This is a genomic window from Kitasatospora sp. NPDC058046, from assembly GCF_042885595.1.
Taxonomy (GTDB): domain Bacteria; phylum Actinomycetota; class Actinomycetes; order Streptomycetales; family Streptomycetaceae; genus Kitasatospora.
The window spans coordinates 57672-112061 of record NZ_JBHVRS010000014.1 but is presented as its reverse complement, the minus strand read 5'-3'; the positions used below and the strand labels follow the sequence as shown (position 1 = coordinate 112061).

The window sequence follows — 54390 nt, the reverse complement described above, 5'->3', positions numbered from 1 at the left end:
CCGGGCGGTAGAGGTCGACGGCGATGTCGCCGCTGCGGAAGCGGTCCTGGAGGTCGTCCTGGAAGCCGCCGCCCCACACCGCGACGGTGACCAGCAGGCTCTGGCTGACCCAGATGTACGTGACGGCCTGGCTCTGGTCGTAGCCGCCGAGGCCGGGGCGGGCCTGCCAGAGGGCGAGGAAGGAGGAGGCCAGGATGATGCCGAAGACGGTGTTGGTGAAGGTGCCGGCCACGGTGGCGGCCCGGTAGGTGGAGTAGCGGCGGAAGGCGCCGCGGGCAACGGCGGCGTAGAGCATATTGTCTCCTTGTCGACAAATATGGGCAGAGGGAGGCGCCCCCCGACATCCGCGCACGCCCCAACGGCTCCGACCGGCCGTACCCGGGGGGTGCCGGGCCTGGCGGGCGGAGCTGCGGAAGTCGGTGCGCCGGAAAGCCGGTGCACTGGAAGGCCAGTGCGCCGAAAAGTCGGTGCGCTATGCGGTTTTCACCTTTCACCGTACCTCCGGCCCGCACCACCCGCACCCGGTTTTTCCGACCTGAGCCGACGTCAAATAGCAGATAATCTCGGCATGACCTTGAGCACCCGCCGCCAGGCCAAACGGGCCGCCCGCCGCGAGGCCCGCCGTGCCCTCCCGCTCTGGCGCCGGCTCCTGCCCACCTGGCGGATCACCCTCGGCACCCTCACCGCGCTGCTCCTGCTCGCCGCCGGCGGCTTCGCCGTGCTCTACGTCATCGTCCCGGTGCCCGACCCCAACGCCCACGCCGTCGCCCAGAACAACATCTACCTCTACGCCGACGGCACCACCGAGATCGCCCGCACCGGCGCCGTCAACCGCACCGACGTCACCATCGACCAGATCCCGCTCCCGACCCAGCAGGCCGTCGTCTCCGCCGAGGACCGCACCTTCTACCAAAACCGCGGCATCGACCTGAAGGGCATGCTCCGGGCCGGCTGGAACACCCTGCTCGGCAAGGGCATGCAGGGCGGCTCCACCATCACCCAGCAGTACGTCAAGAACTACTACCTCACCCAGGACCGCACCATCGAGCGCAAGGGCCGCGAACTGCTCATCGCCCTCAAGGTCGACCAGCAGCGCGACAAGCGCGAGATCCTCGCCGGCTACCTCAACAGCAGCTACTTCGGCCGCGGCGCCTACGGCATCCAGAGCGCCGCCCACGCCTACTACGGCGTCGACGTCTCCCAACTCACCCTCGGCCAGGGCGCCTACCTCGCCTCCCTGCTCCAGGCCCCCAGCCTCTACGACGTCAAGACCGCCACCCCCGCCAACCGCGAGAAGGCCGTCGCCCGCTGGAACTACGCCCTCGACGGCATGGTCCAACTCGGCTTCCTCACCCCCGCCGACCGCGCCGCCACCACCTTCCCCGACCCGATCGACCCCCAGCCCGCCACCGGCCTCGCCGGCCAGGCCGGCTACCTGGTCGGCGTCGCCGACGACTACCTCGTCTCCTCCGGCACCATCGACGCCGCCACCCTCAAGGCCGGCGGCTGGCGCATCACCACCACCTTCGACAAGCCCCGGCAGGACGCCTTCGCCAAGGCCGTCCAGGAGCAGCTCACCGGCGAACTCGACCCCCAGGCCCGCCCCACCACCGACACCGACGTCCGGGTCGCCGGCGCCTCCGTCGAACCCGCCACCGGCCGGGTCGTCGCCGTCTACGGCGGCCCCGACTACGCCAAGCAGCCCTACAACGACGCGCTGCGCCAGGACAACCAGATCGGCTCCACCTTCAAGCCCATCGACCTCGCCGCCGGCCTGGTCGCCCAGCACGACCTCGACGGCCGCCCGATCACCACCGAGTCCCGCTACGACGGCACCAGCGAACGCCCCGTCACCGGCGGCCCCACTCCCTACGCCCCGCCCAACGAGGACGGCGTCGACTACGGCAACATCACCCTGCGCTACGCCATGGTGAAGTCCGTCAACTCCGTGTACGCCCAGGAGGGTGTGGACGCCGGACTCGCCCGCGTCCGGGAGACCGCCGTCAGACTCGGCATCCCCGACAGCGTCCGCGGCATGGACCCGGCCAACACCTCGATGACCCTCGGCACCGCCACCCCCAGCGCCCTCGACCTGGCCGGCGCCTACGCCACCCTCGCCGACCACGGCCAGGCGCACACCCCCTGGTCCGTCCTCAAACTCGAACGCGTCAACCCCGGCGGCGCCGTCGACGTCCCCAAGATGCCCGAGCACAACCCCACCGACGCCCTCGACCGGGAGATCGCCGACTCCGTCACCGACGTGCTGCGCGACGTCATCAGCCCGCGCGGCACCGGCGCCGCCGCCCTCGACCTCGGCCGCCCCGCCGCCGGCAAGACCGGCACCACCGACTCCAACCTCTCCGCCTGGTTCGCCGGCTACACCCCCGAACTCGCCACCACCGTCGGCCTGTTCCGGGAGAACCCGAAGACCCACGCCAAGGAACCGCTGGCCGGCACCGCCGGACTCAGCCGGATCAACGGCGGCGCCTTCCCCACCCGGATCTGGACCGCCTACACCGCCGCCGCCCTCGACGGCACCCCCACCCAGGACTTCGACCTCCGGACCGGACACGGCGCCACCACCGCCACCCCCTGGCCCGGCGTGTCCGCTAGCAGCAGCCCCAGCGCCACCGCCCCGACCACCGCCCCGGCCGCCGGCGGCGAACCCGCCACCACCGACCCGGCCCCCGGCACTCCCGCGGGCCACACGCCCAGCGCCCCCGCCGCCACCGGCCAGCCCCCCACCGGCCCCAACACCCCCAGCCCGCAGGCCACCAGGCCGACGACCACCGACCCGGAGCAGCCCAGCCCCACCCCGAAGCCCACCCTGGTCCAGCCGACCCGCCCCACGGCCCTGCCCAGCGCCACCGGCGGCCCCGCGAGCCACCCGGTGCCGCCGCCCCCGACGCCCTGAGCCCCCGATCGGCTCCCGGTCAGCCCCTGAGCTCCTTCTCCAGCGGGGTGCGGAACCGCGGCGTCACCCGCACCCCGCCCAGCCAGCCCGCCAACCGCTCCGCCTCCGCCGCGACCGCCCGCTCCGCCTCCGCCCCGGCCCCCCGGAACAACCGCCACACCACCTCGCCGTCCGCGCGCTGCGTCCAGCCGCCCACCACCTCGCCGCACCACCACACCGTCGGCCCGGCGTTGCCCGCCCGGTCGAACAGCGCCGGCACGTCCTCCGGCCGCAGGTACCAGTCCCGCCCGCGCCAGCCCATCACCGCCGGGTCCAGCGCGGGCAGCAGCGCCGCCCACGGCTCCGGCTCCGCCACCGGCCCCTCGTCCCCCGGCAGCACCAGGGCGGGCGCCCCGCCGGCCAACGCCACGTCCAGCGCCCCGAGATCGGCCAGCGCCCGGCGGACGTCCCCCAGCGTCCAGCCCGTCCACCACTTCACGTCCTCGACCGTCGCCGGCCCGTACGCCGCCAGCCAGCGCCGCACCACCTCGGCCTTCGCCTCCCGCACCGGCACCTCCGGCCACTGCGGCACCAGCGCCCACGGGTAGCTGCTGCTCAGCCACGACCCGCGCGGACGGCAGCGGCGCACGTGCCCGTCCGAGGCCAGCAGCCGCAGCAGCCGGCTGCCCACGCTCTGCCGCGCCTCGTACGCCTTGCCCGCCGACATCAGCATCGTCTCGCGCAACTGCGGTACGTCCTCGGAGAGTTCCTTGGTCGTCGCCTCGCCGCGCCCGGCCAGCGCGGCCAGCACCTCGCGCTCCGCCTCCGCCAGCCGGGCCTCGTCCCAGCCCTCGGCGTGGTCCCGCAGGTGCTTCAGCAGCGTCGCCCGCTCCTTCGCCGCGATCGCCCGCGCCGCCGCCGAACTCACGTACGGGGCCAGGCCCTCCGTCACCGCGAAGATCGTCCGCCGCATCGACAGCAGCTTCACCAGCGAGACGTCCTCGTACAGCGCCCGGTCCACCTCCGCCGCCGAGGGCTCGGCCAGCCGCGCGCAGGCCGACAGGTACACCGTGGCCGCGTCCGTCGCGTGCAGCCCGACCACCGCGTCGGCCACATCCTCCACCCGCGCCGCCCGCACCGACGGCGCCAGCAGCTGACGCCGCCCCAGCCTGGCCCGACGCTCCCCGTCCCCGATCACCGGCACACTCATGCCGGGACCCTAGCGCGCGGCACCGACAACGCCCCCGATCCCCGCGGCGGACCGCCATGTCGCGGACCCCCGCCGCGAAAGCACGGTGCCCCCGACCCGGGTCGGGGGCACCTCAGGGCACGGAACGGATCAGACCGTCACAGGTACAGCCCGGTCGAGCCCTCCGTGTCACCGAAGCGGGTGGCGGCGACGGCGTGCAGGTCGCGCTCGCGCAGCAGCACGTAGGTGGCGCCGCGGACCTCGACCTCCAGCTTGTCCTCCGGGTCGTACAGCACCCGGTCGCCGGGCTCCACCGAGCGCACGCTCTGGCCCACCGCGACGGCCTCCGCCCAGGTACAGCGCTTGGACAGCTCCGCCGTGGCCGGGATCAGGATGCCGCCGGTCGAACGGCGCTCGCCCTCGCCGCCCTCGATCCGCACCAGCACGCGGTCGTGCAGCATCCGGATCGGCAGCTTCTCGCCGAGCCGGTCGTGGCGGGCGGGCTCCTGCGCGTCGTCGGAGCGCGTCGGTTCGTGGTTCGTACTCACGGTCCCGAAGGTACCTCCCCCGGGCGCGGGGCGTGACGCTGGCCCGGTATCCGGAAGGCCCGGCAGGCGGAGCGCCGGGCACCCGGAAGCCCGGGCACGCGAAAGGCCGGGCACCCGTCGCGCCCGGCCCCGCCGTCCCGCTGTGCGCTCAGCCCTTGCGGCGCTTGCGCGCCGAGGCGACCAGCAGCACCAGGCCCACGCCGACCAGCGCCGCCGGGACGATCCGCTCGCGGCGCGGCTGCCCCTTCTCGTCCACGAACTGCGCCCGGACCTTCTCCACCACGCCGCTGGCGGCCACGTACGCCCGGGCGGTCTTCTCCTCGACGGCGGCCACCGCCTTGGCCTTGACCTGGGCGGTCACCGTGCTCGGGTGGACGCGGACGGCCAGCTCGTCCAGGGTCGACGCCAGCCGGTCACGCGTCCGCTCGATGTCCGCCTCGATCTGGGCGGTCGTCCGCGCCGACTTGTCCTGCGTGCTCGCCTCGCCCACTCGGGCCACCCCATTCACTCGCCGATGTTGTTCCATCCGATCCCTGCGATCGGTGCGACTGACCCAGTGTGTCAGCTGCCGCACACGGTCGCGCGGCCCCACCCACCATCGGAGGTAAGTTTGCCGTGGTACGACCGCCCGTCCCAGCATCCAGGAGAGTACGACCGTGAGTGAGCGTCTCCAGCCCGGCGACACCGCGCCCGCCTTCAGCCTGTCCGACGCCGACGGCAATCAGGTGTCCCTCGCCGACCACGCGGGCCGCAAGGTCATCGTCTACTTCTACCCCGCCGCCCTGACGCCCGGCTGCACCAAGCAGGCCTGCGACTTCACCGACAACCTGGAGGTCCTCGCGGACGCCGGCTACGACGTCATCGGCATCTCCCCGGACAAGCCGGAGAAGCTCGGCAAGTTCCGCGAGGCCGAGAACCTCAAGGTCACCCTGCTGTCCGACCCGGACAAGGAGGTGCTGGAGGCGTACGCCGCCTTCGGCGAGAAGCAGAACTACGGCCGCACGTACCTGGGCGTCATCCGCTCCACGATCGTCGTGGACGAGCACGGCAAGGTCGAGCACGCGTTCTACAACGTGCGGGCCACCGGCCACGTCGCCAAGCTGCTGCGCGACCTCAAGGTCGGCGCGTAAGCGTCGGCGCGTAAGCACGGCCGGTACGACGAAGCGGTGGCGGCACACCCCCCGACCGGGTGCACCGCCACCGCCGTCCTCACCTCAGCGGACCGCCCTGATCAGCAGGTCCCGAGGTCGCTCCAGACGCCCCACGAGCCGCTGGCCGCGGGGTCGTCGCCCTTGGTCCACCACTTGTTCTGGTAGTAGTGGCCCTTCCACGAGACCTTGGTGGGCGTCGCGTAGGTGGTGCCGGCGTCCCAGCTCGGGGCGGCCGCGCAGGTGCCCGAGGTCGGGGTCGCGGTCGGCGTCGGCGTCCCGGTCGGGGTGGCCGTCGGCGTGCCGGTCGGCGTGCCCGTGGGGGTCGGCGTCGGGGTGGCCGTCTGCGACGGCGTCGGGGTCGGGGTCGGGGTCGGCGTGCCGCCGTCCACCGCGCCGCGGGTCAGGTCGCCCTTGATCCCGTACAGCGTGCCGCCCACGTTGACCGTCCAGTTCGACGGCGTGGACACCGGCAGGTAGTAGACGAAGTCCATGTCGATCGAGGCGCCCGGCGCCAGCGACTGCCAGCCCGGCAGCTTGACCGACACCCGGTTGTAGGTGCCCTTCAGGCCGCCCACGTTGCCCGGGCCCGGGTTGTCCTGCTTGATGACCTGGAGGCCGAAGCCGGACTGGTCCTTGGCGTTGCCCGGGGCCGAGTTGCCGTAGTCGAACTGGAACTCGGTGCCGCCCGGCAGGGTCAGCGTCGAGTTGTTGACGATGTGCAGCTTCGGGTTGATCGGGTAGTTCGAGTCGCCCAGCGCGAAGTTGGTGAACGACACGTCGATCGGCAGGGTCTGCTGCGGCAGCGCGGTCGTCGCGCGGACCGCGCCGTACGGGGCCGCCGACTTGAACTTGTCGTACATCAGCGAGGTCAGCGTCGAACCGGGCACGTACTCGCCCTTGCCGCCGTTGGCGGCCGCGTCCCACTTGTAGTCGCCCGCGAGCTCCCAGATCATCGCGCCGCCGGCGCCCTGGTTGACGATGTAGTCCGCCTTGGCGCCCACCGACTGCTCGTCCTCGGTGGAGAGGAACACCTTCTTGGCGTCGTTCCACAGCCACGGCGCCACCAGCGCGGAGCTGTAGTTGCGGGTGTAGGTGCCCTGCAGCGCGGTGTCGGAGACGCCGTACTTGGCCAGGTAGTCGGGCAGGATGCCCTTCTCCAGGTTCTTGGCGTGCCACATCGGGTTCGACCCGGCCGGGGACTCCTTGCCCGCGTCGTCCTTGTCGTTCCAGATGTTGTCGATGCCGACCGCGCCGTCACCGCAGGCCGTCAGGCCGGAGCCGGCCGGGCAGGTGGTCGCCGAGGCGGTGCCCCAGAGGCCGTTGGTGCCGCCCTGCACGTTCTTGAAGCCGCGGGTGTAGTACGGCAGGCCGACGTTGATCCGGCCGCCGGGCATCGAGCCGCGGAAGTAGTGGTACGACCAGTCGGCGTTCAGGTAGCCGATGCCCCCGTACTGCCCGGTGCCGTAGACGTTGGCGGCGGCCAGCTCGCCGTCCTTGCCGTCGTCGTACAGCGAGGCGTTCGGGCCGACGTACTTGTTCCAGGCGCCGTGCAGGTCGTACGACATGATGTTGACGTAGTCCAGGTACTTCGCCACCTGGAAGGTCTCCATGCCGCGCAGCAGGTAGCCGGAGGACGGGGCGGCGACCGACAGCAGGTAGTGCCTGCCGTCGGCGGCGCCGGCCTTGTCCAGGCTCTCGCGCAGGGTCTTCATCAGCGCCGCGTAGCCCTTGGCCAGCGAACCGCGCTTGCCGTTGGCGAGCTGCCAGTCCAGCGGGTTGCCGGCGTCCTTCATCGAGGTCGGGTACTCGTAGTCGACGTCGACGCCGTTGAAGCCGTACTTGCGGATGAAGTCGACCGAGGAGGCGGCGAAGGTGTCGATGCCGGCCTGGTTGACGCTGCCGTCCGGGTTGACGGTCATCGAGTAGAAGCCGCCGGAGTTGACGCGCTTGCCGTCGTCCCCGAAGTAGCCGCCGGTCTCGGTCCAACCGCCCACCGAGATCAGGGTCTTGACGTTCGGGTACTGCTTCTTGAACTTCGTCAGCAGGTTGAAGTGGCCCTTGTACGGAAGGCTCGGGTCCAGCTCGGCACCGGGGACGCCGGGGAAGGAGATCCCGGTGGCCTCGTTGGTCGGGCCGTCGGTGCCGACCGAGAGCTTGTTGTCGCCGCCGACGTGGCCGAAGGCGTAGTTGAGGTGGGTGACCTTGTCCCAGGGGATGTCGGTCGCCAGGTACGGGGCGTCGCCGTTCTTGCCGGTGCGCCAGCCGGTGAAGTAGCCGATGATGCGGCGCTGGTGGTCCGCGCCCATCTTCTCGCGCCCGCTGGTGTCGTAGACGGAGCAGTACGGGACGTCCACGCCGGGCGTCTGGTACAGGCCGTCGGGCCGACAGGCCGCGTTGTCGACGGCCGCCGACGCCTGCGAGGGCGCCGCACCCAGCGTCGCCATCAGCAGTCCGGCCAACGAGGCCGCCGCGAGCGAGGCCACACCGGCGCGGGCCGCCGGGCTCTTCCGGCGGTGCGCGGCGGTGGGACGCCGCTCCGCCGTGTTTCGGATCAACACTCGGTCCTCCAGGAGAGAGTGTCGGCGCGTGCCTGTGGGGGAGCACGCACGTGGGGGTTGCAATTGGCGGAGAAGCTATGTGGTCTGAACCACATAGGTCAATAGGTCTGTACCAATTGGTAATCAACAGCCAAACATCACAGGTCGGAAGCGCGCGACATCCAGTCAGCCCCCTGGCCGAAACCCACCGCCACCCGTAACCCGACCCCGCCCCGCTCGTTGGCCCGTCCGAGGGAGGACCCGCACGAGCCCGCACTGGGGGCCATCATGCCGGTCAAGTACACCCGCGAGCTGCTGGCTTCGCTCGCCGCCGAGTCGAGCAGCGTGAACGAGATGATGCGCAAGCTCGGCATCCCGATGGCGCGTGGCACACACAGCTACCTCACCAAGCGGCTCCACCATTACGGCATCGACACCGCACACTTCGACCAGGGCTGCCGCTCCTACCGTCAGCGCCAGTACTCGAAGGAGGCGCTGGCCGAAGCCGCAGCCCTCGCGACCACGCTCGACGAGATGCTGCTCGCGCTCGATCGCGAGCCGAACGAGTACAACCGCAAGTACCTGCGGCAACGGATCAAGGCGTACGGCGTCGACGCCTCGCACTTCCCGACGCCCGGGACGATCTACACGAAGGAACTGCTCCAGGAGGCCGTCGCCGCATCCCACAGCGTGGCCGGCGTCGTACGCTACCTCGATCGACGACAGGCCGGCGGCACCCAGGCCCACATCGGGCGGCGCATCAAGGACCTCGGCATCGACACGTCGCACTTCACCGGACAGGCCCACAATCGCGGCGGGCACGCTCCGACGCGGATCCCAGCCGATCAACTGCTGGTCCGACGCGCCCAGAGCGCGAAGCGAATCCCCGGCGCTCGAATCCGTAGTGCGCTGGCCGAACTCGGCCGACCCGAGCTGTGCGAGGACTGCGGCACCGGGCCGGAGTGGCGAGGACGCCCCATGACGCTGGAGGTCGACCACGTCAACGGCGACTGGTCGGACAACCGCCCGGGCAACCTCCGGCTGCTCTGCCCGAACTGCCATGCCATCACCGATACCTACTGTCGCCGGAAGAATCGTGCCACCACCACGCGCGACAGCCGGTAGGCTTGACCTGGCACGCGCCTGTACTCCAGCTGGCAAGAGAGATGCGGCTTAGAACCGCAGTGTCGTGGGTTCGAGTCCCACCGGGCGCACCAGGCCAGATGGCCCGCTCCCCTTCAAATCGAAGGGGAGCGGGCCATCTTCGTTACTGCGGGGCGTCAGGCGATGAGGTCCTTCACGACCGGGGCGAGGGCGCGGAAGGCCTTGCCGCGGTGGCTGATGGCGTTCTTCTCGTCGGCGGTGAGCTCCGCGCAGGTGCGGGTCTCGCCGAGGGGCTGGAGGATCGGGTCGTAGCCGAAGCCGCCGTCGCCGGCCGGGGCGGTGCGCAGGGTGCCGAGGAGGCGGCCCTCGACGACGCGCTCGGTGCCGTCGGGGAGGGCGAGGGCGGCGGCGCAGAAGAAGTGGGCGCCGCGGTGCGGCTCGGCGATGTCGGAGAGCTGGGCGAGCAGCAGGTCGAGGTTGGCGCGGTCGTCGCCGTGCTTGCCGGACCAGCGCGCGGAGAAGATGCCGGGCGCGCCGTTCAGCACGTCCACGCAGAGGCCGGAGTCGTCGGCGACGGCGGGCAGGCCGGTGGCGCGGGCCAGGGCGTGGGCCTTGAGCAGGGCGTTCTCGGCGAAGGTGACGCCGGTCTCGGGGACGTCCGGGATCTCCGGGTAGGCGTCGGCGCCGACGAGTCCGACGTCCAGGCCGGCGTCCGCCAGGATGGCGCGGAGCTCGGTGACCTTGTGCTGGTTGCGGGTGGCGAGGATCAGGCGGGTGGACATATCGCCCACCCTACCGAGTGGCCGGAGGCGGTCAGCCGGTGCAGAGCGAGGTGAGGTTGCCGGCCGCGTTGCCGAGCGGCTTGAGGTCCGGGACCTCGTTCCTGTCCGCCGCCCGCTGCACGTTCTCGACCTGCTTCTGCAGATCGGTCACGGCCTTGGCGACGTCGGTGTTCTTGGAGTTCTTCCCGACCTGGTCGAGGTCGTTCTTGAGCTTCTGCAGGGCCTTCCCGGCGGCCGCCGAGTCGTTGCTCGCGTTGTCGTACGCCTGGGTGACGTCGGCGAGGTCGCCGGTGATCCTCACGGCGGTGTTGCCGCAGTCGAGCGCCTTCTGGGCGGCGGAGCAGCTCACCATGCTGAGCGGGAGGATCGCGATGAGTCCGGCCACGGCGAGGGCGGCGGGGCGGGCGATGCTCGACGGCATCCGATCCTCCTGGGGGGCGCGGGTTCCGTGGGGTGGGACGCGCGCAGAGGGGTGCGCGGTTCCCGCAGCGGGGGTGCTGCGGGAACCGTACGGTCTCCGGACCCGGCCTGTACAGCAGGCCGACCGTCAGGTCGACCCTTCGGCGGGCCGTTCGCCCCGCGGCCCCACCCGCGGCCCGTACGCGCGTCCGTACCGGTCCGAACGGCCGTCCCCACCCACGGGTTGACCGTCCGTCCGTTCCGCTCCACGGCCGCGGGGCCCTCGCCGGTTCAGCCTTCCAGGGCCTTGCGCTGGATCTCGTCGAGCTCCGCGCAGCCGAGGCTGCCGAGGTCGAGCAGCCGGTCGAGCAGCTCGCGGTCGAACGGGGCGCCCTCGGCGGTGCCCTGGACCTCGACGAAGCGGCCGTCGGAGGTGCAGACGATGTTCATGTCGGTCTCGGCGCGCACGTCCTCCTCGTACTGGAGGTCGAGCATCGGGACGCCGTCGATGATGCCGACGCTGACGGCGCTGACGCCGCCGGTGATCGGCTGGCCCTTGGCGCGCAGCAGCTTCTTGTCGCGGGCCCAGGCGACGGCGTCGACCAGGGCGACGTAGGCGCCGGTGATGGCGGCGGTGCGGGTGCCGCCGTCGGCCTGGAGGACGTCGCAGTCGAGGACGATGGTGTTCTCGGCGAGCGCGCGGTGGTCGACCACGGCGCGCAGCGAGCGGCCGATGAGCCGGCTGATCTCGTGGGTGCGGCCGCCGATGCGGCCCTTGACGGCTTCGCGGTCGCCGCGGGTGTTGGTGGCGCGCGGGAGCATGGAGTACTCGGCGGTGACCCAGCCCTCGCCGCTGCCCTTGCGCCAGCGGGGCACGCCCTCGGTGACGCTGGCGGTGCACAGCACCTTGGTGTCGCCGTAGGAGATGAGGACGGAGCCTTCGGCGTGCTTGCTCCAGCCCCGTTCGATGGTGATCGGGCGGAGCTGGTCGGGGGTGCGGCCGTCGATGCGTGACATAGGCACTGAGCGTAGTCGCTCCGGGGGGCCGCTTCCGGAGGCGAGCCGGAGAGGGCGGGGACGCGCCACGGCCCGCCGTCCCCCTGAGCGGGTCGGCGGGCCGGGCGGGCTGAACCTGGGTGGTTCAGCTCACATCATGTCCTCGATGTCGGCGGCGATCGGGTCGGCGTCGGTGCCGATGACGACCTGGATCGCGGTGCCCATCTTCACGACGCCGTGGGCGCCGGCGGCCTTGAGGGCGGCCTCGTCGACCAGGGAGGCGTCCTTGACCTCGGTGCGCAGGCGGGTGATGCAGCCCTCGACCTCTTCGATGTTGTCGATGCCGCCCAGACCGGCGACGATCTTCTCAGCCTTGCTGGCCATCTGGTTTCTCCCTCTGTCTCGGCCCTTCGGCGGCTCTGCCGGGTGCCGTCCTGCGCTGGTGCTGGGTGTCCCTCGACCGTCGTGCGGTGAGGTGCGTGCCGGTGGCTGACGCGGGTTCGGCCGCGGTCGGCCTGCGAGCGGCGCGACCAGCATCACCCGTGCCGGTCCGGTCCGCCACGTTAGTCCACTTTCGGCCCATTCCGGCGGGCAGGCTCCGGATCGCCGCCCGAGGATGACGATCAGCGGGGCTCGCGCCTCCGGAGTGCGACCTGCGTCAAGTGGTCTACACCAATATATGTGTACTCCGACGAACGCGGGAACGGCCCCGGGTGTTCCCGAGCCCTGCCCGAGGGTCCCGCCGGGCCCCCGGCAGGCAACTGCTCTCGGAGGGCGAAGGATGAGTTCGGCAGGCGCCACGGCCCCGCAGGCCAAACGATGGCACATCTTCTACGGCGGCCTCCAGAAGATGGGCCGCTCCCTGCAGCTCCCGGTGGCGGTGCTCCCCGCCGCGGGCATCCTCAACCGCCTCGGCCAGCCGGACGTGTTCGGCAAGGACGGCCTCGGCTGGGACAACGTCGCGAAGGTCTTCGCCTCCGCCGGCGGCGCGCTGCTCGACTCCTCCTTCGGCCTGCCGCTGCTGTTCTGCATCGGCGTCGCGATCGGCATGGCGAAGAAGGCGGACGGCTCGACGGCGCTCGCCGCCGTGGTCGGCTTCCTGGTGTACTACAAGGTCCTGCACGCCTTCCCGGAGAGCTGCAAGCCGCCGACGGTGCTGGTCAGCGACCAGTGCGTGGACTACAGCTCGGCGAAGGCGGCCGCCGCGACGTTCCAGAACCCGGGGGTGCTCGGCGGCATCCTGATCGGCCTGATGTCGGCCTGGCTGTGGGTGCGGTTCCACCGCACCAAGCTGGTCGACTGGCTCGGCTTCTTCAACGGCCGCCGCCTGGTGCCGATGATCACCGCGCTGGTCGGCATGCTGACCGCCGTGGTGGCGCTCTGGGTCTGGCCGCCGATCGGCCGCGGCCTGAACGACTTCTCGCAGACCCTCTCCGACCTGGGCGCGGGCGGCGCCGGCATCTTCGGCCTGTTCAACCGGGCCCTGCTGCTGATCGGCATGCACCAGCTGCTGAACACCTTCGTCTGGTTCCAGTTCGGGGAGTTCACCAGGCCGGACGGCGCGATCGTGCACGGCGACATCCCGCGCTTCCTGGCGGGCGACCCGACGGCCGGCCAGTTCCAGTCCGGCTTCTTCCCGATCATGATGTTCGCGCTGCCGGCCGCCGCGCTCGCGATCGCGCACTCGGCGAAGCCGCACCGGCGCAAGGAGATCTACGGCCTGATGCTCTCGGTCGGCCTGACCTCCTTCGTGACGGGCGTCACCGAACCGATCGAGTACTCCTTCGCCTACATCGCCCCGGCCCTGTACGCCGTGCACGCGCTGCTGACCGGCGCCTCGATGGCGGTGACCTGGGGGCTCGGGGTGCACGACGGGTTCAGCTTCTCGGCCGGCCTGATCGACTACGTGATCAACTGGGGACTGGCCACCAAACCGTGGCTGATCATCCCGATCGGCCTCTGCTTCGCCGTCGTGTACTACGCGCTCTTCCGGTTCATCATCGTCAAATTCAACCTGAAAACTCCCGGTCGGGAGGACGAGGCCGAGGTCGAGGACGTCACCAAGGCCTGAACCCGGGCGTCACCCGAGTTATCCCCGCAAAGGCCTCCGGACCACCGGTCCGGGGGCCTTCGGCATTTCCGAAAGCCCGGCCGACCGGGCCCAACGCGCCTGGCAGGGCCCACCGGAGCACGCTGTGCTTTTGTTGCGCGATTAGCCAAAATCGATTTTGTTGCGCAGTCGGCCAAAATCCCAATCGCGGTCGCTACCATGATCGCCATTCGGTAAGTAGGTTTCGATTTCATAGCGCTTCCCGGCGACACCGCTTTCCGGGGTTCCTCGACTTCTCCACCCGTGCTACAAAACTGGTCTACACCACGTGTGGTGTAGACCAGTTCGCGGTTCGGCCCCTGTGCCTTCCCCCCGACCGACCGCCATGCCGTTAGGAACCCACCCCCATGAGTCAGTCTGCGCAGGCACCGGCGCCCGCCACGGCTCCGGCCTCACCCAGCCCCGCCAAGAAGTTCGGCCAGAACCTCCTCCAGGGTCTGCAGAAGATCGGTCGCAGCCTCCAGCTGCCCATCGCTGTGCTCCCCGCAGCCGGTCTGCTGATGCGTCTCGGCCAGGACGACGTGTTCGGCAAGGACGGCCTCGGCTGGGACAAGGTCGCCGCGGTGTTCAACACCGCCGGCACCTCGGTCTTCGACGCTCTGCCGATGCTCTTCGCGGTGGGTATCGCGATCGGCTACGCCAAGAAGGCGGACGGCTCCACCGCCCTCGCCGCCCTGGTCGGCTTCCTGGTGTACAAGAACGTGCTCACCGCGTTCCCGATCACCGAGTACAAGATCCTCCCCGGCAAGGACGAGGCGGCCACCTACCAGAACCCGGGTGTGCTCGGCGGCATCGTGATCGGCCTACTGGCCGCGGTGCTGTGGCAGAAGTACCACCGCACCAAGCTGGTCGACTGGCTCGGCTTCTTCAACGGCCGCCGCCTGGTCCCGATCATCATGGCCTTCGTCGGCACCGCCGTCGGCGTCTTCTTCGGTCTGGCCTGGGGCCCGATCGGCGACGCCATCAAGAGCCTGAACGACACCCTGATCGGCGCCGGCGCGTTCGGTGCGGGCGCCTTCGGCCTGGTCAACCGCGGTCTGCTGCCGGTCGGCATGCACCAGTTCGTGAACTCCTACGCCTGGTTCCAGACCGGTGACTTCACCAAGCCCGACGGCACCGTCGTGCACGGCGACCTGACCCGCTTCTTCGCCGGCGACCCGACCGCCGGACAGTTCATGTCGGGCTTCTACCCGATCATGATGTTCGCGCTGCCCGCCGCCGCGCTGGCCATCGCCCACGCCGCCAAGGCGCACCGCCGCAAGGCCGTCACCGGCATGATGGTCTCGCTGGCCCTGACCTCCTTCGTGACCGGTGTCACCGAGCCGATCGAGTTCGCCTTCGTCTTCATCGCCCCGGTCCTGTACGTCATCCACGCGCTGCTCACCGCCGTCTCGATGACCGTCACCTGGGCGCTCGGCGTGCACGACGGCTTCACCTTCTCCGGCGGCCTGATCGACTACGCGCTGGCCTGGAACAAGGCCACCGACCCGTGGATGATCATCCCGCTCGGCCTGGCCTTCGCCGCGGTCTACTACTTCCTCTTCCGCTTCGCGATCACCAAGTTCGACCTCAAGACCCCCGGTCGCGAGGACGACGACGAGATCGAGGACGTCACCAAGGCCTGACGCCCGAGTCACCGCCCGCTCCCGAGGCCCCGCCCCGCCGCTGCTCCCCCAGCGGCGGGGCGGGGCCTTCGGCGTACCCGGGCGCGCCCGCGCGGCTCCGGCGGGTCCCCGACCGGACTCCCGCCGGACTCCCACGCGGCTCCGGCGGGCTCAGGCGGGCTCCGGCGGGCGGAAACGACGGTTGACGAACCGCCGGACGCCCTGGTCAACTGAAGCGGTGAACGCCTCGTGCCCGCTGGTCACCCGCAGCCACATCGACTTCGGTCGCGTGTGGTCCGCGGCGTGTCGCGGCTGAGTTGACCGTTCCCCCACCGCCGCCCGGCTGACGTCCCGCCCGGCGCCGGTCCTCCCTCCCCCGCCCGTACGGGCTCCGCCCGCGGGCCGCCACCGCGCTCCGGCGCGCCCCCGCGCACCCGTGTCCCCGTACGGGCGCGCCGGTGCCCGCACGCGTCCGCACGAGGAAGCCAGGCTCACCATGCCCCGCCAGTTGCACCTGTCCGCAGCCCTCGACAGCCCCGGCCGTCTCGACGCCGGGCACTACACCGCCCTCGCCCGCCTCGCCGAGCGGGCCACCCTGGACTTCGTCACCCTCGACGACTCCTTCGCCGCCGAGCCGAGCCGCCCCGACGCGCTCGCCGCCCTCGCCCGGACCGCCCCGCTGACCGGCCGGGTCGGGCTGGTGCCGACCGTCACCACCACCCACACCGAGCCCTTCCACACCTCGATCTCGGTCAACACCCTGGACTGGGTGAGCGAGGGCCGGGCCGGCTGGCTGGTCGGCGTCTCCACGACCGAGGCCGAGGCGCGGGCCTTCGGCCGCCGCCCCGTCGCCGCCGAGGACGAGCTGTGGGCCGAGGCCGCCGACGCCGTCGAGGTGGCTACCCGGCTCTGGGACAGCTGGGAGGACGACGCGGAGATCCGCGACACCGCCACCGGACGGTTCATCGACCGCGACAAGCTGCACTACATCGACTTCGAGGGCCCGCGCTTCTCCGTCCGCGGCCCGTCCATCACCCCGCGCCCGCCGCAGGGCCGCCCGGTGGTCGTGGTGCCCGTCGCCGCCGCCGACCTCGCGCCGGACGCCTCCCCCGGCGGGCGGGCCCGGGTCGACGCCGCGATCCGGCACGCCGACGTCGTCCTGCTCGACGCCCCCGACCGCGCCACCCGGCTGACCGCCGCCACCGAACTGCGGCTGCGGGCCGGCGAGAACCTGCGCGTCCTCGCCCGGCTCGACGCCGCCCTGTCCGCCCTGCCCGACCGGGCCGCCGACGAGCGGCTGCTCGCCGAGCTCACCGCGCCCGGCACCGGCGTCGACGGCTTCCACCTCTCCCCCGCCGACCCGTCGCGCGACCTCGCCGCGCTGGCCGACCGGATCGCCCCCGCCCTGCGCGCCGCCGGACTGCTGCGCACCAGGTACACCGGCCGCACCCTGCGCGACCACCTCGGCCTGGCCCGCCCGGCCAGCCGCTACGCCGCCCGCCCCGCCGACGGCTCCCCTGCCTCCCCCGCCTCCACCGCCGCTCCCGCCCTCGCCGAGGTGACCCGATGACGGACCGACCGCTCAAGCAGATCCACCTCGCCGCGCACTTCCCCGGCGTCAACAACACCACGGTGTGGAGCGACCCGGCCGCCGGCAGCCACATCGAGTTCTCCTCCTTCCGCCACCTCGCGCAGACCGCCGAGCGCGGGAAGTTCGACTTCTTCTTCCTCGCCGAGGGCCTACGGCTGCGCGAGACCAAGGGCCTCATCCACGACCTCGACGTGGTCGGCCGCCCCGAGTCGATCACCGTGCTGAACGCGCTGGCCGCCGTCACCGAACGGCTCGGCCTGGCCGCCACCGTCAACGCGACCTTCAACGAGCCGTACGAACTGGCCCGCCGCTTCGCCTCGCTGGACCACCTCTCCGGCGGCCGCGCGGCCTGGAACGTGGTCACCTCCTCGGACGCCTTCACCGGGGAGAACTTCCGCCGCGGCGGGTACCTGGACCGCGCCGACCGCTACACCCGGGCCGCCGAATCCGTCCAGCTGGCACGGGAGTTCTGGGACGCCGGGGAGGAACCCGTCCGGCACTCCGGCCCGCAGTTCGAGGTCGAGGGCCGGCTCTCGCTGCCGCGGCCGCCGCAGGGCCACCCGGTGGTGATCCAGGCCGGGGACTCCGACGAGGGGCGCGAGTTCGCGGCCGCCGCCGCCGACGTGGTCTTCTCCCGGCACTCCACCCTCGCCGACGGCCAGGCCTTCCACGCCGACGTCAAGCGCCGGCTCGCCGCGTACGGCCGCAAGCCGGACGAGCTGAAGATCATGCCCGGGGTCACCTTCGTCCTCGGCGACACCGACGCCGAGGCGGACGAACGGGCCCGGGAGATCCGCCGGGCCCAGGTGGGCCCGCAGACCGCGATCGCCTTCCTGGAGCAGGTCTGGGGCGTCGACCTGTCCGACCACGACCCGGACGGACCGCTGCCGGCCGTCGACCCCGACCCGGACAGCGGCCTGGTCCAGGGCCGGGTCCGGCACGCCGACCCGGTGGCCGTCGCCGAACGGTGGCGGGCGGTGGCCGCGGAGAAGAGGCTGACCAGCCGCGAACTGGTGATCGAGCTGACCGGCCGGCAGTCCTTCATCGGCGCGCCCGCCACCGTCGCCGCCGAGATCGACCGCTTCGTGCAGAGCGACGCGGCCGACGGCTTCATCCTCGTTCCGCACCTCACCCCGGGCGGCCTGGACGAGTTCGTCGACCGCGTGGTCCCGCTGCTCCAGGAGCGCGGGGTGTTCCGCACCGACTACACCGGCCCCACCCTGCGGGACCACCTCGGGCTGCCCGTCCCCGGCCTGCGCTAGCCGTACGCCGTCGGCCGTACAGCGAGCGCCGACGGCACGGCCGTGCGCGGTCAGCCGGTGCGGCGGCGGCGGATCAGCACGAAGGCCCCCGCACCGGCGCCGACCAGCAGCGCGCCGACGCCCGCGATCAGGCCGGTCCGGTCGCTGTCCGCACCGGTGGAGGCCAGGTTCGCGTCCACCGGCCGGGCGGCCGCGGCGGGAACGTTGTCCGCGGACAACACGGCGGGCTGCGAAGCGGCCGGAGCGGGGGCGGCCGGCGCCGTGGTGGTGTCGCCGGCCGGCTGGGCGACGCCCGCGCCGCCGTCCGGCTTCGGCTGCGAGCCGTCGGAGCCGGCCGGCCCGGTCGAGGGCTCGCCGGCCTTGTGGGTGCCGGTCGGGGAGGGCTTCGGCGCGGGGGCGACGACCTCGGTGGTGGCGCCCTGCGAGCACATGGTGGTGCCCCGGAAGGGCATCTCCTCACCCTCGTTGACGAACACGCAGGGGTTCAGCGCCGTCCTGCCCAGCGGGCTGTCGGCGGGGTAGCTGACCCGGACCCGCCGGGTGGTCGAACTCTGGGGCGCCGCCGAGGAGTTGCGACCGTCCAGGTAGTGGCCCGCCACGGGCTCCGCCGGGGCCGTGACGCCCGGCACGGTGGTCCACTTCCCGTCGGCGCCGCGGACCTCGACCTTGGCGAGGCGGTCGGTGAACAGCACGTTGCCGAGGTTGGTGTAGGCGGACGGCGTCGGGTTCGAGAGCACCGCGTCGAACTCGACGGGCTCGCCGCCCGCGACGACCTCGGCCGGGACCCCGGACACGCCGTTGCTGATCCCCTCCACCTTGACCACGTGGCTGTCGGTGAGCGGCGGCTCGACCGGGGAGTCCTGCGACCAGCCCTTGACGCCGGTGCGGAAGGTGAGGCTCGGGCCGGTGCCGCCGTTGGTGGCCCCGTCGTGGGGCCTGCCCATCGGCACGCCGAGCCGCAGCCGGACGTCGGTGCCGCCCGCCGGGACCACGACCTTGCCGGTGCCGCCCGCGTTGACCACCTTGTCCGCCCCGGGGCGCTCCGTCAGCTCCACCGGCAGCCAGCCGCCGGTCAGGTCGCTGAAGTAGTCGAGGCTCAGGGCGTTCGGCGGCGTCCCGAGGTCGCTCTCGATCTCGAAGTCCAGCACGACGGAGGTGCCCTGGTCACCCGGGTTGCCGAGGTGTTCGGTGAACTCGACCGGCCCGCCCGCGAAGCCGACCACCGCCGGGGTGTGCACGGTGAGGCTGAGCGGCCCGGCGGCGGCGAAGGCCGGGGCCGCGGTCACGGCGCCGCCGGCGAGCAGCGCGGCGGTCAGCGCCAGCGCCGGGGTGAGCCGGCGGGCCCGGTTCAGGGCACGGTTGGTCTTGCGCATGGGATTTCCCCCTGGATATCCGTCCCGGACCGGTACGACCGGATCCGGGCAGCACGAAGCGGGCCTGATGAGTAGTGTGATCGCGTCCGTGCCCGACGGGCCGGCCGTTCCGGCGGCGTTTCCCGCCGCTCACTCACAAGGACGTGCGGGGGGCGCGGAGGTTGCGGGTCGTCCCGAAGCATTTTTCCGGGAATCCCGCCCGACCTCGCCGGCCCACTCTCAGGCCTCGCCGGCCCGCTCTCAGACCTCGTACACCGCGCCGGCCCGGGCGACCTCGACCGGCCCGGGGTAGGCGGCCGCGGCGTCCCGCCGGTTGTGCTCGGCGTCGGTCCACGGGGGGATGTGGGTCAGGACGAGCCGGCGGGCGCGGGCCGCGGCGGCGTGCTCGCCGGCCTCGCGGCCGTTGAGGTGGACGGCCTGGTAGGTGTCGCGCCCGTCGATGTACGCGGCCTCGCAGAGGAAGAGGTCGGTGTCGCGGGCGAGTTCGACGAGTTCGGCGCTCTCGCCGGTGTCCCCGCTGTAGACCAGCGAGCGGCCGTCGTGCTCCAGCCGGAAGGCGAAGGCGTCGACGGGGTGGTTGACCTGGGCGACGTCGATCCGGAACGGGCCGAGCCGGAAGCCGCCGGGGGTGAGGGTGCGGAACTCGAACACCTCCTTCATGCCGGGGTTCTCCGGCATGTCGTAGGCGCGGGCGAGCCGCTCGGCGGTGCCGGCCGGGCCGTACACGGGCAGCAGTTCGGGGCAGCCCTCGGCGCGGTAGTTGCGGGCCACCCAGTAGGCGCACAGGTCGACGCAGTGGTCGGCGTGCAGGTGGCTGAGCAGGACGGCGTCGACGTCGTAGAGGCCGGTGTACTTCTGGAGGGCGCCGAGGGCTCCGTTGCCGAGGTCGAGGACGACGCGGTAGCCCTCGGCCTCGACCAGGTAGCTGGAGCAGGGCGAGTCGGCGGCCGGGAAGCTCCCCGAGCACCCCACCACGGTCAGTTTCATCCGAGCCCCTCCGCCCCGACACATCCTGGCTGCTGCTGGAAAACGGCATCGCCGTCCTCCACGGGCACAGCGTGGAAAACAGCATGGAAAACGGCAGGCCGGGCCCGGTGGACCGGCCGGTAGCACTGCGTTGGTGTGTCGAGGGTAAGGGCGGAGCGGCACTTTGCCCCCGTCCCCGTGCCGGGCTGTGGGCGGAATCACCAGAACGCCCGGGGCGGGGGCGCGGGCGGTTGACGGGCCGGGGGATCAGCGGCGGCGGGGCCGGTTGCGGGCCCAGCTGCGGATGGTGAACGGGTACCACCGCGGGTGGCCGCTGCCGTCGATCACGTCCGGATCGGGCAGCAGCCGGTGCCTCCGGTAGCTGCGGACGGTCTCGCGCCGGACGTTGATGTGGCGGGCGATCTCGGCGTAGGACCACAGCTCGGGGCCACGGGCCACGGGGCACCTCCGGGGGACGGGGGCGGACGTTCGTGACGCAGCCTTGCCGGGACGGCCGGGGCTCCGGGCGCAGAACGGGCATTGTGGCAGTTCCGTGACGAACCGGGAGCAATGCGCGGACAAATGCCCGGACGGGTGTCCGGCCGTCGCGGTGGTGGCGTTCACCCCCGGCCCGGTACGGTTCGCCGCATGAACGGCATGACCGCTACCTGGCTCGTCCTGTCGCTGCTGGGCGTCGCGCTGCTGGCCGCCGCCGCGGCGGCGCTGGTGCGGCGCACCCGTCCGGCGCCGCGTCCGTCCGGGCCGGCCGGTCCGCGACCGCGGACGGGGGCCGGCCCGCGGCCGCAGGAGGTCTGGTGGGCGCTGGTGCCGTTCGAGGACGGCCCCGGTTCCAAGGACCGCCCGTGCCTGGTGCTGCGGGTGCGCGGCCGGACCGCCACCGTCGCGAAGATCACCAGCAAGCACCACGCGGAGCGCCCGGGCGTGCTGCCGCTGCCGCCCGGCGTGGTGGGCGACCGGCAGGGCCGGGCCAGCTGGCTGGAGACCGACGAGCTGCGCGAGGTGCCGCTGGCGGACTTCCGCCGCCGGGCCGGCACGGTGGACCGGCAGGTCTGGGCCCGGGCGCGGAAGGTGTTGCAGGGCGGATAGGCCCTACGCCCAGAGCTGGCCCTGCAGCGCCTCGACCGCGGCCTCGGTGGACTCGGCGGTGTAGATGCCGGTGGAGAGGTACTTCCAACCGCCGTCCGCGACCACGAAGACGATGTCCGCGCGCTCGCCGGCCGCCGCCGCCTTGCGGCCGACGCCGATCGCCGCGTGCAGGATGGCGCCGGTCGAGACGCCCGCGAAGATGCCCTCCTGCTGGAGGAGTTCACGGGTGCGGCGGACGGCGTCCGCGGAGCCGACCGAGAACCGGGTGGTGAGCACCTCGGCGTCGTACAGCTCGGGGACGAAGCCCTCGTCCAGGTTGCGCAGCCCGTACACGAGGTCGTCGTAGCGCGGCTCGGCGGCGACGATCCTCACGCCGGGGACCTTCTCGCGCAGGTAGCGGCCGACGCCCATCAGGGTGCCGGTGGTGCCGAGGCCGGCCACGAAGTGGGTGACGGTCGGCAGGTCGGCGAGGATCTCGGGGCCGGTGCCGGTGTAGTGGGCGCCGGCGTTGTCGGGGTTGCCGTACTGGTAGAGCATGACCCAGTCGGGGTGCTCGGCGGCGATCTCCTTGGCCATCCGGACGGCGGTGTTGGAGCCGCCAGCGGCCGGGGACGGGATGATCTCGGCGCCCCACATGCGCAGCAGCTCGCGCCGCTCCTCGCTGGTGTTCTCGGGCATCACGCAGACCATCCGGTAGCCCTTGAGCTTGGCGGCCATGGCCAGCGAGATGCCGGTGTTGCCGCTGGTGGGCTCCAGGACGGTGCAGCCGGGGGTGAGCCGGCCGTCGGCCTCGGCGCGCTCGATCATGTGCAGGGCCGGGCGGTCCTTGATCGAGCCGGTGGGGTTGCGGTCCTCCAGCTTGGCCCAGAGGGTCACCAGGCCGTCGGCGTTGCCGGGGACGGCGGCGGACAGCCGCGGCAGGCGGACCAGCGGGGTGTTGCCGACGGCTTCGAGCGGACTGTCGTAACGCAAGGGAGGCCTCCGGCCACGGCGGTGAGGGTGGAGAGGGATGGTTCCCCCGCCGTGGCGACGGGGGAACCGGTCAACGCTAGCGGGCGCCGCCGGCCACGGCGGGCAGGATGGTGACGCTGTCGCCGTCGGCGAGGGCGGTGGAGATGCCCTCCAGGAAGCGGACGTCCTCGTCGTTCAGGTAGACGTTGACGAAGCGGCGCAGCTCGCCGCCCTCGACCAGGCGGGCGGCGATGCCCGGGTGGCGGGCGTCGAGGTCGGTGAAGAGTTCCCCGAGGTTGCTGCCGTTGCCCTCGACGGCCTTGGCGCCGTCGGTGTAGGTGCGGAGGATGGTCGGGATGCGGACCTCGATGGCCATGGGTGCGCTCCTGTGCGAGTCGTGGAGTGGGTGGGCCGCGGCGGACGCGGCGGGGCGGGCGCCCGGGGCCCGGCGTCGCCGCGGGGCGGCGGGCCCGGGTGAGGTGGTGAAGCGGCTCTCAGCGCGAGCGCGCGGGCGTGCCGGGACAGATCGCACCGGCGTGCCGGCACAGGTCGATGTGCAGGCGCGCCACGAGGCGGGTGCCCGGGGCCTGGGTGCTCACATCGACGGAACGCATGGGCTCATCGTATAGATTCCCGGGCTCGCTTCGACATGCCCGTCTCGGGATCCGGATGTTCCCGTTCCCAGGGCTGAGACGACGGCGGCCCGCCGCCCCCTCGGAGGGGTCGGCGGGCCGGGTCCGCACCGGTACCGGTCACACCGGGTAGGCCTCGACGACCTGCACGTCTTCCTCTGTGATCTCGCCGTCCACGATGCGGAACGAGCGGAACTGGTAGGGGTCCTCCTCGCCGTTGCCCTCGGCGGTGGAGACCAGGACGTAGTGGGCGAACGGCTCGGAGGCGTAGCTCACGTCGGTGCGGGAGGGATAGGCCTCGGTGGCGGTGTGCGAGTGGTAGACGATCACCGGCTCCTCGTCCCGGTCGTCCATCTCGCGGTAGAGCTTGAGCAGGTCGCCCGAGTCGAACTCGTAGAAGGTGGGCGAGCGGGCCGCGTTGAGCATCGGGACGAACCGCTCGGGCCGGCCGCTGCCGGCCGGTCCGGCGACCACGCCGCAGGCCTCGTCCGGGTGGTCGGCGCGGGCGTGGGCCACGATCCGGTCGCGGAGTTCTCGGGTGATGGTCAGCATGCGGTCAGGATAGCCACGCCCCGGCGGCCGTCCGCCGGGTGTCCGAGGCTCGGTCAGCGGGCGTCCACGTTCCCGTCGAGGGCGTTCCCGTCGAGGGTGTTCCCGGTGGAGGCGTTCCCGGTGGGGGCGGGCGCCCCGTCCGGCGCGGCGCCGAGGACGGCCTGCGGGTCGCGGCGCTTGAGCACCTGGTAGCCGCCGACCAGCAGCAGGGCCCAGACCGGGAAGACGAACAGCGAGATCCGGTTGTCCCGGTCCAGCGCGATCAGCACCACGACCACCGCGAGGAAGGCGAGCGCGGCCCCGCTGACCCAGGTGCCGCCGGGCGCCTTGAAGGTGGGCGGCGGCAGGTGGCCGGCCCGCCAGGCCCGGCGGTAGCGGATCTGGGAGATCAGGATCATCGCCCAGGTCCACAGGCCGCAGACCGTGGCGACCGAGGTGATGTACTCGAACGCCCGCGCCGGGACGACGCCGTTGAGCACCACGCCGATGCCCATCAGCAGACAGGAGACGGTGATCGCGAAGGCCGGGGTGCGGCGGGAGTTGAGCCTGGTGAGCCGTCCCGGGGCCTGCCCGCGCAGCGCGAGGTCGCGCAGCATGCGGCCGGTGGAGTACATCCCGGAGTTGCAGGAGGAAAGCGCGGCGGTGAGCACCACGAAGTTGATGATGCCGGCCGCCGCCGGGATGCCGATCTTGCCGAAGGCGGCGACGAACGGGCTGACGCCGGGCCGGAATTCGGTCCACGGCACGAGCGAGAGGATGACCACCAGGGCGCCGATGTAGAACAGCATGATCCGCCAGGGCAGGGTGTTGATGGCCCGCGGCAGGGTCTTCTCGGGGTTCTCGCTCTCGCCCGCGGTGACGCCGACGAGTTCGACGCCCAGGTAGGCGAACATGACGATCTGAAGGGTCATCACGGTGGAGCCGATGCCCTCGGGGAAGAAGCCGCCGTCCTGCCAGAGGTGGCCGAGTGACGCGGTGTCACCGGCCTTGCTGAAGCCCAGGGTCAGCACGCCGACGCCGATCAGGATCATGCCGATGATGGCGGTGACCTTGACCATGGAGAACCAGAACTCGATCTCGCCGAACAGCTTCACCGAGATCAGGTTGGCCGCGTAGAGCAGGACCAGGAAGGTCAGCGCGCTGGCCCACTGCGGTATGCCGGGCGCCCAGAACCGCACGTAGACGGCGGCGGCGGTGGTCTCCGCCATGCCGGTGACGACCCAGAACAGCCAGTACGTCCAGCCGGTCACGTAGCCGGCGAAGGGACCGAGGAACTCCCGGGCGTACTCGGCGAAGCTGCCGGAGACCGGGCGGTAGGTGAGCAGTTCACCGAGCGCCCGCATGATCACGAAGATCACCAGGCCGGCGACGGCGTAGGAGAGGATCAGACTGGGACCGGAGCGGGAGATCGCGGTGCCCGCGCCGAGGAACAGACCGGTGCCGATCGCACCGCCGATCGCGATCATCTGGATCTGGCGGCTGCCGAGCCCGCGCTCGTAGCCCTCCGCATCCGGTGGAGTATCGACCCTTTCGTCGTACAACTTCTCGGCCACTGTGCACCGTCCTGGTCGGTCTCGGGGGTGGAGAAGTCGTACCACGCAGGGTTCGGATAGCGGCGTCCATCTGAGCGTTATTTGAGCATGACCTGGTATGTTCTGTCCCGTTTTGATGGGAAAAGCCCCGGCTGATCGTCCATATTCTGGACAAAACGGCCGGGGCTTGCCCGGAATCGGGCAGGATCGACCCCGCAGGGCGATCCGTGCGACACGGTGCGTATACGGCTACCCCCGCGGAGCGGTCCGCGCAGGTCAGTCCGCCATCGCCTCCAACAGCGACTCCTGCAGCGCGCCCAGCCACAGGTACGCCATCACCAGCGGCTTGCGCTCGTCCTCGTCGGGCAGCTCGTAGAGGCCGTCCTCGTCGTCCTCGGTGACCTCCAGCCGGACGCCGACGGCCAGCCGCAGGTCGTTCAGCGCGCCCAGCCAGCGCAGGCAGTCCGGCGCGGCCAGCTTGAGCACCCCGCCGCCGCCGAGCCCGTCCAGCGCCCGGACGACGAACAGCGCGTCGTCCCGCTTGCGGGCCCGCAGGTCCAGCTCGGTGAAACGGCGGAACTCCCCGGACGCGACCTCGGCCTCCTCGTCCGCCGGCTCCTCCGGGTCGCTGTAGGCGTCCGGGAAGAACCGGGCCAGCACCGGGTCGGCGGGCGCCTCGGTCGGGCCCTCGGCGAACAGCGCGGCCAGCGGGTCGTCGCCCTCCCCGCCCGGACCGGGGCCGATCAGCTCCAGCACCTGCACTTCCAGCGAGCGCAGGATGGAGGCCTCCCACTCGTCCAGCGCGATCGCCGCGCCACCACTGCCGGCGCTCTCGAACAACCCAGCCATCTGTATCGGTCAGCCCGTCTTCGTCGTCTTCGGTCGTACGGCCGGCGCCGGTCGGCCCGGTGTCAGTCGGCTCGGCGTCAGTCGGCTCGGTGTCAGTCGTGCTGCAGCGTCGCCCAGAGGCCGTAGCCGTGCATCGCCTGGACGTCGCGCTCCATCTCCTCGCGGGAACCGCTGGAGACCACCGCCCGGCCCTTGGTGTGGACGTCCATCATCAGCTTCCGGGCCTTGTCCTTCGGGTAGCCGAAGTAGGCCTGGAAGACGTACTGGACGTAGCTCATCAGATTGACCGGGTCGTTGTGCACGATGGTCACCCAGGGCGTGTCCGGCTCGGTCACCGGCACCCCCTCGACCTCCGGGCGCTCGATCTCCACGGGCGCGACGCTCACCCCGGTCCTCCTCGCTGCACAGTCGTCCGTAACCACTCATGCCCCATGCTGCCATCCGGGGGACACCCGGGCGATTCCGCCCCGGCACGCTCGACGAGAAATCGTCACTCTGACGCTAAGTGGTAGTAGCATCATCCGTATGGACGCCACTTCCGTGCGAGCGGCCGCTTCGACCGCCCTGCTCACCGACCGCTACGAGCTCACCATGCTGCAGGCCGCCCTGCGCAGCGGGGCCGCGCACCGCAGCTCCGTCTTCGAGGTGTTCACCCGCCGCCTGCCGAGCGGCCGCCGCTACGGCGTCATGGCCGGCACCGGCCGGGTGCTGGACGCCGTCGAGAACTTCCGCTTCACCTCGCCCCAGCTGGACTGGCTGGCCGACCAGGGCGTCGTCGACGAGGAGACCCTGCGCTTCCTCGCCGACTACCGCTTCCGCGGCGACATCCACGGCTACCCCGAGGGCGAGGTCTACTTCCCCGGCTCCCCCCTGCTCACCGTCGAGGGCACCTTCGCCGAGGCCGTGATCCTGGAGACGGTGATCCTCTCGATCCTCAACCACGACTCGGCCATCGCCGCCGCCGCCTCCCGGATGACCGCCGCCGCCGGCGGCCGCCCGGTGATCGAGATGGGCGCCCGCCGGGCCCACGAGCACGCCGCCGTCTCCGCCGCCCGGGCCGCCTACGTGGCCGGCTTCGCCGCCACCTCCGACCTGGAGGCCGGCTTCACCCACGGCATCCCGACCACCGGCACCGCCGCCCACGCCTTCACCCTGGTGCACGACAGCGAGCGGGACGCCTTCAAGGCGCAGATCGCCTCCATGGGCAAGGGCACCACCCTGCTGGTCGACACCTTCGACCTGCGCGAGGCCGTGCGCACCGCGGTCGAGGTGGCCGGCCCCGACCTGGGCGCCGTCCGGATCGACTCCGGCGACCTCACCCTGCTGGCCCACCGGGTCCGCCGCCAGCTGGACGACCTCGGCGCCGACCGGACCAGGATCATCGTCACCTCGGACCTCGACGAGTACGCGATCGCCGCCCTGGCCGCCGCCCCGGTCGACGGCTACGGCGTCGGCACCAGCCTGGTCACCGGCAGCGGGCACCCGACCTGCGCGATGGTCTACAAGCTGGTCGCCCGGGCCGAGACCGACGGCGGGCCGCTGATCCCGGTCGCCAAGCGCGCGGCCGGCGGCAAGACCAGCATCGGCGGCCGCAAGTGGGCGGCCCGCCGGCCCGACGCCGACGGCGTCGCCGAGGCCGAGGTGGTCGGCACCGGCCCCGTCCCGGACTACCTGCGCCCGCACCTGACGCAGGTGCCGCTGGTCCTGGGCGGCGAGACAGTCGGCCGGGAACCGCTCAGCGCCGCCCGCGACCGGCACGTGCGCGCCCGCGCCGCGCTGCCGCTGTCGGCCACCCAGCTGTCCAAGGGCGACCCGGTGCTGCCGACCGAACTGGTCCTGCCGGCCGGCCCCGGCCGCTGACCGGAACCCGGGGCCGGACCACCGGACCGGCCCCGGGACTCCCGCCCCCGCGGACGGGATGTCCCGGACCGGCCCCGGGGCTTCCGCCCCCGGGCGCCACTCCCTAGAGTCAGCCGTAGAGTTCCCCGAGTTCCCCCGGAGCTCCCCGAGTACCCCCCGCGCCCGGCACGGCCGGGCCGCGTACTCCCGAGGGCTCCCCCACCGGGGCGCCGCCTCCCGCGGGCCCCCGAGATCCGAGGATGCGAGTCATGCACCGGGCACTGATCGTCGTCGACGTGCAGAACGACTTCTGCGAGGGCGGCAGCCTGGCCGTCGCCGGCGGCGCCGAGGTGGCCGCCGCCATCACCGACCTGATCACCGAGTCCTCCCCCGGCTACCGGCACATCCTCGCCACCCGCGACCACCACATCGACCCGGGCGACCACTTCTCCGCCGAGCCGGACTACGTCGACAGCTGGCCGCCGCACTGCGTGGCCGGCACCGAGGGCGTGGGCTTCCACCCCAACTTCGCGCCCGCCGTCATCTCCGGCGCGGTCGAGGCGGTCTTCGACAAGGGCGCCCACTCGGCGGCGTACAGCGGCTTCGAGGGGCTGGACGAGAACAACCGCGGTCCGGTGGAGTGGCTGCGCGAGCGGCAGGTCGACCAGGTCGACGTGGTCGGCATCGCCACCGACCACTGCGTCCGGGCGACCGCGCTGGACGCCGCCCGGGCGGGCTTCACCACCCGCGTGCTGCTGGACCTCACCGCCGGGGTGAACCCGGAGACCACCGCCGCCGCGCTGGCGGAGCTGCGGGCGGCCGGGGTCGAGCTGGTCGGCGCGCCGGTGGTCCGTTCGTAACGGCATTCGGGGGGTCGTGCCGTACGGGCGTGTTGTGCGGGCGTGTTGTGGGTGCGACCGCGCGTCCCGGTCGGCCGGCGTGTTCCGGTCGGCCGGCGTCGCCCGCTCAGACCACCAGCAGCTCCACCACGTCCGTCCCGCCGACCCGGTACGCCTCGCGCAGTTCGCCGCCGACCGCGTCCGGGTCGGCGGCCAGCGCGGCCCCGCAGACGTACACCACCCGGATGCCCAGGTACTCCATCCGGTGCTGCCCGCCGCGCACCCAGGCGGCCTCGCCCTCGCTCACGCTGCGCAGCTCCGAGTCCACCTCCACCGCGACGCCCCGCTCCGGCCAGTAGAGGTCCGGGACGGCGATGTACGTGCCGCCGCGCATCCGCAGCTCGGGGGCGTTCAGCGGGGCGGGCAGCAGCCGCTCGTCCACCAGGCGGCCGATCCGCTCCAGCACCAAGTCCCGCTCGACGGCCAGTAGTTCGTCCAGGGCGGCCCGCACCCGCGGCTCGCAGGTCAGCCCCGAGTCGGTCAGCTCGGACACCAACTCCCGTACCGTGCAGCGGTTCCCGGGCAGGGCGACGGCCTCCCGCAGCACCTCGCGCACCGGCGCCGCGCCACCCGACTCCGCCGTCCACTCGACCAGCGCGTCGGCGACCGCCCGGGCCACCGGCGCACAGGCCAGGCCGTGCACCGAGCGAGCCACCAACTCCCGTTCGGTGCGCCGGATCCGCACCTCGCCGACATCCTTCAGCCGGCGCTGCCGGGGCACCAGGACGTCCACCCCGGTCACCGCCGGCAGCCGGGGCACAACCGTGAAGCCGTACAGCGCCAGCGCGGCCGTACCGGTGATCACCGCGCCCTCCCGGCGGCCCTCCTCCCGGCCGTTCTGCGCGGCGTACAGCAGCGCGGCCCACATCCGCTGCTCCGGGGTGGGCTCGGCGGACTGCAGCAGGTAGACCCGGGGCAGCACCCGCCGCCAGGGGCCGCCCCGGCGGCAGTGCTCGGTGATGATCCGGGCCGGCACGCCCCGGGCGCGCAGCTGGCTCGCGGTGACGACGTTCTGTTGACGCTTCGCCAGCTCCTCCAGGGACGGCGGCGGCGACGGAATCCGGTAGCTCATGCCGACACCATCCCCAACCGTCCGGACCCGCGACCGAGACCCTGACGCACTGTTACCCAACCGTCGCGAAACCGGGATCAGCCCGCACTAAAGTCCTCATACCCTCACTCATTTGGAGTAATTGACGCTCATCAGGTTGTCATATGTGATCGAAAACGATCGCCGACCTGGTCGCCTGACCCAGAGTGATCAAAGGCATACGGCGAGGGACCCCCAAGGCGTCAATCCCGCCCCGGGGATTGCCTAGGCTTACGTCATGTCACGTGACGAGACCGCCGGCCTCCGCGCGGCCCAGCTCCGCCTCGGCCGTCTGCCCGGATACGTCCGCCGCCCGGACCCCGCCCGCCGCAGCGGCGAGAAGGGGCATACGTACAAGAAGGGCTGGGAGGTCCGCTTCACCGCCCGCAGTGAGGCCGAGATAGCAGAGATCCGCGACCTCGTGGTCGCCGCCGGGTTCGCCCCGGCCAGGCCCTTCTTCAAGGGCCACCAGCTCATCCAGCCCGTCTACGGCATGGCGGCCGTACAGGCCTACCTGGCCGCTAGACAGGCCGCCGAGGAGCATGCCGCCCGGGCCGCGCTCGGCCGCCGACGACGGGCCACCGGACACGCCCCCGGGGCGCTCACCGGGGGCGTGCACGCCCCCGCCGCGCACGCCACGGGTGTGCACGCGGCGAGCGCCCACGCCGCGGGTCCGCATGCCTCCGGCGCCCACGCCACGGGCGCGACGCACACGGGCCCGGCGCACGCGGGCCCGGCGCACCGGTGCGAGCGCGAGGAGGCCGCCGCCGGGGCAGCTGCGGCGGCTGCGGCCGCGGCAGCCGCGGCGGCGCAGGCGGCCCGGCGACGGGCCGTCGAAGCCTTCCCCACCCAGGTCGAACGGGACACCGCCGTCGACCGGATCTCCCCCACGGAGGCCCGGACGACCTCCTGACGGACAGCCGGCCGCTCCGCCCGCCCTCCCGCCCCCGGCGTTCCGCCCGGCCCGATCCGGGCCGCCGGGGTGTGGCGGACGCGCCCGGCGGCACACCGGCGGTCGCGGGACCACCCCGTCCAACGGCCGCCCCACCAGCGCGCCCTCCGCCCCGGCGCGCGGCGGGCGCCGGGTCCACCGCGTCCACGGCGCACCCGTTCCGCGCACGCCGTCCGGCCCGCCCGCGCGGACGTCATCGCGGTGACGACCATGCCCTCTTCCGTGGCGATCTTCCCCACAATCGTGAGTGCGGTTGTGCGGGTGGTTGTGCGCACCCAGGTTCGCGCCCTGGGCGTGGACGCCAGCCTCCACAGGGCCTACGGTGGCACATCAACCGCCCTGCGGCCGCCGTCGCCCCACACCCTCTGACCAGCCGCGACACGCTCACACCTACGAATCCCGCGCCACTGCGCAGCACCGCCCCACCGGCCCTCGCCGGCCCTCCGCCCGGCCGTCCCGCCACCTCGCCGCACCCGGTCGCCACCGGAACCGGCCTGGCGGCGGCGGGTTCCGGGCATTCCATCGGATTGGTCACCCAGCGCACCGAGGGCCTACCGTAGAGTGAGCACAGATGATCGACCGTCAGAAACCCATCTCCCTTTCCGAGAAGCCGAGATGACCAACCGTCACGAGAGTTCAGCCGAGCCGCCCCCGAGGCCCGGCGAGCCGGCGGAGGTGCCCCTGGAGTTCACCGCGTTCTGCGAACTCCACCGCCCCCGGTACCTCAGCTACGCGCGCGTGTGGCTGACCGAGCACAGCGCCGCGGCCGTCGCCGTCCAACAGGCCTTCGCGGAAATCGCGGTGCACTGGCGGGAGTTGATGGGCAGCTCCAACCCCACCGCGCACGCCTGGGAGATCCTGCGCGGCACCGTCGCCGACCACACCCGCCAGGCGACCCCCGCCCCGGACCGCCACCCGGCCGACGACGACCTGGCGATCCTGCACTACGTCGTCGGCCTCGCCGCCCCCGAGATCGCCGACGTCATCGGCACCGACGCCGCCAGCGTGGCCGGACGGCTGCGCCGCACCATGCTGCGCGAGGCCTCCGGCTGGTGACCCCGCGCCCCGGCCGCCTCCGGTCCGGCCTCAGACCGGGCCCCGGCCCCGCTCCCGGGCCCGGCTCCAGGACCGGCTTCAGGACCGGCTTCAGACCCGCTCGCCCGTCACGTCGAACAGGTGGTGCACCGGGTCGTGGATCAGGTACCGGGAGAACGACTCGACCGTGAACCGCGCCCCGTCGCTGCGGTTCCCGGTCCGCGCCCACTGCGCCCCCGCCACCCGCTCGAAAGCGGCGGCGAGCGTCTCCGCGGCCTCCGCCAGCTCCCCGGCCACCACCTTCGGGTCCTGCTCCCCGTAGCGCTCGGCGACGGCCGTCTCGTCCTGGTCCCAGTTGGGGAACAGCGGGTCCTCCAGGTCCAGCATCAGGTTCAGCCGGACCTCGAACAGCCGGAAGACGTCCCGGACGTGGCACGCGTACTCCAGGTCCGACCACACCCCCGGAGCCGGCCGCCTGCGCAACCCCTCCACGTCCCCCGCCAGCACCGCCAGCCAGCCCTCCGCATTGGCCCGGACCATCCCGGCCACGTCCTCCCGCACCACCCGCGGAGTCTCCAACCCGCAGTCGGGGCAGGGGCGTTCCAGCACCCAGGTCCAGTCCTTGGTGTCGGGGACGATCCCGTCGTCGGCGGTGTTCGTGGCGGCGATCGACGTGCTCTCGACCCGCGTGCGCTCAGGAGTGCTCATGGGCCCAGCATCTCCGCCACCGGGGGAACCCCACCAGCGGCAATGACGCCAGCGGTCGCCGAAATACTGCCACCCCCGGCGCATTCACCCGGCGCGCCCGCCCGACACACGCCCCCGTCCCCGCGCGCACCCCAACCGGTGCGCGCCCGCACGCCCGGACTAAACACGTGGACGAACCGGAAGCCGACCATCCATCCTGGCCGCCATGACCGCTCCCACCGATCTCGCCGCCCTCGCCGTGAAGCCCACCCTGCACGGCCCCACCATCCGGCTCGTCCCCCTCGACGAACGGCACACCGACCCGATGTGGGAACTCTGCGCCGACGAGACCACCAAACGGCTCACCGGCACCCGCACCGCCTTCACCCGCGACCGCATCCACCAGTGGTGCACCACCCGCGCCCAACAGCCCGACCGCCTCGACCTCGCCGTCGAAGACCCCGCCACCGGCCGCTTCCTCGGCGAGGCCGCCCTCAACGACGTCGACCCCGACAACTCCTCCGCCGGCTACCGGATCGCCCTCACCCCGGACCACACCGGCCGCGGCATCGGCACCGAAACCACCCTCCTGGTCCTGCGCCACGCCTTCGAGACCATCCGCCTCCACCGCGTCCACCTCGAAGTCTTCGAGTACAACGAACGCGCCGCCCACTCCTACCGCAAGTCCGGCTTCACCCTCGAAGGCCGCTCCCGCCAAGCCCACCACTGGGACGACCGCTACTGGGACGTCCTCCAGATGGCCGCCCTACGCGACGAATGGCTCGCCACTCACTGACCCGCCCCCCGCCGCCTCCGCACCACCAACACCCCGACAAGGGCGACCACCAGCACCAACCCCCCGGCCGCCACCCCCACGACCACCCCGACCCCGTTCCCGCCGTTCCCACCACCATCCGCACCGGGAGAGACAGCCTCCTCCGAAGCCCCATCCGTCGGCTCGTCCACGGGCGGCGCCCCCTGCGACTCCTTCCGCCCCACCAACGGATTCTCCCGAGGCCCGTTGTCGACGGCAGGATTCGCCTCCAACGCCTTCGCCGGCGCCAGAACCCCGTACCCGTACCGGTCACCCGGCACGACAGAACCGTCAGCCGGAGGAGTGGCCGTCTTGATCATCCGATTGACCACCTGCCCGGCCGACAGGTTCGGGTACTTCGCCCTGATCAACGCCGCGGTGGCGGACACGTAGGCGACACCATCGGACGTCCCCTGGCCGATGCCATAGCTCGACGTGGACTTAGCCGACGAGTGGTAGATCTCAACGCCAGGGGCGGCCAGGGTGGTCTCGGGCCCTGGAGTCGCCTTCACCCACAGCTTCCCCTGCTCGTCAACTGCCGTCACGGCAACGACACCGGGGAAAGCGGCAGGGTACTCGACCGAGTTGCTGTCACCGTTCCCGCTAGCCGCAACGAGCACAACATCCTTGGATACCGCGTACTTGATCGCATCGCGCGCTTGCGAATCAAGCCGCGAGTATCCGCCGAGCGACATGTTGATGACCTTCGCGCCCTTATCGGTCGCGTACCGAACAGCAAGCGCGATGTCCGACTGATCGAGGTTCGGAGACTCCCCATTGGTCCTGATGCGCACCGGAAGAATCTTGGCCTTCGGTGCAAGGCCCATCACCCCGGACCGGTCTCCGTGACCGTGTCCGGCGATGAGACTGGCGATTCCGGTTCCGTGGCCGAGATTGTCCACTCGGCCATCGGTCTTGGCACCGGAGAAGTCGGTGCCCGGCAGCACCTGGCCCGTCAGGTCCTGGTGATCCTGCATCACCCCGCTGTCCACCACAGCAACGACGACGCCCTCGCCCTGACTCTGTGGCCAGACCTTGTTCTCGACGTCAAAGGAACGGAGAACCCACTGTGAATCCCGTACCTGATCAGCCGCTCCCGGAATAGCAGCCATTCCCCAAAGCAGGGTTCCAGCAGTCAGCACGCCAGCAACGCGTACCAGTCGGCCACTCGACACGTTCAACCCCAGTCAGCCTTGCGCCCCTAGGCTCTCCGTCCTGCGGGACAACAGATCTGCCACTCCGCACGTCGGCGGAGATCAATCATTCCACCACGTTCGGATTGGCTTTCTTCTCCGACTCCCATGTCTCGGCATCCTCGATGAGGTAGTCGGGGCGTTTGCCGTCCTTCCTCTTGCCGTTTCCTCCACGTCGGGCGTCCCCTGCGCCCATCACAGGGCCCATTCCAGCCGTCGGCCCGGACGGCGGTTCCGTCCTACCCCGGTTGCGGGCCCCAAGTCCCGAACCGCCCTCGGTGAAGGCCTGCCGTCCGCCCTCGCGACCGACCGCGCCACCGCCACTTCCAACAGCGCCGCCGGTCTTCCCGGAAGCACCGCCTCCAGACCGCAGATCCGGCACGACGCGGCCCCCCTGGTCGAAACGGCCACCCACCGCCTCACTCGAACCGAACGCCCGCCCGGAGCGCGGAGCCGGGCCGGCCATCTCGCCCTCCCTGCTGGCCATACCCCTGGGTCCGGAGCCCCGGACGGTGTCACTGTCCGCTCGACCCGGCATGCCGACGACCGGCGCCGGAGTGCCGTTCGGTGAGCCCGGGACGCCACTGGGCGCGGCGGGAATCCCCGTGTTGGAAGGCGTGGCCACCGAGGTGTTCGGGGCCTTTGGGACGGATGTACCGTCGATTCCCGTACCAGGTCCCGTACCGATCCCCGCCCCGACTCCCGGTTTGTCCGTGGCTGTAGAGCCGACCGGCACCGCCGACGGGAGCGGTCTGGGCGCCGCTTGTGCAGTGCCTCCCTTGATCCCCGAGTCGGTCGGCGCTGTTGCACTCACCATGCTGGACCTCGGAGCGACTGACCGACCTGACGACCTCCCGGTCGTCGTCCCGGAACCACCCTTTGCTGCTGGAGCCGCCCGGTCCGCCGTAGCCATCATCCCGGCCATCACGGCCCCCGCCGCTGCGGCCGAACCACTTGGATCCTCTGGGTTCGTGGCATCGCGATCCTGGCTCCGAACCGGGTCCGTCGGCGGCTTCTTCGCATCCAACGCCGGCGGGGGCTTCAAGGCCGGGGTGGCGACGCGGTAGTGCATGGCGAGGGTCTGCATGATGGCGGCCGCTTCGGCCTTCTTGCGGTCGGCGAGGGGGATGTGTTCGTCGTCGTCGCCGAAGAGGGCGTCGCCGACGGTGTCCTTGACCTTGTCCCAGTTGCCGGGTTCCTCGGGCATGTCGCGCTTGGCCTTGGCCATGGCTTCGGAGGTGTTGTGGAGGGTGTTGGCCGCGTCGTTGGCGTAGGCGGCGGCGTTGTTGATGCTGGCGGCCAGGGTGAGCATGCGGGTGTGGAAGGCGTCGCTGGTGGTGCCTTCCCAGGAGGTGGCGGCTTCGGTGCTGGCCTTGGTGAGGGTCTGGCGGATCTGCTTGAGGGTGTCGGCGGCCTTGCGCCAGGGGTCGCCGGCGGCCATCACCGCGCCGGGGTCGAGGGCCTGTGCCATGGTGCGGAGCTGGGCGTGGCTGTACTTGGTGAAGTCGGTGTAGACCACGGGCGGTCGGCCTCCGTTCGGGGCGGGCGGGCGGCGGTCAGACGGTGGCGTTGCCGCGGGTGGACGGGGTGCGGTTCTGCTGGGCCGCGGCCTGGCTGCTCGCGGAGGGCTGGGCGACGGACCAGCCGTCGTCGCCGAGCTTGAGCTTCGTGGCGGTGTGCTGGTCCTGCTCCTCGTAGTTGGTGGCGGTGAGGTCGGCCTTCTGCTGGGCCTCGTTCACGGCTTCCTGGAGCTGGTTGAGGACGTCGCGCAGCGCGTCCCGCATGGTGCCGTAGCGGCCGTGGATCTCGGCGGCCTCGGCGAAGGTCCCGAAGGCGGTCTTGCCGATGCCGCTGCGGCCGTGGGCGTCGGTGCCGTCGGCGTGTTTCTGGAAGTCGGCGAGCAGCAGCCGTACTTGGCCGGCGAAGGCGCGGAGCTGTTCGACCTCGACGCGGTAGCCCTGTCCGGCTCCGCCGGTCGATCCGGTTCCGGTGGTCCCTGTGCCCATGTCGGCGCCTCCCCCGTGCGTCCGTCCCCCTGGCGGCCGGGGCCGGGCCCCGGTGTCTCATGTCTAACACACCGGGCCCGAATCCCGCCCGGGGCATGGTCAGTTCGCGTTCGTCCCGGTGCGTCAGGCGTCGGCGAGGGCGCGGCGGCAGAGCGAGTCGGCGTGCCGGGTGGTTTCGGGGAGGCGGTAGTGGCGGGCGAGGTCGAGGGTGGTGCGGACGGCGGTGTCGAGGCCGGTGCGGTGGCCGACGGAGACGAAGACGGGTTTGACGCCGGCCCTGGTGCGTACGGCGCGGCCGACCTCCTCGCCGGTGGCGGGGTCGGTGAGGGGGGTCCAGGAGCCGCGTGGTGCGTCGGGTTCGTGGTGGTCGAAGGTGAAGGGGGTCTTGGCGACGCCGAGGGTGCGCAGTCCGGTGAGGATGCCGAGGTGGCTGGCGAGGCCGAGGCGGCGGGGGTGGGCGAGGCCGTAGCCGTCGCAGACGACGGTGTCGGGGGTGCGGGTGAGGGCGGCCAACGCGTCGAGGACGGCGGGGAGTTCGCGGAAGGCGAGCAGTCCGGGGACGTACGGGAAGGCGATCCGGCCGACGGCGGTGGCCTGTTCGACGACGTCCAGGGTGTCGCGGTCGAGCAGGACGGCCGCGGCGGCGACGAGGTCGTGTTCGTCGTCGTAGGCGACGTCCACGCCGGCGATCAGGGTGCCGGGGGCGGCGGGGTCCCGGCCCGGGTCGTCGTGGGGCTGGACGAGCGGGCGCAGCCGCTCCTGTTCGGCGAGTGCCTCGGCCTCGGTGGTGGGCCAGTCGGCGGGGATGGGCATGGTCGGTTCCCCCGGGTACGTGGTGCTCGGTGATACGTGCTCAGCGACAGTGCGTGGCAGGTGCCGGTCCCACCGTACCGAGCGGGCCGGACGACCCCGGGGTGAGCCCGTGCGCCCCCTGTGCCCCCGCCTCCGGGGGCTAGCCTGGACGTACCCGTCCTCCCCGCGGGGTAGCACCACTGGAACCGGCTCCACTCCCGCCCGTTTCCCCCGACGTGCGAAGGACCCCCGCCATGCCGCGCCCCTCCGTCGCCCAGGCCTGCCTCGGCTCGTTCACCGTCGTCGCCACCACGGTGGCACTGCTGGCCGTCTCGGGCGCCTCGGGCGTCCTGGCGGTCGTGGTGCTGGTGGGGTTCGCGCTGGCGCTCGGCACCGTGGTGACGGTGCTTTCGATGTCCGCCGCCGCGGCCAGGTCCGCCACCGTGGCGTCGGGTCCCGGGGCCCCGGCCGCCCCGCCGCACCCCACCGCGACCGCTGCCGGGCACGCGTACGCCCGGCAGCGCTGATCCGCCGCCGGGCGCGGGCGCGTCCCGCCGCGCCGCTCAGACCTCCGTGGTGACCACCACGGTCTTCGCGGCCTTGTCGTGCAGGCACTGCCGGTAGGGCTTGTCGAAGACGCCGAAGAGGCCGTCGACGATCCACCAGAGCGCGGCGCAGCAGAGCACGGCCGGGAGGATGAAGACGGCGGCGCGGGTCCAGGCGGCGGACTGGGTGGGCTTGTTCCCGTCGACGAGCATGGCGACGCGGATCTTCATCGCCTTCTTGCCGAGGGTCTGGCCGTCCCGGCTGAGCATCAGGGCCTCGTAGACGAGGTAGATGGCGCAGCCGAGCCAGAACGCCTCGGTGGAGCCGTTGCGCGTGCTGAGGTCGGTGAAGGGGCCCACGATGATCACGCCGACGGCCTGCATCAGGAGGTAGTCGATCAGCCGGGCGAGGAACCGCTTGGGCCAGGTGCCGATCGGCGGCATGCCGGGGACGGGGCCGCCGCCGGGGGTGCCGTACGCGCCGGGGCCGTAGCCGGTGCCGTGGCCGGGCGGCGGCTGGTCGTACGGGTTCTGGCCGTACGGGTTCTGACCGGGGGTCGGTTCGCCGTACGGGCTTCCGCCGTAGGTGCCCTGGTAGGCGCCGGGACCGCCGGACCGGTCACCGGACGGGTCGTGGGACGGGGTCGGGCCCGGCGGCTCGCCTTCCGGCGTGCCGCCGCCCGGCTGCGGGGGCTGCTTGTCGAAGGAGGGCGTACCGCCCCCCTCCGGCTGGGGGCCTGAGGGGTCGTGGGTGCTCATGTCCCAGAGTAGAACATCACATATTCTCGATGTTCGGGACATTTTGTCCGTTTTGCACCGGGCCCTACCGGCCCTCAGCCGCGCACCACCCGGGTCCTGGCCGCGCGGTCCTGCCAGCCCCGCCGCGCCGTACGGTCGAACACCGGCCAGACCAGGCCGAGCAGCAGCACCGCGCCCAGCTGCCGCACGGCCCAGCGGAGCAGCGAGCGGCCGAGGCTCAGCCTGGTGCGGGCCGCGGGGGCGGCGGCGTCCACCACGCGGATCCGGACGATCCGCTTGCCGAAGGTCTGTCCGGTGCGGGCGACCGGCAGCACCTCGTAGAGCAGGCTGACGAACAGCAGGATGCCGATCAGCACGGCGATCTTGCCCAGCACCACGTCGTCCACCAGCCAGACCTGGACCTGGCGCCGGGTGAGGGCGCTGGCCATCCGGGCCTGGTCGACCTTCTGCCGGAGGTGGTCGGAGACCGAGTTGCCGAGCGGGATCCCGGCGGCGACCGCGACCACCAGCAGCACGGCGGTGTCCACCGTCCGCGCCGCCAGTCGGCGGCCGAGGCCGGCCGGCCCGGGGATCCGGGTGGTCCGGGCGTCCCGGGAGGTCCGGGCGGCCCGGGAGGGCGCGGGGACGGGGGTGGCGGCGGACGGGCGGGGCTGGACGGCGGTCTCCCGGACCGCCCGTACGGCGGGCAGCGGAGCGGCGTGGGCGGAGGCGGTCGCCGCCGCCGCGGCCAGGGGCTTCGAGGCGGCCGCGGTCGGGACCGGGGCCGGGGCCCGAAGCGGGCTCCGGAGCATCTCCTCGCCGACCACCGGCACCGGGCCCGAGGCCAGGACGGCCGGCACCGGGGCCTCCCGCACCGCCACCGCCACGGCGGGAGCGCCGGCGGCGGCCAGTTCCGCGGCAATCGGAGCACGCTCGGGCTCCGCACGCCCCTGCTCCACCTCGGGCGCCTCCGGAAGCACCCCCCAGGAGACCCAGCGGGGCGCGTCGCCCGTCTCCATCAAGCCCCGCTGCGCCCGCGGATCGGCCTGCCAGCCGGACTCGAAATCCCCGGCGACCGGAGCGGCGGCCGGGGCCGGAGCCGGGCCCAGCCCCAGCCCCGGAACCGGGACCGGGACCGCCTCGGGCACCGCACCGAAGGCCACCGGCGCGTCCACGACCCCGGGCGGCTCGGCGCCGGCGAAACCCGACGGCCCCCCGGACGGTGCCCCGGAGGGCACCCCGAACGGCACCCCCGGCGAAACCCCCGACAGCACCCCCGGCCCGTCGACCGTCCGGAACACCGGCCCGCCGATCACCTCCGCCACCCGCGGCCCGAGCACGAAGGACGCCCCGCCCGAGGTCTGGTCGAAGTACACCGGCCCGGTGTCGCCCCCGCCCGCCGGCAGCCCGCCCCGCACCTCCGCCACGGACCCCGGGGGCGCCACCCCCGAAGGCGCCGACCCCGGGGGAACCGACCCCAGCGGCACCGCCCCCAGGGCCACCTGCTCCGGAGCCACCGGTTCCGGGGCCGCCGGCCCCGCACACCCCGCCTCCGGCGCCACCGCCTCCAGCAGCACCATCGGCGGCGGCACCGCCCGCGCCGCCGGCCCGCCCGGGACGGGAGGGCGGGTCGCGTACCGGGGCGGCGCCGGCACCTCGCCCTCGGCGGGCGCGGGCCGGCTGGTGCCGGGCACCCAGGCCGAGCCACCCCAGTACCGGATGAAGCCGGGGATGGAGGGGTCGGGGTAGTAGCCGGGCTCGGGTGCGACGGCCGGGTCGCCGGCGGCGGCGAAGGGGCGGTCCGTCATGGGGGTCTTCTTTCCTGGCAGGGCCTGACGAGGACGGTGCGGGCCGACCGGGCCCGACCACCGCAGACGCGTCCCCCCGCGCGCACGACCAGGCGCGCGCCCGGCGTTCGGCGCGCGTGGGGGAGCCACCGATGGGCGGACAGTCGCCGGGCAGTCACAAAGGGTAGTACCTCATCGAAGCCGTGACGGAAAGTTCGCGAATCCCCGGACAGCGGAGGGTGGCTCAAGGTAAGGAACCCAGCGCACGACGATGGCCCGCGCGCCGTGCCACCCGCCGTTCACCACCCCTCACCAAACTTCCCGAAGAAATCCCGGAAACGTGTGTAAGAGCCGGTGCGGACCGCCCTCTCAAAGGTCACAGGGGCCCGGAACCGGGCACCGCCCGAAGGCAGAGAGGAAGACGATCATGGAGCGTCCCGTCAGCGTCGTCGAGCACGAGCTGGAGCTCAACCTGGTGCTCTCGCCGGAGCACAGCGTCCCCGTCCCGGCCCGACTGTCCTACGGCAGCCACGACCCGTACGCGGTGTACATCACCTTCCACCTGGACACCGGTTCCCCGGTGACCTGGGTGTTCGCCCGCGAGCTGCTGGTCGAGGGCACCTTCCGCCCGTGCGGCCAGGGCGACGTGCGGATCTGGCCGACCCGCTCGGGGCGGCGCAGCGTGCTCTGTCTGGCCCTGAGCTCGCCCGCCGGGGACGCCCTGCTGGAGGCCCCGCTGCCGATCGTCGCGGCCTGGCTGGAGCGGGCGCACCGGCTGGTCCCGCCGGGCAGCGAGCTGGCCGCGCTGGACATGGACGGCTCGCTCGCCGAGCTGCTCGCCTAGGCGTGCGCCGCAGCGTGCACCGGCACGGACAGCAGCAGGGACACGAACACGGACACCCGCGAGAGCACGGCCACGACCGCGGCCGCGACCACGAGCACGGGCAGCGGGCTCGGCAGGAACCGCGAGCGCGGGAACAGGGAAGCAGGAGCGGCGCCCCCGCCGGCTCAGCGGGCCGCGGGGGCCTGCTGACGACCGCGGGCGGCGTCCGGGCCGCCGGTCTCCCGCTGTCCGGGCAGCCGGACCAGCGGCGCGCCGGCCGAGCGCCGTCGGGCCCTTATCCGGACGGCGGCGGCGAGCAGGAAGCAGAGTCCGACCCACGGGTAGACGGAGGTCGGCAGCTGGCGCCACGGTGACATGTCGAGGACGGCCAGGCCGACCGGCTTCGCGGCCCACATCGCGAAGGACAGGAAGGCGACCAGCGTGGCCCAGAAGGCGGCCCGCCAGCGCAGTCGGCGGACACCGGCCGGGCGGGCGTGCTCGACCGAGGCCTCGGCGGCGAGCAGGACGAGCATCGGCACGCACCAGACCCAGTGGTGGGTCCAGCTGATCGGCGAGATCAGGACGGCGGTGACGGCCGCGCAGCAGACGCCCCAGGCCTCGGCCCGGGGCAGCCAGCGGCCGCTGCGCGCGGCCCAGGCGGCGACGGCGAGGCCGGCCACCGCGACCAGGCCGGCGCCGAGGGTGGCGACGGTGCCGGGGTCGGCGCTGTGCAGCAGGCGGGCGAAGGCGCCGCGCATCGACTGGTTGTCGACGATCCAGGTCTTGCCGACCCGGGAGGAGTCGTAGAGGTACTTGGTCCAGAAGCCCCAGGTGGCGTCGGGCAGGACCAGGGCGCCGAGCAGGAAGGTGCCGAGGAAGGTGAGGCCGGCCACGAAGGCGGCCCGGATCCGTCCGGTGACCAGCAGGTAGACCGCGAACAGGCCGGGGGTGAGCTTGATGCCGGCGGCGATGCCGATCGCCACGCCCTTGCTCCGCCGCCCGTCCGGACGGGTGAGGTCCCAGAGGATCAGGCAGGCCAGCGCGAGGTTGATCTGGCCGTAACGGAGCGTGGTGAAGACCGGTTCGAGCCAGACCCCGAGGCCGGTCACCAGGATCACGCCGATCGGCCGCAGCTCGCGGCGCGGCCACCCGGCCAGCTTGAAGGACAGGTGGGTCAGCAGGGCGAGCAGCCCGATGTTGCCGAGAGTGATCGCCACCCGGAGGAAGGGGACCGGGAACCAGGTGGTCGGGACGAACAGCATCGCCGCGAACGGCGGGTAGGTCGCGGGCAGGTTCCACTCGGTGACACGCAGCGCGTACAGGTCGGTGCCGTTGGCCACGGCGGCGCCCTCGGCCCGGTAGACGATCATGTCCACCATCGAGGTGTGCACGAAGTGGCGGACCACCGCGTACACCAGCAGGGACAGCAGCGCGACGGCGGAGGCCGCCAGCAGCGGGCGGCGGGGGGCCTCGCGCAGCGCCCGGACGGGGGCGCCGAGGGCCCGGCGCAGCCGGTCCGACAGGGGGGCGGGCGAGGGGTCGGGTGCGGTCCGCACCGGGCTGCGCTCGTCTTGCACCGCTGTCACTGTCCACTCCGTCCACGGCTGGGCCAACCAGCGACGATACCGGATGCCGCCCGGGCGGAACCGGACACGATCGACTACCCGGCGTGACGAACCGGCCCTGACCAGCCGTCCTCCGCCGCGAGCGGGGCACGGACGGCCAGGGCCGGGAATCACGCGATCACGCGATCGCGACCCTCAGCCCTTGTACGCTCCCGGGGCCCGGGTGAAGTCCAGCTGCTGCTGGACGACGCTGGAGCACGTCGCGTCGGCATGGGCCTTGGCCCCTGCGACCAGGTCGTACGGCGGGTGGAGCGGGGTGTCCACGCACAAGGCGTGTCCGGCCCCGGCGCCGACCGGGGGAACGGGCACACCGGTCGCCGTGGGGGTGACGGCCGGGGTGGGGTCGGCGCCGGGGTGGAGGTCGGCGCGACCGACGCTAGCGGTGGGCCGGGGGCTCGACGGGCGGGCTGAGCGAGCGGTAGAGGTCCCTTAGGCCGCCGTTAAGGAAGAGCGCACGGGCGCCGTACCACCACACATGGCGCCCGGCCACCCCGAAACCCCGTCACTTCTGGAACAGCGCGCCCCGGCTCCGCCGCCGTCCGCCCCGCGCGGGCGCCGCCTCCTGCGGCCCGGTGCGCAGCCGCAGCCGGGTCTCGGCGCCGCCGAGCACCGCGGAGCGGCCGAGCGCGAGGTCCCCGCCGGTGGACTCGGCGAGCTTGCGGACGATGTCCAGGCCGAGGCCGGTGGAGCCCTCGCCGCCGTGCCCCTCGCCGCGCTTGAGGGCGGCGGCCGGGTCGCTGTACCCCGGTCCGGCGTCGCCGACCAGCACGATCACCGAGCAGTCGGTGGCCAGTACGTCCACCGAGAAGGCGGTGCCGACGGCGGTGTGCCGGAAGACGTTGCCGAGCAGCGCGTCGACGGCGGCCGCCAGGTCGCCGCGCTGGACGGGCACCGGCGCCGCCCGCTCGGCGCCGGCCAGCTGCCAGCGGCGCCCCTCGTCCTCGGCCAGCGCCGACCAGAAGGCGACCCGTTCCCGGATCACCTCGGCGGCGTCGCAGCCGACCGCGACGACGGGCGCGTCCTCGGGGGCGCGGCGGGCCGAGCGGATGATCTGGTCGACCTCGCGCTCCAGTTGGGCGACCGCGTGCCGGGTGGCGTCGGCCGCGTCGCCCTCGCCGAGCGAGGCGGCGTTGAGCCGCAGCACGGTCAGCGGGGTGCGCAGCCGGTGCGACAGGTCCGCGGCCAGTTCCCGTTCGGCGGCGAGGAGTTGGACCACCCGGTCGGCCATGGTGTTGAACGCCTGGCCGGCCTCGCGCAGTTCCTCCGGGCTGCCCGCGACCAGCCGGCCCTCCACCGGGACCCGCACCGCGAGGTTCCCGGCGCCGAGCGAGCGGGCGGCGGCGGCGAGCTTCCGCGCGGAGGCGACGATGCGGCTGCCCATCCGGTCGGCGACCAGCACCGAGATGGCGACCAGGCCGAGCGCCACGGCGGAGAGCACCTGCCAGGCGGTGGCCACGCCCCGGGTGAGGTCGCTCTCGGCCACGAACACCTCGACCACCGCGGTCCGCCCGGTGTCCACCGCGACCGGCTGGAGCAGGGCGTACCCGCCGGCCACCTTCACGGTGAAGGAGCGGCCCTTTCCGCCGGCCGTGGCCACGTCGGCCGCGGCGGCGCGCCCCTCCCCCAGCATCGGGCCCTCGGGCTCGCCGGTCCCGGCGGCCGCCACACCGGGGCCGCCCCCGCCCGTCCCCGCGGCCACCGTCCCGGGGCCGCCCCCGCCCGTCCCCACGGTCGCCGCCTCGGCGCCGCCCGCTCCGGCGGGCTGCCCGGCCGCCGGAAGGTGCACCGCCATCCGCCCCTGCCCGCCCGCGTCCGTACTGGCCAGGGCCCGGTTGACCGCGTCCTCGTCGGTGGTGATGGCCAGGGCGGGCCCGAGCGCCGCGGCCTGGCGTTCGGCGGCGGTGAAGGCCCGGTCCCGCGCGGTCTGTTGGACCATCAGCCCGAGCGGGATCAGGAAGGCCAGCGCGACCATGGTGGTCCCGGCCACCGCGGCCTTGATCAGGGCCCAGCGCAGCGAGCGCCCGAACCGCCTCATGTCCGGTGCTCCGGCAGTCCTCCGGCGGCCTCCAGTCGGACCCCGACGCCCCGGACGGTGTGCAGGTAGCGGGGGTTGGAGGCGGTCTCGCCGAGCTTGCGGCGCAGCCAGGAGAGGTGGACGTCGATGGTCTGGTCGCCGCCGTAGGTCTGCTGCCAGACCTCGGCGAGGATCTCCTTGCGCGGCACCACCACGCCGGGCCGGGCGGCCAGGAAGGCCAGCAGGTCGAACTCACGGCGGGTCAGGTCGAGCGGCCGTCCGTCCAGCGCGGCCTCCCGCCGCTGGAGGTCGATGGCCAGTCCGCCGACCCGCAGCACCTGGGCGACGGGGGCCGCGCCGCTGCCGAACCGCCGCAGCACGGCGGTCATCCGGGCGCTGAGGTGCTCCCCGGAGAAAGGTTTCACCAGGTAGTCGTCGGCGCCGTCGTTGAGCAGCCGGATGATCTCGGCCTCGTCGTCCCGGGCGGTGGAGATGATCACCGGAACGTTGGTCAGGCCCCGGATCATCTTGAGCGCCTCGCTGCCGTCCAGGTCCGGCAGGCCGAGGTCGAGGATCACCAGGTCACAGCCGACCTGGGCGACCTCCCGCAGCGCCTCCAGAGCCGTGCCCACACTGCGGACCGCGTGACCGGTGTCGGTCAGGTGCCGGATGAGGGCGGATCGTACGAAGGGGTCGTCCTCGACCACGAGCACTGTTGCCATGGGCCTGCACGGTACGCCATCGCCGGTCAATGGTCTGTACCTCGGGGGTGGGTCCGGACATTGTGCAACTGCCCTGCTGAATACCGGGGGTGCCGGTCTCCATCCGTATGGAAATACGGCAGGATGTGCGGACGATGCGGAACGGACTGGTACAGCTCGGCGCCTGGGCGGCGGCCACCGGGGCGGCGGTGGCGCTGTCCTGGCTCGGCGTGCACGCGGTGCTGACCGGCGCCGCGTTCGAACGGCCCACGGCGCTGCCGCTGCCCTCCCCGAAGGCCGACGGCACGCTGCACTCCGCGCCCGCCACCGCGGACCAGCCGCGCTCCGCCGCACAGTCCACGACCCCTTCCCCGGCGGCCTCCCCGACCACCGGCACCACCAACGCCGCCACCGCCGCCCCGCACGGCCCGGCCCCCGCCACCACCGCCGCCGCGCCGCCCACCCGCCGGCCCGTCCCCACCGCCACCACGACGTCCACGGTGAAGAGCTACCCGATCCCGGGCGGCAAGGTCGCGCTGGACCTGAAGCCGGACCGGGCCACCCTGGTCTCCGCCACCCCGGACCCGGGCTGGCAGATGCAGGTGTGGACCGACGGCCAGTGGCTGCGGGTCGACTTCACCCGGGGCGACGAGGCCAACTCCGTCTTCGCCTCCTGGAACGGCCACCCGCCGATCGTGGAGACGGCGATCCGCTGAGGCGCTCCCGGCGGACCGTCAGGAACCGGTCCGCCGCACGACGTCCCGTCAGAGGCCGTCGCACGGCACGTACCCCGGCAGGTACGGCCCCACGTACCCCGCCCGGTCCACCAGCGTGTGCCTGGTCCCGCCCGGCACCCCGATGGTGGCGAGCAGCACCGCGCCGTAGTCGTCCCGCGCCTCGTACGGCTCGGCCAGCGACAGCGCGCCCCGGTCCACCGCGTAGTCGTAGGCGTAGTAGACGTCCGGCACGCTCACCGCGAGGTCCAGCACCCCGTCCCCGTACCGGTCCAGGTACGCGGTCAGCTCCCGGCCGCGCGGGCCGCCGGTCCGCACCCGGGAGGCGGTCCGGGAGGCGGCCCGCACCGGGGCGGCGGGCCCCGGCGGGGCGGCGGGCCCCGGCGGGGCGGCGGGCACCGGGGAGGTGAGCACGATCCGCGTGCCCGGCGCCGCGAGCACGTACGAGAGCAGCTCCGGCTCGCCGGTCTCCGGCCCGGCGTACGCGGTACATCGCAGCCCGAGCGCGGCGCAGTAGCGGCGGGCCGCCCGCTCGGCGTCGGCGACCGCGAAGACCACCGCGTCGGCGCGGCCCATCGGCAGCGGCCCCGCCTCCGCCAGGTCCGGTGGGAGGTCTGCCCCGAACAGGGCGGGTTCGGCGGCGGTGTCGGTCATGACTGCCCTCCCGGTAGGCGTACGGACCATCGTGGCCGCCCCCGGCACCGGGGGTGGGGCCCTGCGCACGGGGGTGTGGCTGGAGGGTGTCGCCGGGCCGACCCGCGCGCAACTGTTCCGTTTCCTCCTGGTCAAGCTGTGCCCCGGAGCGGGAGAATCGGCCGCGCCGCTGTACAGAATGCCCACCACAGGACGGTGCCGCGAATGCCCCCCGCCCACTCGCCGAGCTCCCCCGGCTCCCCCAACTCCACTGCCCCTCAAGGGAATTCCATCGTGGGCAGTACGAACGACACGATCGACCCGCTGGACGGCCGGCTGATCCGGCTGCTCGCCGAGGAGCCCCGGATCGGGGTGCTGGAGTGCTCGCGCCGGCTGCAGGTCGCCCGGGGCACCGTCCAGGCCCGGCTGGACCGGCTCCAGGCCAAGGGCGTGATCGGCGGCTTCGGCCCGGAGGTGGACCCGGCGGCGATCGGCTACCCGGTGACGGCCTTCGCCACCCTGGAGATCTCCCAGGGGCAGGGCGCGGACGTGCGGGCGCACCTGGCGAGCGTGCCGGAGGTGCTGGAGCTGCACACCATCACCGGGATCGGGGACATGCTGGTGCGGATCGTGGCCCGGTCCAACGCCGATCTGCAGCGGGTGATCGACCGGGTGCTGGGCTTCGACGGGATCGTCCGCTCGTCCACCGCGATCGTGCTGGAGAACCCGGTGCCGTACCGGATCCTGCCGCTGGTGGACCAGGCCGCCGCCGAGTAGGAGGGTCCGCGCCACGCCACGCGCCGATTCGGCATAGGCAGGAGGCGTCGGGGGCCGCAAGATTTATGTATGAACGTTCTACAAATCCTGGCGCCGCTCTCCGGCCCGCTGATACCCGTGGCGGCCGCGCCCTCCCCCTGGTCGGCCCCCGCATGACGAACGCCGTCGCGGCCGACGGTACCGCCCCCACCCTCATCGCCTCCGCCCAGCGCGCCCTGCGCCTGCTGGCGGCGGCCGCCCGCTACCCCAAGGGTGCCACCGCCAAGCAGCTCGCCCGGGACACCGACCTCGCCCTGGGCACCGCCTACCACCTGCTGCGCACCCTGGTGCACGACCACTACCTGGAGCGCCACAGCGGCCGCTACCTGACCGGCCCCGCCGTCACCGGGCTGGTCCGGGACGACGGCCCGGCCACCGACCGGGCCCGGCTCAGGGCCCTGCTGGGCCTGCTCGCCGACGAGCTGTCCGCCGCCGTCTACTTCACCTGGTACCGGCACGGCGAGGTGGAGCTGATCGAGGCCGCCGAGGCCCCCGGCGCGCCGCTGATCGACCGGCACAGCTGGCGGGTCGGCGCCCACGCCCACGCGGCCGGGAAGACCCTGCTCGCCCTGATGACCGCCGAGGAGCGCCGGGCCCACCTGGCCCGCTACCCGATGGTGCCGTTCACCCCGTACACCCTGCGGGACCCGGCCTGCCTGCCGCTGCTGCCCCGCCAGGGCCCGCGGCGGGCCGTCCCGATCACCCAGTTCCAGGAGTACGCGCTCGGCTCGGCGGGTGCGGCGGTACCGATCGTCGCGGGCAACGGCATCGGCGCGATCTCGGTCTCCCTGCCGATGGCCCAGGCCCACCGGCTGGCCGGGATCGCCGCCGAGCTGCGCACCCGGCTCGGCGAGGACTTCGCCGCGGTCGCCTTCGGGATCTGACCACGCGGGCCGGGCCGACCCCGTGCGGGGGGACGCCCGGCCGGCCGGAGGCCCGCACGAGACCGGCCGGAGGTCAGCAGGACGGGACGCTGCCGCCGCTCTTCAGCGCCTCCAGGGCGGAGACCGCCTCGCCGAGGGTGCCGACCGGCACCAGCCGCAGCGACTTCGGGGTGTTCACCTTGGCGTCCGAGCACTCGTCCTTGGGCAGCAGGAACACCGTCGCGCCGTCCCGGGCGGCCGCCTGCGTCTTCAGGGGGACGCCGCCGACCGGGCCGACGGTGCCGTCCGCCTCGATGGTGCCGGTGCCGGCCACGGTGAGCCCGCCGGTGAGGTCGCCGCCCTTGCCGTCGCCGGCCAGCTTGTCGACGATGCCCAGCGCCAGCATCTGGCCCGCGCTCGGGCCGCCGACCGCGCCCAGGTCGACCTTGACCTTCACCTGGTCCGGCGACAGGCGGAGGTAGTTCAGCGCGGCCGCGGTGGCGGCGTCCTGCGACTCGGCCATCTGCGCGGCGGTCGCCTCGTCGGCCTTCACCGGGTTGCTCTCCGGGTAGACCGTCTCGGTCGGGCGCACGGCCTCCTTCGGGTCGAACCAGGCCTGCATCGAGCGCCAGAAGGTGTTCTTCTGCCCCGGGTTGGTCGCCGTGATGGTGACCATCCGCAGCTCGCCCTCGGTGGTGCGCAGCGGCGCGCCCGTGATCGTGAGGACCGGCTTGTCCTCGTACGAGCCCAGGGTGTCCGCGGTCAGGCCCGGCCAGGTGATCGTGTACGGCAGCGGGACGAAGGCGGCCACCCCGAACAGCGCGGCGACCAGCACCCCGCACAGCGTGAGCGCGCGGGTCCGCGGGGAGGTGAGGGCCTTGGAGAGCTTGGTGTCGGACACAAGGGGAATCCAAACACACCCGACACCGGGTGCGGGCGCTACCTCAGGGCGTCGGCCACCTCGGTCGCCGCCTCCACCACCCGGGGGCCGACCCGCTCGGGCACCATGCCGTTCAGCATCACCACGCCGACGCTGCCCTCGATGCCGCTCAGTCCGACCAGCGCGGCGGCGGCCCCGCTCGCCCCGGACTGCTCCTCCGCCCGGGTGATGACGAAGCCCTGCTCGGGCCGGCGCTGGCTGGGAAAGGTGCGCGCCTCCAGGATCGCCCGGCCGGCCGCGCTCTCGGTGAGCGGGTGGCGCAGGCCGGTCCGGTACGCGACGTGGAAGTCGGTCCAGCTGGGCTCGACCACGGCGACGGCCAGCGCCTCGTTGCCGTCCACCAGGGTCAGGTGGGCGGTGGCGCCGAGGTCCTCGGCGAGGCTGCGCAGGGCCGGCAGCGCGGCCTCGCGCAGCAGCGGGTGCACCCGGTGCGCGAGGCGCAGCACGCCGAGGCCGACCCGGGCGCGCCCGCCGATGTCCCGGCGGACCAGGCCGTGCTGCTCCAGGGTGGCCAGCAGCCGGTAGACCACGGTCCGGTTGACGGCCAGCCGGGCGGCCAGCTCGGTCACGGTGAGCCCGCGCTCGGAGTCGGCGAGGAGCTTGAGGACCCGGACGCCGCGGTCCAGGGTCTGGGAGGTCTCGGCTGTCACGACGGGCAATCCTTTCCGCGGCGCTCGCGGGGCGGGCGGCGCCGTTCCAAGGTCGGTGTCGCGCGCAGGTGGGGGTGGCCGCGCTCGGGCCGTACGGCGTCGTCGTTGACGCGCACGGCCCTGCGACGCCGTCCCGCGGGGGTTGCCCGACGGAAGAGCGTGGGGGAAAGGTAGTGAAGGAAATGACGCGACGGAAGTGGTTGTCCAAAATTCGGGCGTGATCAACTCCAACAGCGCCTCGAATTCGGGACGAACCCCCGCGATTCGCCGGGTGCGTCGGGCTCCGGACGCGCCCCCGGTCCGGTGACCGGACGCGCCGCCCTTCGAAGCCCCTCCGCCGCCCGCCCCCGGCCGGCCGCCGCCCGGACTAGTTGGCCCACTCCCGGATCTTCACGATCCGCGCCTTGAGCTGGTTGGCGGTGGCCTGCGCGGTGAGCGGCCCGCCGCACTGGCGGCGCAGCTCGTTGTGGATGGTGCCGTGCGGCTGGTTGGTGCGGTGGTGCCAGGCGGCCACCAGCGCGTTCAGCTCCTTGCGCAGCTCCCGCAGCTCCTGGTGGGTGACCACCGGCCGCTGCTCGGCCGGCAGCTCCAGCAGGTCGGCCTCCTCGGCGGGCTTGGTCTTGCTGCGCTGGATCTGCCGGTGCTGGCGCTTCTGGAGCAGCATCTGCACCTGGTCCGGCTCCAGCAGGCCCGGGATGCCGAGGTAGTCCTCCTCCTCCTCGCTCCCCGGGTGGGCCTGCATGCCGAACTCCATGGCGTTGTACAGGACCCGGTCGAAGACCGCCTCGGAGCCCAGCGCCTCGTAGGAGAACTCGTCGCCGCCCGCGCCGTCCGGCCCGTCGTTGGCCCGCTCGGCCTCGGCGAGCAGCCGGTCCTCCTCGTCGAAGAGGCCGTCGCCCTCCTTCTTCGGCCGGTCCAGCACGTGGTCGCGCTGGAGCTCCATCTCGTTGGCGAAGCCCAGCAGCATCGGGATGGTCGGCAGGAACACCGAGGCCGTCTCGCCGCGCTTGCGGGCGCGCACGAAGCGGCCGACGGCCTGGGCGAAGAACAGCGGGGTGGAGATCGAGGTGGCGTAGACCCCGACGCACAGCCGCGGCACGTCGACGCCCTCGGACACCATGCGGACGGCAACCATCCAGCGCGAGGTCCCCTCCGCGTAGTCGGAGATCCGCTTGGAGGCCTCGGTCTCGTCGGAGAGGACCAGGGTGACCTTCTCGCCGCTGATCTCGCGCAGCATCTTGGCGTAGGCGCGGGCCACGTTCTGGTCGGTGGCGATGACCAGTCCGCCGGCGTCCGGGATCGCCTTGCGGACCTCGGTGAGGCGCCGGTCGGCGGCCTGGAGGACGGAGGGGATCCACTCGCCCTGCGGGGACAGCGCGGTGCGCCAGGCCTGGGCGATCAGGTCCTTGGTCATCGGCTCGCCGAGCCGGGCCTCCAGCTCGTCGCCGGACTTGGTGCGCCAGCGCATGTTGCCGCTGTAGCTGAGGAAGATCACCGGGCGGACGACGTGGTCGGCGAGCGCGTGCCCGTAGCCGTAGGTGTAGTCGGCGATGGACTTGCGGATGCCGTCGCTGCCCGCGTCGTAGGCCACGAACGGGATCGGGTTGGTGTCGGAGCGGAACGGCGTACCGGTCAGCGCCAGTCGGCGGGTGGCCGGTTCGAAGGCCTCGAAGCAGGCCTCGCCCCAGGACTTGGAGTCACCGGCGTGGTGGATCTCGTCCATGATCACGAGGGTCTTGCGGGCCTCGGTCCGGTTGCGGTGCAGCATCGGGTTGACCCCGACGCCCGCGTAGGTGACCACGATGCCGTGGTAGTCCCGGGAGAGCGGCCCGGAGGAGTACGCCGGGTCCAGCCGGATGCCTATCCGCGCGGCGGCCTCGGCCCACTGCTTCTTCAGGTGCTCGGTCGGTGCGACGACCGTCACCTGCTGCACCAGGTGGTTGTGCAGCAGGTACGAGGCCAGGGTGAGCGCGAAGGTGGTCTTGCCTGCGCCCGGGGTGGCGACCGCGAGGAAGTCGCGCGGCTGGGTCTCGATGTACTTGTCCAGCGCGCCCTGCTGCCAGGCCCGCAGCTTGCCGGCGGTGCCCCAGGGGGCGCGGCCGGGGAAGGCCGGGGAGAGGTGGTGCGAACCGGCGGGCGCGGCGTGGCCGACGGATCGGACGGGCGCCTGCGGCTCCGGTACGTCGGAGAACAGCGGCATCGAGGAGGCGGCGGCAGTACTCACGGTCTCCGAGGGGGATCATCGCAGGTCAGAGGCGGTTTTGCGGCCTCACCCCGCGGTCGGGCGGCAATCGGACAACCCGCCCAGCGTACCGGGTCCGGCGCCGTTCGGGCCTCCAGGCGGCGCTCCGCGCCGGGCCCGCGCGGCCGGAAATCGATGTGACCCGGATCACACCGATTGCCTCGTGGAACCCGGTAAGCACCACCGGTCCCGGGACTCTCACCAGGGTGAGGCCGCAGCAACCCTCACTGCTGTCACGCAGCCTCGCACCGAACCGAAGGGACCCCGCCCGTGCGCACCGTCGAAGAGACCGTCCAGGCCCGCCTGATCCTCTCCTCCCACCGCTCCGTCCGGCTGCGGGTGGGGCTCTCCTACCTGCCGGAGGACCCGCTGGCCGTCCGGATGGCCTTCCCCGCCGAGTTCTCGCTGGACGACCCGGCCGAGCGCCGGGGCTCCGAGGACATCGTCTGGGTCTTCGCGCGCCAGCTGCTCTCGGCCGGTCTGGAGCTGCCGTCCGGCGCCGGGGACGTCCACGTCCGGCCCGCGGTCGGCCGGCGCACCATGGTCGAGCTGCGGGCGCCCGAGGGCACCGCGCTGCTCCAGTTCGACGCCGCCGACCTGCGCCGCTTCCTGTGGCGCAGCCGGCTGGTCGTCCCCGAGGGCGAGGAGCACCTGCACCTGGACGCCGACCGCGCGCTCGCCCAGCTGCTCGGCTGACGGGGGCGCCGGCCCGCGGGAGCGCCCCCGTGCTTCCGGGCCGTGACGCGCCCGCCCGCGTGGTGAACCGTCCGTCCGCGTCCGTCGCGCGGCGACCCGGGTCCGGGGCCCGGGAAGCCCGTACGGTCGCGCCCCCAGGGGCGGGTCAGCCCGAGAGCTTGCGCATCAGCCGGACGCCCTGGGCCGCCGTCAGGTGCGGCAGGTACGCCTTGCCGATCGCCCTGGTGATGCCGGGCAGCGCGGCCGGGTCGGGGTACGCCATGTACATCGGCCGGTACTCCGGCTGGAACTTCGCCTTGAACGCCAGCAGCGAGCGGAAGCCGTACACCGGCTCCAGCACCTTGCCCATCCAGTCCAGCATCCGCTGCAGGCCGGTGGGCTCCTCGTCCTGCCCGGTCCGGGCCAGCGGCGCGCCCGACAGCGACAGGAAGCGCGCGCCCTCCTCCTTGAAGCCGAGCGCCGCCGAGGCGATCAGGAACTCGCTGACGCCGCGGAAGCCGTCCGAGCGCCGGCGCATGAAGTCCAGCGTCCAGCCGACCGGCACGCCGTTCTCGTACACCGGCATCCAGCTGGTCAGCCCGTGCACCACCCGCTGCTCGTCCACCGCGATCAGCACCCGCACGTCCGGGTCGTCCAGCTCCTCCAGCCCGCCGAGCGTGAAGCCCATCTCCGGCAGGCCCTTCTCGGAGACCCACTCCTCGGAGATCGCCCGGATCTGCTCCCGCAGCGCGAGCGGCGCCTCGTGGTACGCCCACCACTCCGCGGAGATGCCCTGCTTGCCGGCCTTGTTGAGGGCGGTGCGGATGTCCTGCCACTTGCGGCCGGTGAAGGCCAGCTCGGGCAGCGGCACCACGGTGTCCTCGGCGACCTGCACCGAGCGCCAGCCGAGCTGCGCGGTGGCGGCCCTGGTCTCGCCGCAGACGCTGTAGAAGCACGGCGTCCAGCCGCGCGCGTCGCAGTACCGGGCGAAGCCGGCCACCGCCCGGGCCCGGTCCTCCGGCGCGCCGAACGGGTCGCCGGTGGTCAGCGCGACGGTGCCCACCACCCGGTAGGCGACGGCCGCCCGGCCGCCCTCGTCGAACCAGTAGTGGTTGCCGTCCCAGGTGGCGATGAACGAGAGCGTCCCGCCGCCGTGCTCGGCCAGCAGC

At 73.0% G+C, this 54390-nt stretch carries 55 protein-coding genes and 1 tRNA gene (2 of these 56 running past the window's edge); 20 read left to right on the top strand and 36 right to left on the bottom strand.

What is annotated here, in order from left to right; translation table 11 throughout:
- Positions 1-295, bottom strand: the beginning of a protein-coding gene (locus tag ACFVU7_RS26395) for an ABC-2 family transporter protein (RefSeq protein ID WP_074005053.1). 503 nt of this gene lie to the left of the window's left edge; the window shows 295 of its 798 coding nt (coding positions 1-295); it begins with the start codon at positions 293-295; its stop codon lies off the left edge, out of view.
- 273 nt (positions 296-568) lie between these two features.
- Here ACFVU7_RS26395 and ACFVU7_RS26390 point away from each other — a divergent pair, with 273 nt between their 5' ends.
- Positions 569-2914, top strand: a complete 2346-nt coding sequence (locus tag ACFVU7_RS26390) for a transglycosylase domain-containing protein (protein ID WP_388047423.1) — start codon at positions 569-571, stop codon at positions 2912-2914.
- 19 nt (positions 2915-2933) lie between these two features.
- Here ACFVU7_RS26390 and ACFVU7_RS26385 read toward each other — a convergent pair whose 3' ends face one another.
- From ACFVU7_RS26385 to ACFVU7_RS26375, 3 genes are all read right to left on the bottom strand, one after another.
- A complete protein-coding gene (locus ACFVU7_RS26385; protein WP_388047422.1) occupies positions 2934-4103 on the bottom strand; it encodes a winged helix DNA-binding domain-containing protein in 1170 nt (389 codons plus the stop codon).
- 137 nt (positions 4104-4240) lie between these two features.
- The gene (locus tag ACFVU7_RS26380; RefSeq protein ID WP_049655715.1) at positions 4241-4543 is read right to left on the bottom strand and encodes a co-chaperone GroES; all 303 of its coding nucleotides are present in this window, start codon (positions 4541-4543) and stop codon (positions 4241-4243) included.
- Between the two features lie 235 nt (positions 4544-4778).
- The gene (locus tag ACFVU7_RS26375; RefSeq protein WP_049655697.1) at positions 4779-5120 is read right to left on the bottom strand and encodes a DUF3618 domain-containing protein; all 342 of its coding nucleotides are present in this window, start codon (positions 5118-5120) and stop codon (positions 4779-4781) included.
- Between the two features lie 166 nt (positions 5121-5286).
- On the opposite strand from ACFVU7_RS26375, the gene bcp reads away from it, so the two are divergent.
- Positions 5287-5760, top strand: coding sequence for a thioredoxin-dependent thiol peroxidase (bcp, locus tag ACFVU7_RS26370; RefSeq protein ID WP_049655699.1), 474 nt, complete (start codon positions 5287-5289; stop codon positions 5758-5760).
- Between the two features lie 101 nt (positions 5761-5861).
- On the opposite strand, the gene ACFVU7_RS26365 is transcribed toward bcp, so the two are convergent.
- Positions 5862-8225, bottom strand: coding sequence for a chitinase C-terminal domain-containing protein (locus tag ACFVU7_RS26365; protein ID WP_388047548.1), 2364 nt, complete (start codon positions 8223-8225; stop codon positions 5862-5864).
- 381 nt (positions 8226-8606) lie between these two features.
- Between ACFVU7_RS26365 and ACFVU7_RS26360 the strand changes: the two genes are divergently transcribed.
- Together ACFVU7_RS26360 and ACFVU7_RS26355 are read left to right on the top strand one after the other, a co-directional pair.
- Positions 8607-9443: an HNH endonuclease signature motif containing protein gene (locus tag ACFVU7_RS26360; RefSeq protein ID WP_063780269.1), complete on the top strand. Its 837-nt coding sequence runs from the start codon at positions 8607-8609 to the stop codon at positions 9441-9443.
- A 14-nt stretch (positions 9444-9457) separates the two neighbouring features.
- A tRNA-Leu gene (locus ACFVU7_RS26355) sits at positions 9458-9535 on the top strand.
- A gap of 63 nt (positions 9536-9598) precedes the next feature.
- Here ACFVU7_RS26355 and rdgB read toward each other — a convergent pair.
- The 4 genes from rdgB to ACFVU7_RS26335 form a co-directional block, all read right to left on the bottom strand.
- Complete coding sequence (gene rdgB, locus ACFVU7_RS26350; RefSeq protein ID WP_388047420.1) at positions 9599-10204, bottom strand: RdgB/HAM1 family non-canonical purine NTP pyrophosphatase; 606 nt, start codon at positions 10202-10204, stop codon at positions 9599-9601.
- 31 nt (positions 10205-10235) lie between these two features.
- Positions 10236-10625: a hypothetical protein gene (locus ACFVU7_RS26345; protein ID WP_049655703.1), complete on the bottom strand. Its 390-nt coding sequence runs from the start codon at positions 10623-10625 to the stop codon at positions 10236-10238.
- A gap of 269 nt (positions 10626-10894) precedes the next feature.
- A complete protein-coding gene (gene rph, locus ACFVU7_RS26340; protein WP_049655704.1) occupies positions 10895-11620 on the bottom strand; it encodes a ribonuclease PH in 726 nt (241 codons plus the stop codon).
- A gap of 129 nt (positions 11621-11749) precedes the next feature.
- On the bottom strand, positions 11750-11983 hold the full coding sequence (locus ACFVU7_RS26335; RefSeq protein WP_030060521.1) for a glucose PTS transporter subunit EIIB: 234 nt from the start codon (positions 11981-11983) through the stop codon (positions 11750-11752).
- Between the two features lie 397 nt (positions 11984-12380).
- On the opposite strand from ACFVU7_RS26335, the gene ACFVU7_RS26330 reads away from it, so the two are divergent.
- The 4 genes from ACFVU7_RS26330 to ACFVU7_RS26315 all read left to right on the top strand — a co-directional run bounded on the left by ACFVU7_RS26330 (position 12381) and on the right by ACFVU7_RS26315 (position 18166).
- The gene (locus ACFVU7_RS26330; protein ID WP_049655706.1) at positions 12381-13670 is read left to right on the top strand and encodes a PTS transporter subunit EIIC; all 1290 of its coding nucleotides are present in this window, start codon (positions 12381-12383) and stop codon (positions 13668-13670) included.
- A 386-nt stretch (positions 13671-14056) separates the two neighbouring features.
- A complete protein-coding gene (locus tag ACFVU7_RS26325) occupies positions 14057-15334 on the top strand; it encodes a PTS transporter subunit EIIC (protein WP_049655708.1) in 1278 nt (425 codons plus the stop codon).
- A 475-nt stretch (positions 15335-15809) separates the two neighbouring features.
- Complete coding sequence (locus tag ACFVU7_RS26320; protein ID WP_388047418.1) at positions 15810-16883, top strand: LLM class flavin-dependent oxidoreductase; 1074 nt, start codon at positions 15810-15812, stop codon at positions 16881-16883.
- On the top strand, positions 16880-18166 hold the full coding sequence (locus ACFVU7_RS26315; RefSeq protein WP_388047416.1) for an LLM class flavin-dependent oxidoreductase: 1287 nt from the start codon (positions 16880-16882) through the stop codon (positions 18164-18166). Before ACFVU7_RS26320 ends, ACFVU7_RS26315 begins: the two co-directional genes overlap by 4 nt.
- Before the next feature lie 50 nt (positions 18167-18216).
- Here ACFVU7_RS26315 and ACFVU7_RS26310 read toward each other — a convergent pair whose 3' ends face one another.
- The 3 genes from ACFVU7_RS26310 to ACFVU7_RS26300 form a co-directional block, all read right to left on the bottom strand.
- Positions 18217-19539 (bottom strand): LAETG motif-containing sortase-dependent surface protein, encoded by a 1323-nt coding sequence (locus tag ACFVU7_RS26310; protein ID WP_388047414.1) that lies wholly within the window; start codon positions 19537-19539, stop codon positions 18217-18219.
- A 240-nt stretch (positions 19540-19779) separates the two neighbouring features.
- On the bottom strand, positions 19780-20526 hold the full coding sequence (locus tag ACFVU7_RS26305) for an MBL fold metallo-hydrolase (protein WP_074005047.1): 747 nt from the start codon (positions 20524-20526) through the stop codon (positions 19780-19782).
- 246 nt (positions 20527-20772) lie between these two features.
- A complete protein-coding gene (locus tag ACFVU7_RS26300) occupies positions 20773-20964 on the bottom strand; it encodes a MarR family transcriptional regulator (protein ID WP_079272642.1) in 192 nt (63 codons plus the stop codon).
- Between the two features lie 198 nt (positions 20965-21162).
- On the opposite strand from ACFVU7_RS26300, the gene ACFVU7_RS26295 reads away from it, so the two are divergent.
- Positions 21163-21612, top strand: a complete 450-nt coding sequence (locus ACFVU7_RS26295; RefSeq protein ID WP_388047546.1) for a type II toxin-antitoxin system PemK/MazF family toxin — start codon at positions 21163-21165, stop codon at positions 21610-21612.
- Between the two features lie 3 nt (positions 21613-21615).
- On the opposite strand, the gene ACFVU7_RS26290 is transcribed toward ACFVU7_RS26295, so the two are convergent.
- The 7 genes from ACFVU7_RS26290 to clpS form a co-directional block, all read right to left on the bottom strand.
- Positions 21616-22584: a PLP-dependent cysteine synthase family protein gene (locus ACFVU7_RS26290; protein ID WP_049654320.1), complete on the bottom strand. Its 969-nt coding sequence runs from the start codon at positions 22582-22584 to the stop codon at positions 21616-21618.
- Positions 22585-22660: 76 nt separating this feature from the next.
- Positions 22661-22939 carry a MoaD/ThiS family protein gene (locus tag ACFVU7_RS26285; protein ID WP_030242903.1) on the bottom strand — a complete coding sequence of 93 codons (279 nt, stop codon included), beginning with the start codon at positions 22937-22939 and terminating at the stop codon, positions 22661-22663.
- Between the two features lie 118 nt (positions 22940-23057).
- The gene (locus tag ACFVU7_RS26280) at positions 23058-23177 is read right to left on the bottom strand and encodes a putative leader peptide (RefSeq protein WP_310593142.1); all 120 of its coding nucleotides are present in this window, start codon (positions 23175-23177) and stop codon (positions 23058-23060) included.
- Positions 23178-23315: 138 nt separating this feature from the next.
- The gene (locus ACFVU7_RS26275) at positions 23316-23747 is read right to left on the bottom strand and encodes a Mov34/MPN/PAD-1 family protein (protein ID WP_074005046.1); all 432 of its coding nucleotides are present in this window, start codon (positions 23745-23747) and stop codon (positions 23316-23318) included.
- Between the two features lie 53 nt (positions 23748-23800).
- Positions 23801-25300, bottom strand: a complete 1500-nt coding sequence (locus ACFVU7_RS26270) for an amino acid permease (RefSeq protein ID WP_241853104.1) — start codon at positions 25298-25300, stop codon at positions 23801-23803.
- Positions 25301-25555: 255 nt separating this feature from the next.
- On the bottom strand, positions 25556-26128 hold the full coding sequence (locus ACFVU7_RS26265; protein WP_375874761.1) for a DUF2017 domain-containing protein: 573 nt from the start codon (positions 26126-26128) through the stop codon (positions 25556-25558).
- A gap of 92 nt (positions 26129-26220) precedes the next feature.
- A complete protein-coding gene (clpS, locus tag ACFVU7_RS26260) occupies positions 26221-26514 on the bottom strand; it encodes an ATP-dependent Clp protease adapter ClpS (RefSeq protein ID WP_049654313.1) in 294 nt (97 codons plus the stop codon).
- A gap of 139 nt (positions 26515-26653) precedes the next feature.
- On the opposite strand from clpS, the gene ACFVU7_RS26255 reads away from it, so the two are divergent.
- A complete protein-coding gene (locus tag ACFVU7_RS26255) occupies positions 26654-27988 on the top strand; it encodes a nicotinate phosphoribosyltransferase (protein ID WP_049654311.1) in 1335 nt (444 codons plus the stop codon).
- A 248-nt stretch (positions 27989-28236) separates the two neighbouring features.
- On the top strand, positions 28237-28827 hold the full coding sequence (locus ACFVU7_RS26250; RefSeq protein ID WP_074005044.1) for an isochorismatase family protein: 591 nt from the start codon (positions 28237-28239) through the stop codon (positions 28825-28827).
- A gap of 106 nt (positions 28828-28933) precedes the next feature.
- On the opposite strand, the gene ACFVU7_RS26245 is transcribed toward ACFVU7_RS26250, so the two are convergent.
- Positions 28934-29938: a hypothetical protein gene (locus tag ACFVU7_RS26245; RefSeq protein ID WP_388047413.1), complete on the bottom strand. Its 1005-nt coding sequence runs from the start codon at positions 29936-29938 to the stop codon at positions 28934-28936.
- A gap of 256 nt (positions 29939-30194) precedes the next feature.
- On the opposite strand from ACFVU7_RS26245, the gene ACFVU7_RS26240 reads away from it, so the two are divergent.
- Together ACFVU7_RS26240 and ACFVU7_RS26235 are read left to right on the top strand one after the other, a co-directional pair.
- Positions 30195-30869 (top strand): hypothetical protein, encoded by a 675-nt coding sequence (locus ACFVU7_RS26240; protein WP_388047411.1) that lies wholly within the window; start codon positions 30195-30197, stop codon positions 30867-30869.
- Between the two features lie 654 nt (positions 30870-31523).
- A complete protein-coding gene (locus ACFVU7_RS26235) occupies positions 31524-31964 on the top strand; it encodes a hypothetical protein (protein ID WP_049657761.1) in 441 nt (146 codons plus the stop codon).
- 90 nt (positions 31965-32054) lie between these two features.
- Here ACFVU7_RS26235 and ACFVU7_RS26230 read toward each other — a convergent pair whose 3' ends face one another.
- On the bottom strand, positions 32055-32651 hold the full coding sequence (locus ACFVU7_RS26230) for a DinB family protein (protein WP_387968068.1): 597 nt from the start codon (positions 32649-32651) through the stop codon (positions 32055-32057).
- Between the two features lie 205 nt (positions 32652-32856).
- On the opposite strand from ACFVU7_RS26230, the gene ACFVU7_RS26225 reads away from it, so the two are divergent.
- Entirely contained in the window at positions 32857-33426 is a 570-nt protein-coding gene (locus ACFVU7_RS26225) for a GNAT family N-acetyltransferase (protein ID WP_074005041.1), read from the top strand.
- On the opposite strand, the gene mycP is transcribed toward ACFVU7_RS26225, so the two are convergent.
- From mycP to ACFVU7_RS26205, 4 genes are all read right to left on the bottom strand, one after another.
- Positions 33420-34586 (bottom strand): type VII secretion-associated serine protease mycosin, encoded by a 1167-nt coding sequence (gene mycP, locus ACFVU7_RS26220; RefSeq protein ID WP_388047409.1) that lies wholly within the window; start codon positions 34584-34586, stop codon positions 33420-33422. The two genes, ACFVU7_RS26225 and mycP, sit on opposite strands and share 7 nt — an antisense overlap.
- 118 nt (positions 34587-34704) lie before the next feature.
- Complete coding sequence (locus ACFVU7_RS26215) at positions 34705-36156, bottom strand: WXG100 family type VII secretion target (RefSeq protein ID WP_388047407.1); 1452 nt, start codon at positions 36154-36156, stop codon at positions 34705-34707.
- 37 nt (positions 36157-36193) lie between these two features.
- On the bottom strand, positions 36194-36643 hold the full coding sequence (locus tag ACFVU7_RS26210) for a hypothetical protein (protein ID WP_049657753.1): 450 nt from the start codon (positions 36641-36643) through the stop codon (positions 36194-36196).
- Positions 36644-36766: 123 nt separating this feature from the next.
- Entirely contained in the window at positions 36767-37456 is a 690-nt protein-coding gene (locus ACFVU7_RS26205) for an endonuclease V (protein WP_388047405.1), read from the bottom strand.
- Between the two features lie 233 nt (positions 37457-37689).
- Between ACFVU7_RS26205 and ACFVU7_RS26200 the strand changes: the two genes are divergently transcribed.
- A complete protein-coding gene (locus ACFVU7_RS26200) occupies positions 37690-37962 on the top strand; it encodes a hypothetical protein (RefSeq protein WP_380740328.1) in 273 nt (90 codons plus the stop codon).
- Positions 37963-37998: 36 nt separating this feature from the next.
- Here the strand turns inward: ACFVU7_RS26200 and ACFVU7_RS26195 are convergent, their stop codons facing one another.
- Positions 37999-38739, bottom strand: coding sequence for an RDD family protein (locus tag ACFVU7_RS26195; RefSeq protein ID WP_388047404.1), 741 nt, complete (start codon positions 38737-38739; stop codon positions 37999-38001).
- A 74-nt stretch (positions 38740-38813) separates the two neighbouring features.
- Positions 38814-40526, bottom strand: coding sequence for an RDD family protein (locus ACFVU7_RS26190; RefSeq protein ID WP_388047402.1), 1713 nt, complete (start codon positions 40524-40526; stop codon positions 38814-38816).
- 406 nt (positions 40527-40932) lie between these two features.
- Here ACFVU7_RS26190 and ACFVU7_RS26185 point away from each other — a divergent pair, with 406 nt between their 5' ends.
- Positions 40933-41349 (top strand): SsgA family sporulation/cell division regulator, encoded by a 417-nt coding sequence (locus tag ACFVU7_RS26185; protein WP_049658875.1) that lies wholly within the window; start codon positions 40933-40935, stop codon positions 41347-41349.
- A 164-nt stretch (positions 41350-41513) separates the two neighbouring features.
- On the opposite strand, the gene ACFVU7_RS26180 is transcribed toward ACFVU7_RS26185, so the two are convergent.
- From ACFVU7_RS26180 to ACFVU7_RS26165, 4 genes are all read right to left on the bottom strand, one after another.
- Complete coding sequence (locus ACFVU7_RS26180) at positions 41514-42914, bottom strand: glycosyltransferase 87 family protein (protein ID WP_107418900.1); 1401 nt, start codon at positions 42912-42914, stop codon at positions 41514-41516.
- Positions 42915-43088: 174 nt separating this feature from the next.
- The gene (locus tag ACFVU7_RS26175; RefSeq protein WP_388047400.1) at positions 43089-43217 is read right to left on the bottom strand and encodes a hypothetical protein; all 129 of its coding nucleotides are present in this window, start codon (positions 43215-43217) and stop codon (positions 43089-43091) included.
- Between the two features lie 238 nt (positions 43218-43455).
- Positions 43456-44988, bottom strand: coding sequence for a sensor histidine kinase (locus ACFVU7_RS26170; RefSeq protein WP_388047399.1), 1533 nt, complete (start codon positions 44986-44988; stop codon positions 43456-43458).
- Positions 44985-45689, bottom strand: a complete 705-nt coding sequence (locus tag ACFVU7_RS26165) for a response regulator transcription factor (protein ID WP_074005033.1) — start codon at positions 45687-45689, stop codon at positions 44985-44987. Before ACFVU7_RS26165 ends, ACFVU7_RS26170 begins: the two co-directional genes overlap by 4 nt.
- 134 nt (positions 45690-45823) lie before the next feature.
- Between ACFVU7_RS26165 and ACFVU7_RS26160 the strand changes: the two genes are divergently transcribed.
- Complete coding sequence (locus tag ACFVU7_RS26160) at positions 45824-46384, top strand: hypothetical protein (RefSeq protein ID WP_388047397.1); 561 nt, start codon at positions 45824-45826, stop codon at positions 46382-46384.
- Between the two features lie 48 nt (positions 46385-46432).
- Here the strand turns inward: ACFVU7_RS26160 and ACFVU7_RS26155 are convergent, their stop codons facing one another.
- On the bottom strand, positions 46433-47056 hold the full coding sequence (locus ACFVU7_RS26155) for a VOC family protein (protein WP_388047396.1): 624 nt from the start codon (positions 47054-47056) through the stop codon (positions 46433-46435).
- Positions 47057-47329: 273 nt separating this feature from the next.
- Here ACFVU7_RS26155 and ACFVU7_RS26150 point away from each other — a divergent pair, with 273 nt between their 5' ends.
- The gene (locus tag ACFVU7_RS26150) at positions 47330-47812 is read left to right on the top strand and encodes an Lrp/AsnC family transcriptional regulator (RefSeq protein ID WP_181970601.1); all 483 of its coding nucleotides are present in this window, start codon (positions 47330-47332) and stop codon (positions 47810-47812) included.
- A 152-nt stretch (positions 47813-47964) separates the two neighbouring features.
- Complete coding sequence (locus ACFVU7_RS26145; RefSeq protein ID WP_049654774.1) at positions 47965-48735, top strand: helix-turn-helix domain-containing protein; 771 nt, start codon at positions 47965-47967, stop codon at positions 48733-48735.
- 73 nt (positions 48736-48808) lie between these two features.
- On the opposite strand, the gene ACFVU7_RS26140 is transcribed toward ACFVU7_RS26145, so the two are convergent.
- The 3 genes from ACFVU7_RS26140 to ACFVU7_RS26130 all read right to left on the bottom strand — a co-directional run bounded on the left by ACFVU7_RS26140 (position 48809) and on the right by ACFVU7_RS26130 (position 52504).
- Positions 48809-49615, bottom strand: a complete 807-nt coding sequence (locus ACFVU7_RS26140) for a S16 family serine protease (RefSeq protein WP_074005030.1) — start codon at positions 49613-49615, stop codon at positions 48809-48811.
- A 38-nt stretch (positions 49616-49653) separates the two neighbouring features.
- Positions 49654-50304, bottom strand: coding sequence for an IclR family transcriptional regulator (locus ACFVU7_RS26135; RefSeq protein WP_049654777.1), 651 nt, complete (start codon positions 50302-50304; stop codon positions 49654-49656).
- Positions 50305-50671: 367 nt separating this feature from the next.
- On the bottom strand, positions 50672-52504 hold the full coding sequence (locus tag ACFVU7_RS26130; RefSeq protein WP_074005029.1) for a DEAD/DEAH box helicase: 1833 nt from the start codon (positions 52502-52504) through the stop codon (positions 50672-50674).
- Positions 52505-52816: 312 nt separating this feature from the next.
- Between ACFVU7_RS26130 and ACFVU7_RS26125 the strand changes: the two genes are divergently transcribed.
- Positions 52817-53242 carry an SsgA family sporulation/cell division regulator gene (locus ACFVU7_RS26125; RefSeq protein ID WP_049654781.1) on the top strand — a complete coding sequence of 142 codons (426 nt, stop codon included), beginning with the start codon at positions 52817-52819 and terminating at the stop codon, positions 53240-53242.
- A gap of 145 nt (positions 53243-53387) precedes the next feature.
- Here the strand turns inward: ACFVU7_RS26125 and ACFVU7_RS26120 are convergent, their stop codons facing one another.
- Positions 53388-54390 carry the 3' portion of a rhomboid family intramembrane serine protease gene (locus ACFVU7_RS26120; RefSeq protein WP_147409113.1) on the bottom strand. 1610 nt of this gene lie beyond the right edge of the window, so only the last 1003 of its 2613 coding nucleotides appear in the window; its start codon lies beyond the right edge, outside the window; the stop codon is at positions 53388-53390.

Coding starts and splice junctions, on each gene's coding strand:
- ACFVU7_RS26390 (WP_388047423.1), top strand. CDS start 569: ATGACCTTGAGCACCCGCCGCCAGGCCAAACGGGCCGCCCGCCGCGAG.
- ACFVU7_RS26385 (WP_388047422.1), bottom strand. CDS start 4,103: ATGAGTGTGCCGGTGATCGGGGACGGGGAGCGTCGGGCCAGGCTGGGG.
- ACFVU7_RS26380 (WP_049655715.1), bottom strand. CDS start 4,543: ATGCTGCACGACCGCGTGCTGGTGCGGATCGAGGGCGGCGAGGGCGAG.
- ACFVU7_RS26365 (WP_388047548.1), bottom strand. CDS start 8,225: ATGGCGACGCTGGGTGCGGCGCCCTCGCAGGCGTCGGCGGCCGTCGAC.
- ACFVU7_RS26360 (WP_063780269.1), top strand. CDS start 8,607: ATGCCGGTCAAGTACACCCGCGAGCTGCTGGCTTCGCTCGCCGCCGAG.
- rdgB (WP_388047420.1), bottom strand. CDS start 10,204: ATGTCCACCCGCCTGATCCTCGCCACCCGCAACCAGCACAAGGTCACC.
- ACFVU7_RS26345 (WP_049655703.1), bottom strand. CDS start 10,625: ATGCCGTCGAGCATCGCCCGCCCCGCCGCCCTCGCCGTGGCCGGACTC.
- rph (WP_049655704.1), bottom strand. CDS start 11,620: ATGTCACGCATCGACGGCCGCACCCCCGACCAGCTCCGCCCGATCACC.
- ACFVU7_RS26335 (WP_030060521.1), bottom strand. CDS start 11,983: ATGGCCAGCAAGGCTGAGAAGATCGTCGCCGGTCTGGGCGGCATCGAC.
- ACFVU7_RS26330 (WP_049655706.1), top strand. CDS start 12,381: ATGAGTTCGGCAGGCGCCACGGCCCCGCAGGCCAAACGATGGCACATC.
- ACFVU7_RS26325 (WP_049655708.1), top strand. CDS start 14,057: ATGAGTCAGTCTGCGCAGGCACCGGCGCCCGCCACGGCTCCGGCCTCA.
- ACFVU7_RS26320 (WP_388047418.1), top strand. CDS start 15,810: ATGCCCCGCCAGTTGCACCTGTCCGCAGCCCTCGACAGCCCCGGCCGT.
- ACFVU7_RS26315 (WP_388047416.1), top strand. CDS start 16,880: ATGACGGACCGACCGCTCAAGCAGATCCACCTCGCCGCGCACTTCCCC.
- ACFVU7_RS26310 (WP_388047414.1), bottom strand. CDS start 19,539: ATGCGCAAGACCAACCGTGCCCTGAACCGGGCCCGCCGGCTCACCCCG.
- ACFVU7_RS26305 (WP_074005047.1), bottom strand. CDS start 20,526: ATGAAACTGACCGTGGTGGGGTGCTCGGGGAGCTTCCCGGCCGCCGAC.
- ACFVU7_RS26295 (WP_388047546.1), top strand. CDS start 21,163: ATGACCGCTACCTGGCTCGTCCTGTCGCTGCTGGGCGTCGCGCTGCTG.
- ACFVU7_RS26285 (WP_030242903.1), bottom strand. CDS start 22,939: ATGGCCATCGAGGTCCGCATCCCGACCATCCTCCGCACCTACACCGAC.
- ACFVU7_RS26280 (WP_310593142.1), bottom strand. CDS start 23,177: ATGCGTTCCGTCGATGTGAGCACCCAGGCCCCGGGCACCCGCCTCGTG.
- ACFVU7_RS26275 (WP_074005046.1), bottom strand. CDS start 23,747: ATGCTGACCATCACCCGAGAACTCCGCGACCGGATCGTGGCCCACGCC.
- ACFVU7_RS26265 (WP_375874761.1), bottom strand. CDS start 26,128: ATGGCTGGGTTGTTCGAGAGCGCCGGCAGTGGTGGCGCGGCGATCGCG.
- ACFVU7_RS26255 (WP_049654311.1), top strand. CDS start 26,654: ATGGACGCCACTTCCGTGCGAGCGGCCGCTTCGACCGCCCTGCTCACC.
- ACFVU7_RS26250 (WP_074005044.1), top strand. CDS start 28,237: ATGCACCGGGCACTGATCGTCGTCGACGTGCAGAACGACTTCTGCGAG.
- ACFVU7_RS26245 (WP_388047413.1), bottom strand. CDS start 29,938: ATGAGCTACCGGATTCCGTCGCCGCCGCCGTCCCTGGAGGAGCTGGCG.
- ACFVU7_RS26240 (WP_388047411.1), top strand. CDS start 30,195: ATGTCACGTGACGAGACCGCCGGCCTCCGCGCGGCCCAGCTCCGCCTC.
- ACFVU7_RS26235 (WP_049657761.1), top strand. CDS start 31,524: ATGACCAACCGTCACGAGAGTTCAGCCGAGCCGCCCCCGAGGCCCGGC.
- ACFVU7_RS26230 (WP_387968068.1), bottom strand. CDS start 32,651: ATGAGCACTCCTGAGCGCACGCGGGTCGAGAGCACGTCGATCGCCGCC.
- ACFVU7_RS26225 (WP_074005041.1), top strand. CDS start 32,857: ATGACCGCTCCCACCGATCTCGCCGCCCTCGCCGTGAAGCCCACCCTG.
- ACFVU7_RS26210 (WP_049657753.1), bottom strand. CDS start 36,643: ATGGGCACAGGGACCACCGGAACCGGATCGACCGGCGGAGCCGGACAG.
- ACFVU7_RS26205 (WP_388047405.1), bottom strand. CDS start 37,456: ATGCCCATCCCCGCCGACTGGCCCACCACCGAGGCCGAGGCACTCGCC.
- ACFVU7_RS26200 (WP_380740328.1), top strand. CDS start 37,690: ATGCCGCGCCCCTCCGTCGCCCAGGCCTGCCTCGGCTCGTTCACCGTC.
- ACFVU7_RS26195 (WP_388047404.1), bottom strand. CDS start 38,739: ATGAGCACCCACGACCCCTCAGGCCCCCAGCCGGAGGGGGGCGGTACG.
- ACFVU7_RS26190 (WP_388047402.1), bottom strand. CDS start 40,526: ATGACGGACCGCCCCTTCGCCGCCGCCGGCGACCCGGCCGTCGCACCC.
- ACFVU7_RS26185 (WP_049658875.1), top strand. CDS start 40,933: ATGGAGCGTCCCGTCAGCGTCGTCGAGCACGAGCTGGAGCTCAACCTG.
- ACFVU7_RS26170 (WP_388047399.1), bottom strand. CDS start 44,988: ATGAGGCGGTTCGGGCGCTCGCTGCGCTGGGCCCTGATCAAGGCCGCG.
- ACFVU7_RS26165 (WP_074005033.1), bottom strand. CDS start 45,689: ATGGCAACAGTGCTCGTGGTCGAGGACGACCCCTTCGTACGATCCGCC.
- ACFVU7_RS26160 (WP_388047397.1), top strand. CDS start 45,824: ATGCGGAACGGACTGGTACAGCTCGGCGCCTGGGCGGCGGCCACCGGG.
- ACFVU7_RS26155 (WP_388047396.1), bottom strand. CDS start 47,056: ATGACCGACACCGCCGCCGAACCCGCCCTGTTCGGGGCAGACCTCCCA.
- ACFVU7_RS26145 (WP_049654774.1), top strand. CDS start 47,965: ATGACGAACGCCGTCGCGGCCGACGGTACCGCCCCCACCCTCATCGCC.
- ACFVU7_RS26130 (WP_074005029.1), bottom strand. CDS start 52,504: ATGCCGCTGTTCTCCGACGTACCGGAGCCGCAGGCGCCCGTCCGATCC.